We start from the raw sequence: 41,396 nt of genomic DNA, 5'->3' as shown, positions 1-41,396 counted from the left end.
ACGCTTGACGCTTGACGCTTTAAGACGGTTTAAGACGGTTTAAAAAGACGGTAAACATGTGATGATTGATTGAAGATTTTTGCCAATATGCGTGGCTATTTTAGCACAAATTTTAACTTGGCATGTTGTTTTGGGGTGTATGGCATGTCCTGTCTTGATGTTTTACAATGAGTGTTCATTTTTGGTTTTTTGTTTATCAGCTTGTACTTCTGGCTGACGCAAATTTTTGGCAATCTTATCCATGACGGCATTGATGAGCTTATGAGCATCGGTTGCCCCAAAATGGACATTGAGCTTCATTGCTTCATCTAACACCACTTTATAGGGGATATGTAGGCTATGTTTAAGCTCATAAGTGCCAATGAGTAAAATGGCATGTTCGATGATGTCAAGTTTGGATAACTCTCTGTCAAGTTGGCTGACAATCAGGGATTCTAATTCATCAATTTGGGCAGGGATATCACGCATCAGCTGATGATAGTAGCCTAAATGTACGGTGTGCATGGCATTATCAGCACGAGTACGGGCAGCGATGGCGTGTGGTGGGTTGGATTGCCAATTATGTTGACCCATTTGGGCAAAACGACGGTCAGTCATCAGCCATTCATAAAGACCTTGTAGGGCAAAGCGTCTTGCCTTGCGTACGGCGGTGTGAGTGGTTTTGTAGGTGATGGTTTGGCTGTTGTTACCGTTGTTATCGTTGTTATTGCTTGGCTCAATGTTTGTTTGAGCATTGTATTTATCTTTGGGCATGGAATATTGGTGTCTTTAATCTTTAGTGAATTGATGATACTTTTGTAATACTTTAGTGATGCTTAGATAAGGTGATGCTTAGATAAGTTTGGGGCGATTTCTTGTATGGATTGCCCTTATGATTGTTTTGATGGCACAAATATGGCTTAGGTGTTTGTATCATCAGCAGATAAGTCATCTAACTGATTTAATACCGACACCATCTCAAGAGCAGTCATGGCGGCTTCTGAACCTTTGTTGCCTGCTTTTGTGCCAGCTCGCTCAATGGCTTGTTCAATGCTATTGGTGGTTAATACCCCATTCACCACAGGGATATCATAGTCAGTTGCCACTCCACCCAAACCTTTTGCTGATTCGCCTGCCACATAATCAAAGTGGGGTGTGCTGCCACGAATGACCGCACCAAGAGCGATGATGGCATCAAAGTGGTCAGATTCCGCCATGCGTTGGGCAGTAATGGGTAACTCAAATGCCCCTGGCACACGCACCACGGTGATGTTGTTGCCAACCACGCCATGACGCAATAAGGTGTCAATCGCTCCGTCTACCAAGGATTCAACGATATAACCGTTAAAACGACCAACCACAATGCCGATACGGGTGTTGTGATTGTGGTGTAGCTGACCGTCAATGTGGGTGATGTTGGCTTTGTGTTGAGATAGGTTCATGATGTGTCCTAATGTATCAATGTGCGTGGTATCAATATGCTTGGTATCAATGTGCGTGTCAATGCAATGTGCGTGTCAATATGCCAAAAAGCCATTAAGTACGCTTAATGGCTTTTTTGTGTCATGTGTTTTTGGCACTCATCATGCCAAGGCCTGTTTTGCCTGCTCAGTTAAAGCAGTGAATGCTTTGGCATCATGCATTGCAATGTCAGCCAACACACGGCGGTCAATCTCAATATTGGCACGCTTTAAGCCGTTGATAAAGCGATTGTAGCTTAAGCCATTTTGACGAGCACCTGCGTTAATACGAGCAATCCACAAACGACGGAATGAACGCTTTTTATTACGGCGGTCACGATACGCATATTGACCAGCTTTGGTAACTGCCTGTACCGCCACACGATACACACGAGAGCGTGCCCCATAGTAGCCTTTGGCACGATTTAAGATTTTTTTATGACGGCGATTTGCTTGTACACCACGTTTTACACGAGCCATGATGCTCTCCTATATTATGTAATCAAAAAATTGCGAAAAAAAAAGACAGATTTAGATGTATGGACACATGCGGCGGATAGATGCTTCATCTGACTTGTGTACCATTGTTAATCCACGCAATTGACGAATACGCTTAGGAGATTTTTTGGTTAGAATATGACGCTTAAATGCTTGCTTACGCTTAAAGCCAGTGGCGGTTTTTTTAAAACGCTTAGCAGCACCACGTTTGGTTTTTAATTTAACTTTCATAAGAAGACCTCTTAATCACACAATGCTTGATTTTACAATGACATTGCCTTGATAAAATACCTGTTTGTCATACAGCGGGTTAACTTAATGAGTGAACACCCAATGAGTTTGGGTTTAACAGTCAAAAACTTTTAACAGCCTAAAGACTTTTGAACAGCCTAAAGGCTAAGCTGTTTTAACGCTGTCTTTGAGTTGTCTTAAAGCATGACTGAAAACCGCCATATGCCTTGAGGTGGGAGATGAGATTTTAGCAAATTGGTTCTTTTTTGGCAATGATTATATTTGGCAATGATCATCAAAGATTTTTTTATCAAAGGTTTTTATCAAACGTTTTCTTGACTGTTTTTTGTCTTGTCATGGTTGTGTCATCTCATTGTCCAAACGGTCAGTATGGATAAGTAGGATTGTACGCCTGTACACTAAGTGATTTTTGCTGGATTTTTTGTGATTTTCTATACAACTTTTGCCATGATGCTGATATGATACAAAGGTTTACTTTTACAAAAAATGCAATGATGGCGATGATGAAATAATACATTCTATAAAATGTCTTCTATAAAGATACGATATTAAAAACACCTTCTGCTTTACCTTGTTAAAGACATCATCAATGAAAATAAATAAGATTAAGGAGCTTATCTTGGCAACGCAAGAAATCACGCTAAATGAAAGCATGTTTGTGTTTGAGACCGTCATGCGTGTCCGCTATACTGAGATTGATGTTGGACAGTTTTTGACCATGGAAGCCATGTGTGCCTTGCTGACTGAAGCAAAAGCACGCTACTTTTATTCGCAAGGCATCAAGGACGTGAATGCCAATTATCAAGGTCCCATCATGACGGATTTACAAATCAATTTCCCCACACGTATTAAGGCCAGAGAAGAGTTATTATTTGAAGTGGGTATCGATGGCATCAATCAGCATACTGCCAATATGATTTTTAAGGTCAGTCGCATGTATGATGGCTCTTTGGTTGCTAAGGCTCAAGCCAATATTGTTAACTTTGATTATCGCAAAAATCAAATGACCACATTTGATGATGAACTGATGCAAGCTTTGTATCATGAACCCTTTGAAATTTGATAAACTCGATTTGATAAATTAAGGTAACTGCCATGTCTGCTGTCATTTCTTCTGCCGATTGGCTAGATGCCCCACAGTACAATGCTGATGGACTGATACCAGCCATTGCTCAAGACCACGCCAGTGGACGCATTTTGATGATGGCTTGGATGAATAAAGAGGCGTTAAAGCTCACTGCACAAACCAACACAGCGGTGTATTTTTCTCGTTCTCGTGGTCAGTTGTGGCATAAGGGCGAAACGTCAGGGCATACCCAAATTGTTCATGAAATCCGCCTAGATTGTGATGCTGATGTCATCGTATTAATGGTAACGCAGTTAGGGGGCATCGCTTGCCATACAGGACGAGCGTCTTGTTTTTATCAGCGATTAGACACCCAAAGTCCCACCCCAACTTGGCAGACGGTTGATGCTGTTTTAAAACCCCCGCATGATATTTATGGCAACAACAATCATAATGACGATAATCCTAACAACAACAATCACAACAACAATCATAACGACAATCAACACACTTCTTCTGCCACATTTAACAGCCAGCCAGCCACCATATTGATTGAGTTGGATAAACAACTACACGCTCGTAAAACTGCCGATGCTGATGATTCATACGTTGCCAGTTTGTATGCCAAAGGCATCAATAAAATCTTAGAAAAAGTGGGCGAAGAAGCCACCGAAACCCTGATAGCTGCCAAAGATTATGCACATCACTTATCACAAACAAACACAACAAACCGCTTGGATAAACCAACCAATGCGTCACAAGTGATTATAAAAAATGATTTGATTTATGAAATTGCTGACTTATGGTTTCATACAATGGTCATGTTGGCGTGGTTTAATATGGACTCAAGCCATGTATTGACAGAGTTGGCAAGGCGGTTTGGTTTGTCTGGATTGACAGAAAAAGCCAATCGTAACAACAACTAAGCGTCTTTTGGTCAATGTTGGTCAAGACAAGAGATGGCATTTGACCTTTATTGGCATCATTTTTTTGGCTTGTGCCAAAACAAAAATAAGCAAACATATAAGGAACATGACATGGGCGGCGGTTTTTCTATTATCCATTGGATTATTTTATTGGTGGTGGTGGTGGTGGTGTTTGGTACTGCCAAGCTTAAAAATTTTGGTAAAGATGTGGGTGGTGCGGTCAGAGATTTTAAAAATGCGGTCAGAGACGATGAAAAAGAACAGCGTGTCCAACAAAACCGTGTGTTAGACCATGAAGCATTAGACCATAAAAAAAACACACCTGCTGACCAGCGTGTTTATCAAGATGAGCAACAAGGTTGATTGGGTTTTTGACTTTTTGGTTTTTGATGCGATGCGATGATGTTTGATATTGGTTTTTCTGAACTGCTGATTTTCTCAGCGTTGGCTTTGATTATTTTAGGGCCAGAGAAGTTGCCACAGGCGGCACGTACGGCAGGGCAATGGTATGCCAAATTTCGCCGTACTGTTGCCAATTTACAACATGACATTGAAACTGAGCTGGATTTGGCAGAAACTCGCAAACAGCTACAAGCAGAGCTGGCGAAAATTCGCCAAACTGAAGCACAAATACAACAACAAATGCAAGCGTTGCATGGTAACCTACAACAGATGCAACAACAAGCAGCCCAAAATAAAACCACGTATTTACCAGCAGATGTTAGCCAGATGGCTAATGTGCCATTGGCAGGGCGTTGGTTTGTGATTGGTGATGCAGAAAAAATGCGTCGCCTACCGCCTGCACCCAGATTGCCCAATTTACGTGCTGACCCCTTACTTAATCAAGTCCTGTTGACAAATCAGTCATCACTTGTCGACCAAAACCATCTCAATAAAAACCATCTCAATCAAGATAAGCCCAACCAAAATAACATCAACCAAAATGACCCTAAAAAATAAACAATTTAAGCCCAATTCGCATGAACGCAGACCATCAGTCCAAAGACTCACAAAAATCGGACACCCCCAGCCCTGCTACCGATGACAGCACCACCTTGTCCACCCAGCAGTCTCAACAAAGCAATGTGCCAGAGACGTTAAGCGACATGCCCATTACCGAACATCTGATTGAGCTACGTGGTCGTTTGATTAAGATTTTTGGGGGCGTGTTGCTGATTTTTTTATTATTGGTTGGGTTTGCTCGAGAGTTGTATGCGTTGTTTTCAAGTCCTTTGGTGGCGTTATTACCTGCTGGTTCGTCCATGATTGCCACTGATATAACCACGCCTTTTATGACACCCATCAGATTGACGTTATTTTTGGCGGTATTTTTGGCAATGCCGATGATTTTATATCAAATTTGGGCGTTTGTTGCCCCTGGCTTGTATAAGCACGAAAAGAAAATTGCCGTTCCTGTTTTGCTGTCATCGGTGGTGTTGTTTTATGCAGGGGTGGCGTTTGCTTATTATGTGGTGCTGACAGGGGTGCTAAGGTTTTTTATTCTGTTTGCACCTGATAATGTATTACCGATGACCGATATTGACAGTTATTTAAGTTTTGCCATGAAGCTGTTTTTGGTGTTTGGGGCGACGTTTGAAATACCTGTGTTAACGTTGCTGTTGGTGTTGGCAGGGGTGGTATCTACCAAGTCGCTGGCGGATAAGCGTCGTTATATCATTGTTGGTTGTTTTGCGGTTTCGGCTGTGGTAACACCGCCTGATGGTCTGTCGATGTTGTTGCTTGCCATTCCCATGTGGTGGTTGTTTGAGTTAGGATTGGTGTTGGCAAATGTGTTGCTGACCCAAAAAAGCAGCCGTTAGATTGCTTATGCTGATGTTTGTTCCTAACTCACCAAGTCAAAGACCGTCGTTAAAGACCATCAGAGTAAAAGAGATGGGTGGAGCATGACGCACGATAAGTTAAATTGATGCTTAAGTAACGCTAATGTGTTTTAATTGATATCAATTGATATCAACACACCAATATTTGGTTGTAACATACTCTTCAATGCCGTATTTTGAACCCTCACGCCCAAATCCTGATTGCTTGATGCCGCCAAATGGGGCAACTTCAGTAGATAATACGCCTGTGTTTTGGGCAACCATGCCATATTCTAAGCCTTCGGTTACCCGCCATGAGCGTTTTAAATCTTGGGTATAAAAATAAGCTGCCAAGCCATAAATGGTTTTATTGGCGTGGTTCATCACTTGTTCTTCGTCATCAAAAATAAACACAGGCGCAATCGGTCCAAAAATTTCTTCGTGAGCAATGTCCATATCATCACTAATATCGGTAATGATTGTTGGCTCAAAGCTTAAATCAGAAGCATGATGTTTTTGTCCGCCTGTAACAAGCGTTGCCCCTTTATCAGTCGCATCTTTTAGCAGTTTTTGCACTTTGTCTAATGCGTCTTGGTTGATGAGCGGTCCAATCTCCACATCTGAGTTCATGCCATTGCCAACGTTAAGTGCGTCAACTTTTTGCTTAAAAAGGCTTAAAAATTGGTTTTTTATTGATGAATGCACGTAAATTCGGTTGGCACACACACACGTTTGTCCAGCGTTGCGATACTTTGACGCAATCAACCCTGTAACAGCATGGTCAAGATTGGCATCTTCAAATACGATAAAAGGGGCATTACCACCCAGCTCCATTGACAGTTTTTTTACCGTCGATGCACACTGAGACATTAATGTTCGACCCACTTCGGTTGAACCTGTAAAGGAGAGTTTTTGAATACGGTCATCTTGGGTGAATACTTCGCCCACAATCGAAGACTTGCCTGTGATGATTTGTAAAACCCCTGCAGGCAGTCCAGCACGTAGGGCAAGTTCTGCTAATGCTAAAGCTGTCAATGGTGTTTCGGTTGCAGGCTTAACAAGCATGGTACAACCTGCTGCCAAAGCAGGAGCAACCTTACGAGTAATCATTGCCGCAGGAAAATTCCATGGGGTAATCGCTGCACACACACCAATGGGTTGTTTTAAGATGACATAACGCAAATTTTTATCAGTGGCAGGGATAACATCTCCATACACTCGTTTGCCCTCTTCGGCAAACCAACGTATAAAGCTGTTGGCATAGTCTATCTCACCTCGAGATTCACTGATTGGCTTGCCTTGTTCGCTGGTCATGATGGTCGCCAAATCTTCTTTGTGCTGGTCAATCAAATCTGCCCATTTGTTTAATATGTGACTGCGTTCTTTGGCGGTTTTTTTTGCCCACTTGGTTTGAGCTTGATGTGCAAATGTGACTGCTTGAGTGACTTGTTCTTTAGACAGATTAGGAATCGTGCCGATGACTTGACCGTTAAAGGGGTTAATGACATCAGACGTGTCATTGTTACTGGTATTGGTATTGTTACTGGTCTCACTGGCGTTAATCCACTGATTGTTAATAAACGCTTGCTGACGCAGTAAACTTGGGTCTTGTAAAGTAGGCATGGTCATTTCCTTTTATCTTATCGTTGTCATAAACAGACTGTCAAAATCATCTTTCATGGTTGATGACGCAAATTTTTGATGACGCATCATTTATTATAATGGTAAATCCATTAAATCCATTAATCAATATTTAAGCAAATAACTTGCCAAAGAAACTTGGAATGACCCAATTTGCTTTGACCTTGTAGAGGCGTGCAGTACGCCAGCTGTCCAAAAAATTACCCCCAGTTGGTAGGGGTTTAGATGGTAAAAGTGAATCATACATTTTATATGTTTTTTACTGGCTGTTAATTTGCTATAGTCTTATCTCATCTTATCCCATTTAGTCTGCCATTTATTTAAGTTGCTTATGTCTCACATAAACATGCCCATCTATATGAACCAGCCAACCGAAGAACAGCTCACGGCATTGAACATGGCGATGGATGGCAAGTCATTTAAGATTGTGGCGTATGCTGGGGCTGGTAAGACCACAACCTTAAAGTTGATTGGTGAACGGTTGCGTGGTCGGGGGCTGTATTTGGCGTTTAACAAGGCAATTGCCACAGAAGCTCAAACTAAGTTTCCAGCACATGTGGAGTGTCGTACCTTTCATTCATTGGCATATCGTCATGTGCCACGAGACATCACCGCCAAGCTGTCGTTGCCTCGTTCATCGCTTGACCGTTTGGGCAATGATTTGGGGTTAGAGCGTGTGCAGGTAAGACGTAAAATTGAAGGCAAAAATCAACTGGTTACTTTATCGCCTGCTCGGTTGGCACGCTTTGTCAGCGATGCGGTCAGCCAATTTTGTAGCACGCACGCCAGTTACCCAGCGTCTCGCCACATTCCTTTGCCCAACTGGATTGCTCAAGATGAAGCCGAACAGCTCAGAGAACGACTGTACCCTGCTGTGGAACAACGTTGGCTACAATCGATAGACCCCCGTCATTCTGCTGGTATTGGGCATGACATTTATCTGAAACTGTGGGCATTATCTAGGCCTGTTATCCCTGCCGATTTTTTGTTATTTGATGAAGCTCAAGATGCTGACCCTTTAATGATGGGCATTTTGACTCAGCAGCCCAGCCAAGTCATCTATGTGGGTGATGCTCATCAACAAATATATGAATGGCGTGGGGCGGTTAATGCCATGAAACGCTTACCCTTGCCTCAGTCTTTATTAACCCAGTCGTTTCGTTTTGGTGAGCCGATTGCCCAAATTGCCAATGTGTTTTTAAAAGCATTACAAGAAGAGGTGCCACTTAGGGGCAATCCAAATAAGCAGTCAGAGGTGGTTAAAATACCAAAGCAAGGGCAAAAAGATGCCATACTGTGTCGCACCAATGCCGCTGCCATGGTGCAATTATTGTCTGGACTTAAGCAAGGGTATAAAATAGCCCTACAAGCTGACACTGAACGCATGCTTAAGTTTTGTGAAGCAGCAAATAACCTTAAACAAGGTTATCCCGCTTATGGTGTGCCCGAGTTGGCGTATTTTTATAATTGGCGTGATGTACAAGACTATGCTGAGACCAGCGAGGGCAGCGACATCAAGACTTTGGTTAAATTGGTAGATGACCACGGCACAAACGTGCTCATCAAGGCCGTCAATCGGCTAAGCCAACCTGCCCACGCCGATTATGTCATCTCCACCGCCCATAAAGCCAAGGGGCTTGAATGGTCAAAAGTACAGCTTGATGACGATTTTTATTATGATGTCAGCACACACGGCATCAAAGTTGCCCCAGAAGAGTTGCGACTTTTATATGTGGCAACCACACGGGCACAGCAACATTTGGACATTCATGCCATCAGCGATTTGGTGAATGGATTGCAGGCAAATAAAAAGCTGATATTCACCTGATTAGTATTTTGCGTTTATTGATATTTTTGATAATTAAAACTCATAGGGACATTAAAGGTTATCGTTTTTTTTGCTTGTAATAACGTAGCAGGTGGTGGGGGTAATGGTGAAGCACGCTTAGTGGTGGCAATTGCTTCATTGTCTAGTATGTTTTTTGAGCTAGATTTAGCAATCGTGACTGCCTGAACCACACCATTGGCATCAACGGTAATTTTTAAAAAAACCTGTCCACCCCATTGCTTTGCAAGTGCTTGTTTGGGGTATATTAGGTGATGTTCTAATTGTAGACGAACTTGTGCTTGCCAATTTTGTTCTAAAACGGAATAAGACATGTCATTTTGAGTGGTTTTATGACCTTCATCTGCGACATCTGTCATCGTGTTGTGCGTACCAGTGTTGTATGTACCATTAGTGTGCATATCATCATTTGATGTGTTTACAAAATCTGTATTACCGTCTTTGTTGATATTTATCTGATGTATTGCTGACTTTTGATTTGTTTTATTATCAGACAACTGTTCATCGAAGAAATTATTGGTTTGATTATCCAAAGACTTGGGATTAATTATGCTTTCATCTGTTTTCTTTTCTCTTTCAAGTTCATTCTCTTTTCCAAGTTCATTCTTTTTTTCAGGTTCTGTTTGTTTATCAGATGGTTGGTTGTTAACCATCTGATTGATTTGACTGCTGATGGTGGATAATGATTTTAACGGCTTGTTTAATGTGTTATGCACGCTATTTTTAGGTGTGGTTTTTATTGTGTTATTGGTATTATTATTAGAACTGGTATTATTATTTTTGTTAGTATTATTGCTATTATCCGTTATTGTGACTAACGGCTCTGATGCGGATTTGGTTTGATTTAGATTTATCATTTCTATCACCAATGGGGTGATAGAGCTTTTTGGCAGGTCAGGTATTTTGACTGTCCATAACAACATGATCACCATGATATGCAGTATCGATACCAATAGACAGACAATAATCCGTTGTTGCCATGTTTTTAAAGTATGTTTAAGTATTCTATGTGTCATCATATATGTTATTTAAACCATACTTTCTAGAATCGTAAATTTGCTCCAATTTTTACTGTCCGCCCTCTGGCATAGTTATTAAATAAAAAACTTTCACCGTCTTCACCATATTGTTCGTTATTTGAATTTTGGCGGTTTAATGGGTGAATATAGAGCTTATCAAAAACATTTTCTACCCCTAAATATACCGATGTATTTTTGTTAAACTGATATGACATGTTTAAGTCAGTGATAATGGGGGCTGTAGGTAAGGTCTGTAATTTATAAGTGGTTATGCCATCATCTGACTGCAGACCATCAGGTCTTAAACGAACATTTTTACCATAGTATCTCAACGTACTAGCAAGCTGAAGTTTCTCATTAAAGCCTTTTGTGCCAACATTTAGTGTCCAATAGGATTCTGGTAAACGGCTTGTTGCACCACCTGAAAACCCAAAGTCACTATGCCCTGAGTGGCTATCAACAGGTTGGTCAGACTGAATGCGAGTAAAAGATAATGTGCCAAAAATAGGGGATGCGGTATAATTAGCAGTTAATTCGTAACCATGGCTGTAAACAGGTTTAACAGAATTTACCGCCAGTTTGGCATGGAAGCTGGCGTTGGCATCGTTGATATTATTAGACAAGTTGCCATCTTTTTTTAAATAAAATGACTGTACATGAATATAATCATCAATACGGCTATTAAAATGCACCGCTTTGATTCCTAAAGTATCATTATCCTTAAACACGCCTGTTTTTAGTGTGTTAAAGCCAATCTCATTGGTTTTGGCGACTTCTGGACGCAAAAATGGGTTCATCGATCCGCCCCCTTCATTATTAAAAAATACTTCTTGAATATTGGGCATACGACTGGTTTGAGCGTGGCTAATAAATGGGCGAAACCAATCGTTGATATGTGCTGATAACTGAATTTTTGCTTGTGTTTTGTTATCTTTTTTATTAATAGTCGCCTCACCTTGTGGAAAACAACGAACCACAATGCCCGCCACCTCACCACATGCAGGCTTAAAACCATTGAACTTACTTTGAGTATGCCCCACAGACCAATCCAATGTATATTTTCCTTTTTCTAAGGTGTTATTCATATAATAACCTAAAATGGTTTGTTTGCCTGTTGGAGCAAAAGGGGTGTGAATTTCATTGTCATTATTCTGTCCTTGAACTTGTCTTTGGTAGTCATTTTGTTGCAAAGATACCCCAATGGTGGTACTGATGTCAGCGAATTTAGGATAAAAATAACTGGTATTATTAACATCAATCAGGCTTGAGCGATTGATGCTTTTTGCTTTGTCTAACTGAAAGTACTTGGCAGATGGATTTAATGTCTGTTCATTTATTGTCATGTTTGCCAAAAATGATAGGTCAATCCAATTAGATAAATCAGTTTGACTTGGTGCATAACGATAATTCAGTCCATAAGATTGACTGCTTAAAACTCTTCCGCCACTATTTAAATCATAATCTCTGACAGATAATGTGGTTTTATGATTATCATTTTGATAGTTTATTTTTGCTAAATAGGAGCGGGGCTTTTGTACATTTGAAACAGCATAAGCGTTACTGCTTGCTGATTTACCATCACCACGTTGATAGTCTGTGCCTTTATTTGCACCACTTAAGGCCAACACTGCTCCCAATTTTCCCTGACTCATTGGTATTTTAGTTGCCAAGGCAATCATGGCATTGCTGCCCAATTTATTGTTGCCATGACTGTATTTTAGTTGCCCACCAAAATGTTGTTCATTTGTTAACACATCTTCCACATCTAATGTGCGAAAATTGGCATTGCCCATCAACGCATTCATGCCACCAGCACCCACCATTCCTCCTCTATGAATGTCTGCTCCTACTAAAAAATTGGGGTCAATGACCGCACCAAAGGTACTGGACGTACCTGCACCACCCTCATGAAAGCCTTTATCATCTTCGCTACTTGCTGTTATTCCAAATAAAGTCTGTGGGACACCATCAATCAAGGTATTCACTCGCCCAAAACCCGTCATACCACGCACATTTACCTGCAATGTGCCTTGGTTTGTATCCATATAGGTAAATGTACCAGGTAATGCCCGTATCACGCTATCAAGTCCTGTAACACTTTCTTCTATTTGTTTTTCATGAATACTAGATACTGAACCAGCTTTTTCAAATAGTTTATGCTCCTTTTTATTTTCTTGTGCATGGACGCTAACTTCATCTAAGATTATCGTTTTAAATGCGTCATGATGACCATCATTCGCCTTGGTCTGTGCGGTGGTAATGAGTATTAATATAAAAGTGGTGGTTATTTTATTCATGGGTTTACCAAGGATTAGTTTTTAAAAATTTTCAGGTAGTCATGTGTTTGATTATGGCAGCATTTTTATTGCATTATTGCTGTAATATATCTAACATAAACGCATAAGATAGGGCATTGTTCATCATTCTTCCATCGCCTGTTTTATGTCCACCATCATGCACTTTTAATAACACATGATTGTCTGATTCATTCATTGAACGTAACTTCGCCACAAATTTTAATGCCTCCGTAGGCGTACTTCTGACATCTTCTTGTCCTACAATCACCAACATATTAGGATAGACCTTGGGTGTTAATATCTCATATGGGCTATAGCTTTTGATGATATTATAAGCATGCTTATTGGTTGGATTGCCCCATTCTTCATATTCACTTTTGGGTAAAATTACCCCCTTTCTTAACATAGGAGATAAAACATCAAGCAAAGGCATATGTAGCACACAGCCCCGATACAGCTGAGATGCTTGTACACATGCGTTAGCTATCAATAATCCACCTGCACTTTCGCCCATGGCAAAGGTTTTTTGTGGTGTGCTGATGCCTTGTTTCTGTAAAAATTGTGTGGCGGCAATAAAATCAGCAAAACTGTTTGGCTTATTTAAACCTTGCCCTGCATGATGCCATGCTTCTCCTAGCTCACCACCCCCTCGCACATGTACCAAAGCATACACAAATCCTCTATCCAATAGACTTTTGTAACCCATACCATACATCGGATTTAAGCTATGCCCATACGCCCCATAACCATAAACCAGTAAGGGTCTGTCTATTAATTGCGGTAACTGAGTTGACCCAACTTGTGATTTTTTATACACCAAGGTAATGGGAATAGGGGTGTTATCCTTGCTTTTGGCGATAAGCCGTTGGCTTGTTACAGAAGAGTCTAAATTACTTGGTTTATTAAGTAATTGACCTGTATTTAATTGATAAGTAAGAACGGTTTTCGGTGTGGTCATTGATGTATAACCAACTCTCAGTAGGTTTTTGCCAAAATTAAGTTCACCTAAGTTCTCACTGAACCCGCTACTTTGTAGCCATACCGTGGCATGCTCTTTCGGTAATTCTAACTTGTGCCACATTGATTGATTTGATTGGTTAGAATCAGAATTATTTTCAATGGGTCGATAAAGTAATGTCGTTACCCCATTTTCTTTTAACTTAATAATCAGCCAATCACCTGTGATAAAAAAACTTTCGAAACTTTGGTTTTGTTTTGGGGTAAAAACTGTCCGCCATTTATCTAATTCATCATCAGATAAAGAATTCATTTGATAAAAAGTAAAATTAGGCATGGAATTTCCCTGCCTATCACCATTAGTTTTAAGATAAAATCCTCCATTTTTATTATGGTCTAAATAATATTCCACGTTGGGGGTTCTTGCTTTAAATAGGGTGGGTATTAAACGATTGACTTTTTTATCTAAATACCAAACTTCTCCTGATGTTTGACTATTTATGGTGATGAATACATATTCATCTGAGCTTGCTGTACTCAAACTGACATAAAGCCCATAATGACTTTTATGTATACTGGTACTTTGTTTGGTTTTTAGCGAATATGCCAATACTTCATTGCCTGCTTGGTTAACATACAGTAAAGTGTCATCATTTAGCCAAACAAAATCACCATTAGTATCATCAAAAATGATAGGGGTTATTTGTTGATTGGTTTGGTTTAATGAAGTAATGGCTATCTGATAATTTTCGTTACCTTTGGTATCATAGCCAATAGCAACATGAGTACCAGTTGAATTTATTTTTGGGTATTTTATGTCATAAAAATTCATCACTGATTTTTGTTTGTCACCTTGCCATAATGGTCGCCAAGCATTGGGTAAACTTTTATTTTCTATTTTGGGTTGATAATAAAATTTAGGCATACCAACCAGCGATTTTTTAAAGACAAATTTCCCATGTTGCCAATATTCCCACTTGGGTTGCTTAACTTGACGTTGTTTCATCTCTTCAATGAGGGTATCAGCTAAGGTTAAGTCTAAAATTGTATTTGCATGGGCATCTTCTTGTATTAGTCCATGTTTTACTGCTTTGGCATCGTGAACCAACCATTCATAATCATCAAGGCGTAAATCATCATGCCAATTTGTAAAATTTGGCTGTTTATCAATGATGGGAGCAGTATTTATCAAAACTGGCACGTTGTTTTTTGCCCAAACTGGGTATGATGTTATAAATAATAAAGATAGAACTGATAAATATTTTTGCTTGAACATGTTAATTATCCAATCTAAACATGGATTTGGCTATGTGATGAGCATATGAGCCACATGATGAAAAAAAACAAATGTGGTAGATTAATCATTAATTACCCAAATAAAGTCAGCTTCCTTACTGTCAGCTTCTGTCAGCTCATTCACCATTACAATCACAGCACCATTGGGTTTATTGGGCATTTTTTCGGTGATATCTAACACATGTATGGGAACGCCAATATGCTTATCTGCATGAAGATTACCTGTTAATAAAAATGCAGGTTGTTTTGCTGATAGTAGTTTTTCTGCCATGCGTCTATCACGAAACTGTTGAACCTGTACCATGTGGTCTACAATTTGTTGTTGGGTTTGACTTAGTGCTTTACTTGAACCTATCGAATGGTTGGCTAGAATATGTTCTTTAATGGTATTTTGAATATGCGAACTGGTTGATTTATTTCCTTTAATGGGATACGCTCCTTGCATGAGTATTTGAACTTCATCATTGGTCAAATTGGTGGCAATGAGATTATAGTTATGAATAAATGGGTGTTTCACTAAATCACCATATATTGACCAGTCCCATGAATTTTGCCAATTTAGAGCAGTTTTTAATGATTGATGGTTAAGCATTTGGGGGTTTTGTTGTATCTTATCTATTAACGGTTGCTGGTCGATGCGTAACATCTCCAGTAATAGACTGCCTTGTTTTCGTTGACCATGCAGGGCTTGCAATAATGCTAATGCCAATTGATGCTGAGTGGCATTGTTGTGATATTCCCCTAAAATTAAATAATCTTTATCTGCCAAATATGTTACAAATTCATCAAACGTCATGCGTTCATGGCTTCCTGCCACAAAAATTTGTGATTTATTTATCAGGGTTGATAACTCTAGATTTGAATGTGTGCTTTGTGTCTGCTCAAGCTGTTTTATGTGTTGATTAGATTGATGGTTTTCCCAATGGTTTAATGAGTAGTCTGAGGCACACCCCATTAATATGACAGCAAAAATAACAGCCATCATCAATATGGAGATTGGTACATCTAAAGGTTTATCAATATTCATAAGGATTTATTATCCGATGATGTCTGTCAAACTTTGAAAACCATGTGATTGGTATGTGGTTTTTAGGTAACTTCAGGCTGTACATAGCGTCTGCCTTACTCAAAAACCACTGCTCGAACCACACCAGTTGAATTTTTACCCACACTTCTGATTGTTCCTGAATGAGAATTGAGTGCATACACATTATTATCATCAGCCATGTCAGGTGTTGATGACCAGTACCATGTTGCATCATCTTGTTTGTCAAATCCTTTAAATACCGATTCATTGATGGCGGGCCCATGGCAAGCATGCTCAACCAAACTCATCAATTGCTTTACATTGGGTAAATAAGTGTTCTTTCCCATGCTAGCTACTGATTGTAAAGCGGTCTGCCAACTATTAAATACTGTGGCATTACCTACACAGTTTTGAGAAGTGTTATCCCATGTTTGCCCAATGGCACAACGTTGCCAAATAATGTTGGTTTTTGTGTCTTTGATTTTTGAACCATCACCTATAGGCGTAAAGCGACTGCTGGGGGTGGTTTTAGGTAAATCAAAACAGTCAGCCTGTGCCAGTTGTGTGCCACCTAGAAAAATCATCAAAACAACACCTCCCATCTTTAGCTGTTGTTTTAGTGTTGGCGTTAATGAATACATGAATAAATCCTTAATGAATAATGGCAGTTATCACGGATAATTATTTACAAAATAATTATTTACAAAATTGCTGATTAATCAGTAACAGCACGTACGGCATGCTGGGTATTGCGACCATGTTTACCTTGGCTAAGGTATGGTCTCAGTTGTAGTGTTTTTAACCAAGCTGTGTGTTCATGGGTATAATCATCAGCACTGATGGTTGCTGACCAATATCTCACTTCATCAGCATCACTTACTGGCAAATCATTGGCGAAAAAATCATCAATGGGTTCTTGAGTTTTTGGATTTTTACCAAAGTCAACTAAGGCATACAATTCATAGATTTGTGGCAGTCGCCAGTTATCTTGCCCACAATAACGCCGTGCATTTAGTGCTTTAACATAATTTTCAGCTTCAGAAAAAGTGTAACGTTTGTCTTTATTGGTGGTGGTTTTCTTTTCCCAATATTGTTTGGTGTTGACATCTTGTATACATTCATCATGACTATTTGTTATTTTTATGTGCTGATATGACAATGGCTTGCCTGCTTTTATTTGTGCATCTTGCTTTAGATTTTGCCAATCATTGCTAAGTTTGGTGCAGTCTTTATGGTTACTGGTTTCATCAGCACACAAATTAACACCTGTGGCATTGATGTCTAGATGAGATTGGGGTGATAAAGACTGTGAATGATTTATGTTGGGGTTAGTGGTGATGTCTGTTGTTAAAGCTGGTTTTGATGATGTTATTTTATTGCTATCCACATGATTGTCATCACCACCACAGGCGGTTATCAAAGCTAATACCCCAATACCGAATAGTAATTGATGTTTTGGGTAATATTTCATGATGGTCTTTAACATGTCTGTATTAAAATATTGACTACTCATTCGCTCTCTACCATATCACCTGATACGTTTGGACAGTTTTGTTTATACGCTTAAATAATGATTAAGTAAGCACATCATTGATACGCCGTATATTTAGTATTATGCACAATTATCTAAAACAACACAATAATAATGATAATTATTTTCATTAATATTATCATTATTATTACATTTATGATAAATTAAAGACTATCCAATATCTTTTATCGTATCAGGAGTGTTGTATGCCATCTAACCACCGTACCCAAATTATAGGTAAGCTGTCTTTGACCACATTAAGCATTACCATCTTATCAGCATTAAGTACGCAAGCCATTGCCATTGAAAGGTACACCAGAACACAAGAAATCAACACCGCCAAAGAACATGATGACACAATTTTATTATCAAATGAGAGTACCATCACCATCAGTGAAGGCGGTTCACTGACATTAACATTACCCCAAGGAGAAGATGCCAGTACCACTAGAAAAGAAATTTTGATTGGTACGAGAGGCTATGATACCACCACTTTAGAGATACAAGGTGGTGGCGTGGTATCAGGAAGTAACATCAAACTTGGTATTGGGCGTGATGCAGTGGGTAAGGTAAATGTCAAAAACGGACAAACCTTAACCGCCAGTGAAGCATTGATTGTAGGAGGCATCGGCGGTGGTACAGGAGAGATTAACATCATAGGTGATGGGTCAAATGTTGCTGCTAAACATATCAATCTAGGACAAGAATATCATAGTACTGGCAGTGTCGTTGCAGATGACCATGCTATTGTCATGGCAACTGAAAGTTTAAGTGTTGGGGCAAATGGTACAAATGGTATTGGTAAATTAGACATTAAAAATAAATCAGAGTTATATTCAAATGTTTTAAACATAAACCATGGTAGTGTTAATATTGATAACGCCAGTCTTGAAATTAAAGACATTAACAAAACAGGCGATAATATCGCAAAATTTACTCTAACGGATAGTGCCTTAACTTTATCTGAGAAACCAACAAGTACGTTGTTTGATGGATTTAAAGATAGCGATACAGCAACTTTGAAAAATCTTACCATGATTAGCGACCATGATGCCACACTCAATGCAGTTGCTAAATTAACAGGAGAAACCTTTCACAAAAAAGGCACAGGCACGCTGAACATAGATGCTAACAGCAAACAATGGACTGGCAATACCATCTTAGAATCAGGTACTTTAAAAATTAATGGTGATTATACTCTTGGAGCAAACCAAACATTACATCTGTCTTTAAATGATAAAAATGACTATGGCAAGCTCAACGTTACAGGCACAGCAGACATTAGTAACGGTGGGTTAACAATCAAAGCTCAAGATGCCATCAAACAGTTGCTCGATGGCAGCGTAAGGGATAATGACCATATATGGCAAAATATCATCAAAGCCAAAACCTTAAAAGGACAGTTTGCTAAAGAGGCATTTAACGTACTAGACAGCCAAGGCAATCAGATTGCCAACCCATTATTGACCTTAGATTATCAGGACAATGCGGTACATCTGACTACCAAGCTAAAATCTCCTGAAGTCAACCTAAGCAAAATGGCTAAAGACCAAAAACAATATTCTCTACTAAATCTAACGGAGACATTAGATGATTTTTTAGCTGACCCTAAAAACCCACTGGGTAATGCTTTAAATTTATACGCCCAAAACTTACAAAATCAAGGTAACATAAATCAAATTAACCAAACCATAGTTCAAATGCAACCAATAATTGGTGGAAAAGTAAATCATCTCATCGCACAATCACATCAATATGCCCCTTTGGCTTTGCATCACACACAACAAGGCAGTCACTTATGGGCGAACATCATTAATAACACAAGCTCTCAAGATAATCCAACTAATGGACTATTAGGATTTGATAAAACAGATAAAGGTGTCATGGCAGGTATTGATGGTAATTTTGGGCAGATTAAATTAGGTTTGATTCTTGGTAAGATATCCAGCCAAGTTGACAGCAAAAAATCACTTGCTTACCATGACCTAAAAGCCAAAACCACTCAGGCTATTTTCTATACAGGATTTCATAATGGCAATACCCAGTTACATGGCTATGTCGGTGGGGGTAAAAGCGATATTGATGCCACTCGCAAACTCACCTTATCCAATACCACCATTTCTACAAATGGCAAATATCAAGCCCATAGTAAACAAGCGGGTATTGGCGTATCATACCAAATAGGCACAAAAGATAAGCACTTAACGCCCTTCGCTACGCTAGATTATGTTCAAGTCAATTCTCCTGCTTATCAAGAAACAGGCAATAATATCTTAAATTTACATGTTGATGATAACAGCCATAAAAGCTTGTATTCTATGTTTGGCATGCGATTTAAACAGCCTTTAAATCACGTTGTCTTTATAGATGGCATGTTGGCAGGTATGTTAGAAAATGGTAGTCGTCGCACGCAAACAACCACAGCCTTTGGTGTTAATCCAAATAAAAAATTTAGCATATCAGGTGATGACATTGCACAAACAAGCCTATTGGCAGGCATGGGGCTTGGCATGAACCTAACACCCAATATTAATATCACTTTAGATTATCAAGGGCAATGGCAAAAATCGCATAAAAGGCAACACATGGGGGTAAGCTTACACAGTCAGTTTTAACAAACAAGTTACCCTATATTGATGGTTTATAAGAACCTAGATATAGGGTAACAAGCATTTATTTCAAGCACTTATTTATTGTTTGTTCTCTGCACGCACCTTATCAATTAAAAAATCCACCACTTGCGGTACTTTTTCGCTTTCTCCTTGTACCACATATTTGCCATGCACCACCACCGCAGGCACACCTGTGAGGCCATATCGTTGTGAGGCTTCTTGAGTACGAGCAATGCGAGCGTTGACAGCAAATGAGTCATACAATCCAGAGAATTTGCCTTTATCCAGACCTTGAGCGGTATACCAGTTGGTTAAGGACGCTTTGTCAAAAGGACGTTCGTTGCCTTTGTGAATGGCATCAAATAGTTGGATATGGGTTTTGTCTTCATGGCCCATCAGTTGTGCAGCATAAAAGCCACGAGCGTTGGTTTCCCATACTGGGTTCATGGCGGCAGGGGTACGGAAAAATGCCACATCAGCAGGCTTGGATTTTAGCCACTTATCCATGTGTGGTTCAAGTGAATAGCAGTGTGGGCAACCATACCAAAAAAACTCACGCACCACCACGTTGTCGCCTTTGATGTTGTCTGGATTGTCTAATACATGGTAATCCGTGCCTTCTTGAAAGGTGGCGGCGTGGGCGGTGATGCCCACCATGCTGATGCCAACAGCCAAGGCGGTGGCGGCGAGATTAAAGGCAAGTTTCATAAATGCTCCTATGTTGTTTTGTGTCTAAATTTTGCATCAAGGTTTGATTTTGACGTTTTGTATTGACATACTCCCACCACCAAACCTAGCGGTAGGCGTGAGAATCCTTGCGACCCATAACAACCCAAGCTTAGATTGAGTTGTTACCCTTCGTCATGCCACCATCGCTGAATAGTATCGGCATGAGGGAACTCTTTACACAGTAGCAAGTCCTGCCACATCAGCTAACGCCTGCTTAGGTCGCTCCGTGCTTACATCTCCACCCAAATCAAAGATTATAGGTGGAGAATTACGCACGATGAGTTAAATTTTACAATATGATACCAGTTTAGGATAACCCATTTTGTCCATGATTTGCCGTAAAGAATTGTTGATGCTGCTTTTCTTGTTTGTCTCTGACATTCATTGATTTATTTGTGGTAGAAATTTGCTAGAATGATGACCATGTTCATAACCATTCTTGACAACCATATCAACCAAAATCAACCAAAGTCATCTTCTTGACAACCATTATGATGGAACACACCATGCACGTGTCTGATACCAATGTTAGTACCAATATTAATGCCAATGTTAATGCCAATGCTAATGCCAACGTTAATACCAATGTTGACAACAAAACTAATACCAACGTTAACACCAACGCCATGCCCAATGCTCATTCGGTCAATGTTGATGCTGCTGAAGTGGGTAAATTTACTCGTCTGGCAGATGAATGGTGGAGTCGACAAGGGGCATTTGCCACGTTGCATGACATCAATCCACTGCGGTTAAGCTGGATTGAAGACAAGGTGCGACACGTTTTAGGCAGTGGCTTGGCAGGCAAGCGGGTGTTAGATGTTGGTTGTGGGGGTGGCATCTTAGCAGAGTCCATGGCTCGCCGTGGGGCGGTGGTAACAGGGCTGGATTTGGGGGAAGAAAATCTAAAAGCCGCCAGCGTTCATGCTGGCAAAATAGGTTTGACGGACACCCTTGATTATCAACATGTTGCTGTTGAGACACTGGCTCAAAGTCAACCAGAGCAGTTTGACGTGGTGACTTGCATGGAAATGCTTGAGCATGTGCCAGACCCTGCCAGCATTGTGAAAGCATGTTTTGACTTATTAAAACCCAATGGGGTGTGCGTGCTGTCTACCATCAACCGAAATCCAAAAGCCTATCTGTTTGCCATTATTGGGGCAGAATATGTGCTAAGACTGTTGGACAAAGGCACACATGATTATGACAAATTCATTACCCCAGCTGAGCTTGACAGCATGGCAACGCATGCAGGATTTATCCGTCATGATTTGATTGGACTGCATTATAACCCACTGACCAAACGCTATTGGCTGGCACAAAATGTCGATGTCAATTATATGATGGCTGTCAAAAAATTGCCCTGATAAAGATAAAGAAATGACCTTGATAAAAAATCAACAATCTGTTTTGAGTAATCCATGATGAATCAACAATATATCAAAGCTGTGCTATTTGACTTAGACGGCACATTGATTGACACTGCCAATGATTTTATTCGCATCATTCAAGTGATGTGTGCCAAACACAATCACCCATGCCCTACGGATACTGCCATACGAGAGCAGGTGTCTGCAGGAGCAAAGGCAATGGTTAAATTGATGTTTGGCGAAGAATTGGCGAAAGTTGCTGATGATGACCCAAAAATACAGTCCTATCGTCAAGAGTTTTTAGACATTTATGAACAAGACATTTGTGTAGACAGCCAAATATTTGCAGGTCTGGATGATAAGCTCAAAGAATTAGAAAGACAAGGCACACCTTGGGGCATTGTTACCAATAAGCCCAGATATTTGGCAGAAAAACTGCTTGATGCACTGGGCTTGACTCATCGTTGTGCTGTCTTGGTCTGTCCTGATGACGTTGCCCGCAGTAAACCTGACCCAGAACCCATGTATTTGGCAATGGAAAAACTGGCGATGCCACGTGCCATGGCAGGCTCAATCATCTATGTGGGCGACCACCTTCGTGATATCCAAGCAGGCAATGCTGCTGGTATGATAACGGTTTTGGCGGCATATGGTTATCTGCCACCTGAAGATAAAGACAATCTGCCTGCTTGGCAAGCGGATTTTATCGTCAATACGCCAAAAGAGTTGGTAACGTTACTTGGCTCTAATCGCTTTGATTATTTATGATAGAATTTTATTTGATGGGGGCTTTTAAGAAAAATGACAATAACACATGATGACATTCGCAATTATCAGCCACAATCTCATTGTCTAAAAGGCAAAAATATCCTTGTAACAGGGGCAGGTGATGGCATTGGGCGTGTGGCAGCATTGACTTATGCACGTCATGGCGCAACGGTACTGTTGCTGGGTAAAACCACAAGTAAGTTAGAATGCGTTTATGACGAAATTGAAGATTTTGGTGGTGAGCAACCTGCCATTTTGCCCATGAACTTAGAGGGAGCAAGTCATGCAGAAATGCAACAGCTTGCCAAGCTCATCGGCAATGAAGTGGCACAGTTGCACGGCATTTTGCACAATGCAGGGACATTGGGGGCATTGACCCCATTGGAGATGTATGATGTGATTACCTTTGAACAGGTGATGAAAGTCAATTTCACCGCTCCATTCATGCTGACACAAGCGTTATTTGACTTATTAAAGTCTGCCAACCATGCGTCCGTGGTTTTTACCACAAGCTCTGTGGGGTCTGTGCCAAGGGCATTTTGGGGGGCGTATGCGCTGTCTAAGCAAGGCGTGGAGGGTCTTAGTGATATTTGGACACAAGAGACCAAAAGCACCACCAAACTGCGTTTTAATTGCCTAAATCCGGGGGCCACTCGTACCAACATGCGAGCCCATGCTTATCCGGGTGAAAATCCCATGACTTTAAAAACACCTGAAGAGTTGATGCCTGCTTATGTGTGTTTGATGAGTGATGACAGCATCGACGTCAAGGGTGAGGTGATTGACTTGCAGCCCAAAAAAGTTCAATAATCCGTGGCAAATTTTCATACCCATGTGAGCGTGGGTTTTGTGGTCAGTGGCGTGTTGGCGTTGCTCAGCTTTAAGGCAGGCACAATATCGGACAATGAATTTGCCACCGCCACCTTAATTGGTACGGTTGGCAGCTTGCTGCCTGACATTGATTCGGACAAGTCAACCCCAGCCAAAATGGGGTTTAATCTGCTGTCAATTATGGTGGTGTTTGCGGTATTGAGCCATTGGCGAGAGCAGTTATCGTTTATCGCCATGCTCATCACTTGGGCGGTGGGCTATGTGCTGGTGCGTTATGGGTTATTTTGGGTATTTGGTCGGGTAACGGTGCATCGGGGCATGATTCACTCAGTACCATTTATGGCATTGCTGGGGCTGGCATTGGTTTGCTTAAACTTTTATGGCTTTGCCAATTCGGCATTCATCAGTTGGTTTTATGGCAGCATGCTGTTTTTGGGCAGCCTTGTGCATCTGATTTTAGATGAATTGTACAGTGTCAATCTGCTGGGGCTAAAAATAAAACGCTCTTCAGGCACAGCGATGAAGTTTTATCAATCCAAATACCCATGGCGGTATGCGATTTTATATGCTTTGGTCGCCACATTATGGTTTGTTACCCCTTCATTTGGTCAATTTTGGGCAACGCTCAGCGATTCAATCAGTTGGCTGTTGGTAAAAAAAGCGATGATTTAGTCATCGCCTTTGTGAGTCTATCAAATCAATCACGTTCGTCTATCAATGAATGCTGTCAAAATGATGACAGATGGCAAAATAAAATGATGTTAATCCCTTGCCAAGGCAAATAACGCCTGCCCATATTCAATTTTATCACCATCATTCGCCAATATATCGGTGATTTGCCCCGAAATATTGGCGGTAACTGGCAACATCTTAACGGTGGACTGGACATAGGCAAGGGTTTGCCCTTTGCTCACGGTATCGCCCACTTTTACCAAAACGGAGGTGACATCATCGGCACGCAGTCGTAAATAGCCCACATGATTGGCAGCAATGATGCGACCTGTGTCCACATCTCGAGTGTTGGCAATCTGCCCACCCAACCCGCCTGATGGTTCGCTATTTGCTTTGCTTTTGCTGTTTGACCGCTTGTTTTGAGATTTTTGGGGTGTGCTTGCCAAAAATGGGCTGTTATTTGAATTGTTATTTGAATTGTTTGAGCGACTTGGCTGAGCCAATGACGTCATTGGCTGCGGTGTGGTCCATTTGTTAATCTGTAAAGACTGTTGTCCATCACTGATGCTCAAGCTTTGAATGGGCGATTGATTCACCAAATTGACAATGTGTTGTACTTGCTGAATGTCGATGTTCATCACACTTCCTTATCTGTTTTACTTGCCTTATCAGATTAACCTGTCAAGCCCAAATACTTAGCGATGGTCATGGCACTTAAGATGCTCATGGCAATGGCAATCAACCAACCAAAAAAGGCAATCCATTTTGGGTGCTGATAATCGCCCACAATGTTACTTCGATATGCGGCAATCAGCACGATGATTAGGGCGATGGGCAATACCAAGCCATTTAATGTCCCCACCAACACCAACACCGTGGCAGGCTTACCGATGGTTGAGAACACCAAGGTCGATACAGCAATAAAGCCAATGATAAAATAACGACTGTTATCACGGATGATGGGGTGTAAGTTGGTCATGAATGACACAGATGTGTAGGCACAACCAATCACTGAGGTGATGGAAGCAGCCCAAATGACCATGCCAAAGATGATTTGTCCCACATGACCAAGCACATGGCTAAATGGGGTCAGTGCTGGGTTGCTTGGGTCAAGTTTAACTCCTTGGCTGACCACTCCCAATACCGCTAAAAACAAAAACACACGCACGATGGAGGCGATGATGATGCCTGTTACTGAGCTTTTGGTAACTTCGCTTAAGTTTTCTTGCCCACTGATGCCAGCATCTAACAAACGATGAGCCCCTGAAAAAGTGATGTATCCGCCAACCGTGCCACCAACCAACGTAACAATCGCCATCGCATCTAAGGTATCAGGCATAAAGGTTTTGACCGTTGCTTCTGCCACAGGTGGCTGAGACTGGAACATCACATAAATGACCAACATGATTAAGATAAAGCCCATAAGCTGAGCAAATCTATCCATAAGTGAGCCAGCTTCTTTGCTCAAAAAGATGGCAACGGCAATCACACCACTAATCAATGCCCCGACAATCGGCGATAAGCCAAACATGGACTCCATGCCAAGCCCCGCCCCACCGATGTTACCGATATTAAACGCCAAGCCACCCATGATGATGAGCAACGACAGCAGATAGCCCACCCCCGGAAAGACCCTGTTGGCAAGCTCTTGAGCCCTTAAGCGAGACACCGCCACCACTCGCCAAACATTGAGTTGTACGCCAATGTCCATGATGATGGACAGCAAAATCACAAAACCAAAACTAGCAAGCAGTGATTCGGTGAAGGTGGCGGTTTGGGTCAAAAAGCCTGGCCCAACCGCTGAAGTTGCCATCAAAAATGCCGCCCCTAAAATGGCGGATTTATTAGCGGTATTGAGTTTGTGTGGTTGCATAAACAATCCTTTGTCTGTACGTGTGGGATATAAGATATAAAGCTAAATCGCCAACGGCTTGATGGCGATGCCATGCTGTTGCAATGCTTGCTTGATTTTCTTGGCAAAGGCGATGGCGTGTTCGTTATCGCCATGCAAGCAGATGCTGTCAATCTGGGTGCTTAGTGTTTTTCCTGACTCAGTGATGATGTGACCTGCCTGCACCATACCAAGGACTTGTTGTACCGCTTCTTCTTCGTTGGTGATGACGGCGTGTGGCTTGGTTCGAGACACCAACGTGCCTGCATCGGTGTAGCGACGGTCAGCAAAGGCTTCACGAATGACCGCCACGCCCAACGACTCGGCAACGGCAATCATCTGACTGCCAGCCAGCCCCATCAGTGCCAGCTCTGGGTTAAAAGCTTTTAGCTGTTTGACCAAAATTTCTGCCAAATGTTCATCACTGGCGGCTTGATTATACAACGCCCCATGTGGCTTGACATAAGCCAGTTTAAGACCGTGCAAGTCACACATGGCTTGCATTGCCCCAAGCTGATAGCTCATCAAAGCGTGATAAGCGTCGGCGTTTAACTGTTGTGCCACTCGACCAAAATTGGCCCTGTCATCTAGGCTTGGGTGGGCCCCCACTTGCACGCCGTGATGTTTGGCAAATTGCAAGGTTTGATGAATGTCAGCAACCGACCCAGCATGCAGTCCACAGCAGATGTTGGCGGAGCTGATGATGCTCATCAGTCGCTCATCTTGACCACACCCTTCGGCAACGTCAGCATTTAAATCAATGGACAGTGTGGGTGTTTTGGGGTTGGCATGGCTTGTGGTATCAGTTGGCATTGGCATATCTCCGAATTCTATCAATATAAAGCAGTCGCTGATTGCGAGCAATGATGGCATCACCCAGCGACACCACAGCAAACCGACACGTCTGCCCAAAACGGGTCTGAGCAAGCAACCCCAAATCTGCTTCAATCACTGAGGCAATTTTAGGGTAGCCCCCTGTGGTCTGAGCGTCTGCCATCAATACAATTGGCTGACCATTGGGCGGTACTTGTATCATGCCCACATCAACTCCGTGCGAGGGCATTTGTAGTTCTGACTTGAGCGTTAGGGAATGATTGCCCTCTAGGCGATAGCCCATACGGCTGCTTGATGGCAACAGCTTGTAGGCTTGGCTTTCCAACTGCTGATGGGCGTTGGCGGTAAAAGCATCGTATTCACTGTTTTTACTGATGCGGATTGTGTCTTGAGCAGGCAGGCTGGCAATGCCAATGGTGGCAAGCTCAAACTGATCGGTCAGCTCAAAATCATCTCCTGCCTGTAGCAACCGTCCTTGATAACCACCAAATCCTGCTTGAATGTCGGTACTGGCAGACCCCAGAACCGACTGCATGTTTAAACCACCTTGTATGCACAGATAACCATGCAAACCTGTGACCGCCCTTTTAAGCTCCAGCGTTTGCCCTGCGTGGGCTTGCACACGCCAATAATTACGAATTTGCTCACCGTCCAGATAGGCTTCATATTGGGCCCCTGTCAGACAAAAACTCACCTGACAATCAAAACTTAAGGTTACCACCGCCATGGTCAGTTCAATGGCTGGGGTGTTGGTTGGGTTTTTGAGTAAGGCGTTACCTGCCATCAGTGACCAAGCGTCCATTGCCCCATTACGACGGATTCCTTGACTGCGATGACCGATTCGCCCCAAATCTTGTACACTACAGATGCCTGTCAGTTTGTCTATTCTCATGCTATTATCCTTTAATTGGCAGTCGTTTGGTCAAAAACTCCTTTAATTGACACGCCCTTCATCAATAATTTGAATCGCCACAAACTGTAAACGGTCACCTGCTTGTAAGCGAGTGGGAGGGGTGGCATGAATGTCAAATAATTTGTCATCGGTACGACCCAACAGTTGCCAGCCCCCAGGTGAAGCAAAAGGATAGACCCCTGTTTGTTGCCCACCGATACCAACCGACCCTGCTGGCACTTTGGTGCGAGGGTTGGCGTGCCTTGGTAAATGTAAGTGTTCAGGCAGACCGCCCAAATACGGAAAACCAGGTTGAAAGCCCATAAAATACACGGTATAAATTGGCTTTGTGTGGGCTTCGACCAGCTCGGCTGGGGTCATGCCTAAATATTTGGCACTGTCCACCAAATCAGGACCTGCCTCACCACCATAGATGACAGGGATTTTAATGATGTCTTTGGTGTCTTTGCACTCATCACCGCCCAAAAACTCACTGATGTCTAAGGCATTGAGTTTTTTTTGTAGTTGTTGTAGCTCAAGCAAGCTTAACGAGTGGGTATAGACAGTTAGGGCGTTCATGCCTGGCACAACTTCCAACACACCTTGCATCGCTTGGATATGTGGTTGCAATGCCCAGCAAGCTTGTTGGTTAACTAAGTTGGCGGCTTGTCCTGCTTGCTTTTTGTCCAATGGGTCAATAAAAAAGCCAATCAAACAATGGGCATTGCTGATTTTAAAATGAAGCTTGGCTTTCGCTGATGCTTTGCTGACAGGTTTGCTTGGTGGTTTGGTGGGTGATTTGGGTTGTAAGCTGTCTTGCGGTGGCGTTTTTATGGTGTCTTTTTGAATCTGTGCCATGATGAATGTTCCCTATCGTGCGTGTGGCTGTCATTTGGCTGTTGTGTGGTTGTCATGATTTTCTAACCAATGGCTAAGATAGTGGATACTTGTGCCACCTTGCCCAAAATTTTCATCAGCAAACAACGCTTGATGCAACGCCTTGTTGTGTTGAATGCCATCAATGGACAGCTCATTTAGAGCAGCTTGCATTTTTTTGAGGGCGGCATCACGGCTGTGGTCATGAATGCACAGTTTGCCTATTAAGCTGTCATAACTGGTGGGAATGCGATAGCCTGCATACAGATGTGTGTCCATACGCACCCCAAAACCTGCTGGAAAATGGCACGCACTCACCACCCCAGGGCTTGGCAATGACGTGAACGGATGCTCAGCGTTAATGCGACATTCAAAGGCATGTCCTATCAGCTCAATGTCAGACTGTTGATAACTGAGTACTTCGCCTGTCCCTACTCGGATTTGCTCACGCACAATGTCGATGCCTGTAATCAGCTCAGTGATGGGATGCTCAACCTGAATGCGTGTGTTGACTTCGATAAAGAAAAATTCACCATCTTCATATAAAAACTCAAACGTGCCTGCCCCAACATACCCCATCTGCTGGCAGGCAGTAACACACGCTTGCCCAATCTGCTCTCGTTGCTCTTTGGTGATGTCAGGAGCAGGGGCTTCTTCGATGACTTTTTGGTGGCGACGTTGCATGGAGCAGTCTCGCTCACCCAAATGAATGGCGTTGCCAAAACGGTCAGCCAACACTTGAATTTCGATGTGGCGAGGTTTTTTTAGGTAGCGTTCAAGGTACACCACAGGATTGCCAAAGGCAGTGTTGGCCTCGTTTTTGGTCATGGTTACCGCAGACAGCAGTTTGGCTCTGTCTTCAACCACCCTCATGCCCCGACCACCGCCACCACCAGCGGCTTTGATGATGACTGGATACCCCACTTGGTCGGCGATGCGTTCGATTTCGTCATCGTCATCGGGCAACGCCCCTTTTGACCCTGGTACCACAGGCACACCAGCGGCAATCATGGTCTGCTTAGCAGCGACTTTATCACCCATTTTGCGAATGCAGTCTGATGGTGGTCCGATGAATATCAGCCCTGCCCGTTCTACCCGCTCGGCAAAGTCGGCATTTTCGGACAAAAAGCCATAACCAGGATGAATCGCCCCAGCCCCTGTGATTTCAGCAGCAGAAATGATGGCATCATGATTAAGGTAGCTGGCACTCGCCTTGGCAGGTCCGATGCACACGCTTTCATCAGCAAGTTTGACAGGCAAAGAATCACGGTCAGCGTCAGAATGCACCACCACCGATTGGATACCCATTTGTTGGCAAGCTCGGACAATGCGTAAGGCAATCTCACCCCGATTGGCAATCAATATTTTGTTAAACATCGCTATACCCCTGTTGGCTGTAGTTCAAAGAGCGTCTGCCCATATTCGACCATATCGCCGTCATTGACGGTGATGTGTTGGATTTTGCCTGCTTGCTCAGCTTTGACTTCGTGTAATATTTTCATGGCTTCAACAATGCACAAGGTGTCGCCCACTGCCACATCATCGCCTTCGTTAACAAAAGGGGGTGTGTCAGGTTCGGCACTGCGATAAAACGTACCAACCATGGGCGAAGTGACGGTGATGATATTGGTAACATCAGCACTGGAGATGGCAGGGCTTGATGTGCTTGGATTTGACGCATTTGGATTTAAATTGTCTGAGCAAGAGACATCAGAAGCAGACATGTGTGAAGCAGACACAGTAGGGGCGGTCGCATCTAAAGATGATGGGGTGTGGGCTTGATGGTGTTGGGGCGCCACCAAACTCGATGCGGTGTTAAAGGCGGGCAGTAACGTAAATATGGGCGACTGACAGATGATGCTGATGCGTTGGTCGCCATCGCTTATCTCAAGCTGTCCAATGTTGGCATTCTCAGCAATGGCGATGAGTTGCTTAAGTTGGGTTAAGTCAATGTCCATATTGGTGTCCTAATCGTCATGGTAATGTGGTGATGTGGATGATGGTGATTTTTCTGCACTATAGCATGTTGCTCATATAATTGTATAGACAAGTTGGCAAAGATTGCTTGGCAAAGATGGCATCGATTGTACCAATATGACCATGACCCATCACACGCTTGCTCCCACTTGCCTGGCCAAAGTAATGCCATCATCAATGCTTAGGTATGTTTTTTTGCTGGGTAGGTCTTGGTGAACCATGCGTCCTTGTCGGAAGATAAGGCACTCATTAACCGCAAGCTGTTGCCATTGTTCATTGTTGGTTAATGGTATGGTGGTGATGATGGTAACGCAATCGGTGGCTGATGTGACGTCTTTAAAGTTAATGGACAAATCATCATCAGCAAGTCTGGCTTCACCAAAGGGCGCTTTGCGTGTCAAATAAAACAACAAACTGCCTGCATAAGCCAAATGCCAATCACCGTTAGAGATTAGACAGTTAAATAATCCACCAACGGATAGGTAGCGACATTGGGCAATGAGAAAGGCAAATAATCTGGTGTCGTCAGGGCGGTGTTTAAAGGTGGACTTTAGCCGATTGAGTAGGTAGCAAAATACCAGCTCTGAATCGGTATCCCCAACAGGCTGGTAGTATTGGGCGTTACCGTTCGCATTGAGTCGATGCAGGCGGTTGATGAAGTCGGCGCTCATCTGCCCATTATGGGCAAATGCCCATTGCTCTCCCCACACTTCTCGCACAAAAGGATGAATATTGGCAAGTCCATGACCCCCTGTGGTTGCCTTGCGAATATGGGCAATCACATTCATTGCTTCAATGGGATAATGATTCACCAAATCAGCCACAGGCGATAAATGGCTGGGTTTATCATCATGAAACTGACGAAGCCCAATATCACCCAATGCTGTCCGCTCAAAAAACGCAACGCCAAAGCCATCTTCATGATGGTCAGTAAGTCCGCCACGCTTTCTAAACCCTGTAAAGCTAAATCCAATGTCGGTGGGGGTGTTGGCATTCATTCCAAGCAGTTGACACATGATTATTGCACCTTTGCCCAATGATGACTTGCCAAGCGTTTCATCAAGTCGGGATTTTTGACCATGATGTTATCACCTGTGCGTCCTTGTTCACGGTTGTAATAAATGACATTTAGTCGCAAAAGCCAAAAAATGGTGGCAGAGTAGGCAAGCATCACAGGCAAGGCGGTTTTTTCGTTGTCCGTTAAGGGGCGGACACTCTCATAGCCATCTATAAAAGCAGTCATTTTGTCCGTGTTAAAATTCACGCTCTCGCCGTCATTGGCATTGCCCCATGTGGTACAAAAATCGTTGATGGTGATGGCAATGTCCATCAGATAATGCTCAACAGACACCTCGGTAAAATCAAGCAGTCCTGTCAGCTTTGGTGTATCACCCGTAAAATCCCACAGCGTATTATCTGCAAACATGTCCAAATGGCACAAGCCTTTGGGCAAACCACCATGTGCCACATCGCTGTTGGTTACATCGTTTTTAGTTACATCGCTTTTAATCACATTGTCATACGCCTGCCAAATGTCATTCATTAATTTGGCTTCGTCTTTTGGCATAAACTTGGTTTCACGGTCTTTGACCAAATGCCAAGGATACAGCGCCACGCCATAATGCTCAGCAGGGATAAGTGTTTGTAAGCCATCATGCAACGTTGCCAACGCTTGCCCCATTTGCATGCACATATCAGATGTGATGTGGGTGGGGTGATTGCCTGATAACTTTGGGGCAAGGGTAATGGCTTTGTTGTCAAAATAGAGCAAAAACTCACCATTATTGGCTTTAAGAGGGGTGGCAACAGGCAGCTTGTCTTTGAGTTTGTTTAGGATAATTGCCATTTTTTGAATTTCATGCGGTTTACGTTCTTCAAATAAAGTAAACACAAAAGATGGCTCATTTGTTTTATCATGGGTGGTTTGAATGAACCAATTTGAATTTTTGATGCCTTGAGTAATGGGTGTGGCATGGGCAAAATCCACGCCAAATGCTTGACAAAATTCGATGAACTGCTGTTCAGATAACTGGGTATATACCGACATGAGCTGTCCTAAATTGATAAAATATGACAATACAAAATATGATAGTATTTGGCATCATTATACGGATAAAACACAATATGTTTTGAATTTATTTTGCCTTGGATTGAGTTTGCTTAGAGAACACCCTAAGCATGATTAGCATTTGCAAGATAATATCAAGCAATCCAATAATGAACAACTGGACGTGTGGACGTGATTGATAAAGACATTTTGGCATCGATGGCAACACAAGACCCAACCACCAACCACTAAAAAGTATGTCAATAACATGATTCGTCATTTCATGAATTTTAACCTATCCTGCATAATTCTCCACCCATAATCTTTGATTTAGGTGGGGATGAGCACAGGCGACCTAAGCAGGGCGTTCTTGTTTTTCGATATATTGTCTAATGGCATCAATCATAGCACCACCAGTAGTCAGCAAACAATATGCCCCAGTCCAAAGTACAGGCTTCCAGTAAAACTTTGCCATTAGTTGATTATTCATGATTGCCACTTAAATAAAAATAATGCTAAATTATACCCATATTTCAAAAAGTTAGCTGTTGCTTGTATTCATGAAAAAGTACGCAACCAGCGTTTAGACTTACACCATAAAGTCACGCATAAACTGATTTGCGAAAACCAAGCTACCAGTCATGCAATTGAATATTTAGGTGTAAAAAACATGGTAAAGAACCATAAAAAGCAAGCATTAGCTGATGTGGCAGGACTTGCTACTGTGTAAAGAGTTCCCTCATGCCGATACTATTCAGCGATGGTGGCATGACGAAAGGTAGCAACTCAATCTAAGTTGGGGTTGCTATGGGTCGCAAGAATTCCCCTACCATAACCGCTAGGTTTGGTGGTGGGAGTATGTCAAAACAACCTAAAACAGTTTGAGATACCCATGCTAGCCAAACGCATTATTCCCTGCCTAGATGTTGACAACGGTCGTGTGGTCAAAGGCGTACAATTTATTGACATTAAAGACGCAGGTGACCCTGTGGAAGTTGCCAAGCGTTATGATGAACAAGGGGCGGACGAGATTACTTTTTTGGACATCACCGCCACCCACCACGGACGTGATACCACTTACCATACGGTTGAACGAATGGCTCAAACGGTTTTTGTACCGCTGACCGTGGGCGGTGGTGTGCGCCAAATGGTGGACATTCGCACTCTACTCAATGCTGGAGCGGATAAAGTGGCGATTAATTCAGCTGCCGTATTTACCCCTGACTTTGTTGGTGAAGCAGCTGACCGTTTTGGCAGTCAATGTATTGTGGTGGCAATAGATGCCAAACGGGTAAGCGACATAAACCAGCAACCCCGTTGGGAGATTTTTACCCATGGCGGACGCAAAGCCACAGGCATTGATGCGGTTCAATGGGCAAGCAAGATGGCACAGCTTGGGGCAGGTGAGATACTCATCACCAGCATGGACGGTGATGGCACACGCCAAGGCTATGACTTGATGTTGATGCAAGCCATCACCGACAGTGTGACTGTCCCTGTGATTGCTTCAGGCGGTGTGGGTAATTTGCAACATCTGGCAGATGGCATCATACAAGGTGGTGCAGATGCCGTATTAGCGGCCAGTATCTTTCATTTTGGCGAATTCACAGTGGGCGAAGCCAAACGCTTTATGGCAAAACAAGGCATACCAATGCGATTGTAGTTGACCGTCGTTAATTGACCGCTGTTAGTTGACAATCATTCCACGCTTTTTTTAGTCTATTTATGAGTTTGTTTGATACGGTAACATACATGGTTACATATTGTTACATATCTTGTAACGTACATTTACATTCCTAGTTGAACGCTTTAAAATAGCGGATTATCCGTTTTTTATCGCCAGTTTTTTACACGCTATTTTTTTCATACGCCATTTTTATACGTTAAGTTTTATACATTTAAGTTTTATTCACTGAACCGATGCCATTTTATGACCAACACCATGACCAATTCATTAGAAGCATATTCCGATACCTTGACCGATTTAAATCAAGAGCAGTTTGATAAATTTAGCCAAGATGCTCAAGTTTTGATTAACACAACAACCAATCCACAGGATTTGCAAACAGTGCGTGTCATATTGACAGGTAAAAAAAGCCATATCACCACATGGTCAAAACAAATGGGCAAGCTGTCTGCTGATGACAAAAAAAACTATGGACAATGGTTACATCAGCTACGCAGCGACATTCAGCAAGCACTTGATGAACAAAAACAAACACTAGATGCCATTACCTTACAACGTAAATTAACGCAAGAAAGCGTGGACATCACACTGCCAGCTCGTGGGCGTGAACGTGGACAATTACACCCCATCACGCTGACTGCCAGACGCATGCAACAGTTTTTTAAGCAAGCAGGCTTTAGCGTGGCGACAGGCCCTGAAGTGGAGAATGACTATTATAATTTTGAGGCATTGAACATTCCTGAGCATCACCCTGCTCGTGCCATGCACGATACCTTTTATTTTGATGCCCATTATTTGTTACGCACCCATACCAGTAACGTACAGATACGCACAATGCAAAACAGCACACCGCCCATTCGCATCATTTGCCCTGGGCGTGTGTATCGTCATGATTATGACCAAACACATTCACCGATGTTTCATCAGCTTGAGGGCTTAATGGTGAGTGAAAACAGTAACTTTGCTGAGTTAAAAGGGGTTATTCATGAATTTTTGAATGCCTTTTTTGCCAAAGAAGTCAGTGTGCGTTTTCGTCCGTCGTTTTTCCCATTTACCGAACCATCAGCGGAGGTGGATATTTTATCTGCCAGTGGCAAATGGTTAGAGGTGATGGGCTGTGGCATGGTGCATCCGCAAGTGTTAAAAAATTGTGGCATTGATTCAGATATGTATTCAGGCTTTGCCTTTGGTATGGGCATTGAGCGATTTGCCATGCTGTATTATGGCATTGATGACTTACGATTGTTTTATCAAAATGACTTAAGATTTTTAAGGCAGTTTGCTTAGTGTTTAAAAGGATAATCACCTTAAACAATCACCTTAAACAATCACCTTAAATAATTATCTTAAAATGAACAAATTTAGAGAAACTCAACGATGAAAATTAGTGAAAACTGGTTACGCCAGTGGGTGAGTCCCAATATTGATGGTGATGCCTTAGCCGAACAGCTGACCATGGCTGGGTTGGAAGTTGATGATAAATATGCCGTTGCCAAAGATTTTAATGGTGTGGTGGTGGCTGAGGTCATCAGTGTTGAACCACACCCAAATGCTGATAAACTAAAGGTTGCACAAGTCAATACAGGCAGTGAGCAAGTACAAATTGTTTGCGGAGCTCCCAATGTGCAGGTGGGCATGAAAGCCCCTTTGGCAACCATTGGTGCACAATTACCCAATCCAGATGGATCAAATGGCAAACCCTTTCAAATCAAAAAATCCAAACTTCGTGGCGTTGAATCACAAGGCATGCTGTGTGGTGGCAGTGAGATAGATTGCGATGATGGGGTAGATGGTCTGTTGCGCCTGCCAGATGATGCCCCTGTTGGCATGGATATTCGTGAGTATTTGGGCTTAGATAACCAAGTGCTGGACATTTCTATCACGCCCAACCGTGGTGATTGTTTTAGCGTGCGTGGCATTGCTCGAGAGCTTGCAGTGATTAATAATTTACCATTGATTGTTCCCAAAATCACCACCCTAACGCCAATCCTACCTGATGCCCAAGATGTGCAAGTGATGGCAATTGAGCAATGCCCCCTATATTTGGCACAGCCTGTGCTGAATATTGACCGTGATGTTGCCACCCCAAAATGGATGCTAGATGCCTTGTTGCAGTCTGGGTTTCGCACACATAACTTTTTGGTAGATGTTACCAACTATGTGTTGATGGAGCTGGGTCAGCCTCTACATGCTTTTGATAAAGACCAAATTAACGGACAAATCGTGGTACGTCTTGCCAAACCGCAAGAACGTCTGACTTTACTCAATGACGATGACATCACATTGACAGGCGATGAGTTGGTGATAGCTGATGATAAAGGAGCGATTGCCTTGGCTGGTATCATGGGGGGCAAACGTACTGCCGTAACAGACACCACCACCAATGTGGTGCTAGAAAGTGCATTTTTTGCCCCATTGGCAGTTGCAGGGCGGGCTCGTCGCTTTGGTTTGCACACCGATGCGTCACAACGCTTTGAGCGGGGCGTAGACTTTGAGTTGCCACAGATGGCATTATCACGAGCAGTCCAATTACTCAAAGACATTGCTGGCGGTCAACTTGGTGTGGTGAGTGAAGTTAAAGTGCAAGATAAACTGCCCAAGCGACTTGCCATTGATTTAAGATTAGAGCAAGTACAAAAATTGCTTGGCGTTGATATTGAGCGCTCAGAAATTGAGCGAATTTTAAAGCAACTTGGGCTTATTGTGACAGACAACAAAACCCATCTGCAATGCACGCCACCATCTTGGCGTTATGATTTGAGCTTGCCAGAAGATTTGATTGAAGAGATTGCTCGCATTCATGGTTATGACAACATCAGCAATCAGTTGCCTAGGCTGATGGTTAACATGCGATATGATGACCATGATGATCGGTTGTTTGACTTAAAGATGCGTTTGGTTGAAGCAGGATATGCCGAAGCGGTGACGTTTAGTTTTAGTGATGCCAAGCTTGAGCAAACACTCAATGATGATGATTTAGGAGCGATGCTGACACTTGCCAATCCAATTTCAAGTGATTTGGCGGTGATGCGTCGTACTTTGTTGTCTAGCCTACTGCCAAGTGTGCAGTTTAATCTAAATCGCCAACAATCACGAGTGCGTCTTTTTGAAACTGGACTCACTTTTGTCGGTTCGAATGTGGCACAGTTGAAGCAAACGCCAAGCATTGCCTTGGTGGCGGTTGGTACGGCAGAATCAGAACGCAATGCGTCCATGAACACCAGCCGTACGATGGATTTTTTTGATTTAAAACATGACATTGAGCGTCTACTTCCCAACAACTGGGTTAATGTTGGTGCTGGCCACAATGGTGAAACATCATCACGTCTGATGTATCAACGTAGCCAGTGGGCATTTTTGCACCCAGGGCAGAGTGCCGATATCTATGTGAATGGTCAAGCGATTGGGTGGTTAGGACAGCTACACCCAAGCATTGCCAATGCTCTGGATTTACCAACCACATGGGTGGCACAGCTGGCAAGTGATGCATTGATTGAGTTTGGCAAAGACACCATCCACATCACTCCTTTAAGCAAATTTCCCCAAGTACGGCGTGATATTGCCATCTTAGTGAATGCAGACATTGCCTTACAGTCATTAACTGACACCATCAGACAGTCAGCAGGAGAATTGTTGGTGGATTCTTGGTTATTTGATGTTTACGCAGGTGAACATGTGCCAACAGGGCAACGTTCATTGGCGTTTGCCTTAGTGTATCAAGACATCAATAATACGCTAGATGATGTGTCAGTAGCCACCTTAACACAAACCGTTGTGGAAGCGTTGATAAAAGAGCATCAAGCAGTGTTGCGAGACAGCTAACCTTAACCTTGCATTAACTTTTTGCAAGGTTGATATTAACTTTTGATAAGCAACATCATGGCAATTAACATATGGCAACATATCAATGATAAAGCAGAGCAAAAAACAGAGCAAACAGAGCAAACAGAGCAAAAAACAGAGTAATCAAAGTCAAACATGGATATCCTAACATGGGCACCCTAACAAAGATGGACTTGATTGAAAGCTTGATGTCTGAGCAAGGTCTGACCAAGCAAGAAGCCCGTTGTGTGGTGAACACAGTGTTTGAACAGATGGCAGAGATTTTGATTGAAGGCAAAGACATACGTCTGTCTGGTTTTGGTAATTTTGAGCTAAAAGACAAAACGCCCAGACGGGGGCGGAATCCGAAAACGGGCGAAGAAGTCACCATTTCAGCTCGGCGTGTGGTAACTTTTAGAGCTGGGCAAAAATTACGCACATGTATTGACCAGTGTATTGATGAGCAGGTGATTGGTCAATAACCCATTAAACCTTATTAGCCAACCCCATCATTGCATGTGCTTGTAAGTACATGTGCTTGTAAGTAAGTGTCAATCAACGCTTGCTTCATTTGCCAGTCGCTTGGTGCGAGCGATGTCGTGCATTTTTTTTGCCAATCGAATGTCATGACTGGTGATGCCATTGACATCGTGGGTGGTGAGTTGTATTTTTACCAAATTATAATGATGATGCCAATTGGGATAATGCCCCAAACTTTCGGCATAAAATGCCACTTCGGTCATAAAGCTGATGGCTTGCACAAAGTCAGCAAATTGATAGGTAATGCTGATGGCATTACCGTCTTTGACCCAACCCATTAAATCTTGTAATTGTAAGGCAACTTGGTCATCGGTTAAGTGGCTCATAAAGGAACTCCAAGGCATTGCTTTTATTGTGGGTTGGTGGGTTATTTGAGTAATTTTTGATATTTGGGGTGCTTGTTGATATAGTGAGCGACAAACGAACAGTGTGGGATTATTTTTTTGTTTTGTTCATCAGCATAATCAAGGGCATGTTTGACCAGTTGTGAGCCAATACCTTGACCGCTTAATAAGTCAGGCACGATGGTATGGTCATATGTCAAAGTATCGTCTGATGCTTGATAGCTGATATAAGCAGTTTGACCATCTTGGATAAGCTCAAAACGGTTGGCTTGGTGGTTGTGCGTGATGTCGGTCATGTTCATGTCCTTAAATGGTGGCTTTCTTTCGATTCATATTTGATTATACTTCTTTGTAACCCAGTGTTTCAACCATTGAAGACGCTTGATAAAAAGCCACCTAATGTTGTGATTTAGGTGGCTGTTATTGTTTGATATTTATGATTGGTCATTGATTTAACCTGTTATCAATGACCAAAGAATGACCAATGGCTTATAAAAAGCTGGGCAGATGGCGAGCAGGGTCGGTCTCACGGGCATTTTTGGCATCTTCAACCGTAAGGCCTAACGCTTTGGCCACACCCATGGCATAATCAGGGTGGCATTTATCGCAATTACGGATATGGCGGTATTTAATAAAATCAGGGGCATCGCCCATCGCACGAGCCGTATTACCAAACAACGCCTGTTTTTGCTCATCGCTCATCAACTCAAACAAGGCTCTGGGTTGGCTAAAATAATCATCATCATTCTCACGATAATCCCAAAACTTAGCATCGCCATGAATTTTTAATGCTGGTTCTGCCAAGTGTGGCTGGTCTTGCCATTGTCCAAAGCTGTTTGGTTCATAATGTGGTCGTCCGCCATAATTATCACCCACTCGCCCTTGTCCATCTCTTTGGTTTGAGTACACAGGACAGCGTGGGGCATTCACTGGAATTTGGTTACGATTGACACCCAAGCGATAACGCTGGGCATCAGCATAGTTAAATAGGCGTGCTTGAAGCATGCGGTCAGGGGACACACTGATACCCGGGACTAGGTTGCTTGGGGCAAAAGCGGATTGTTCAACATCTAAAAAGAAGTTTTCAGGGTTTTTATTTAACTCAAACTCACCCACTTCAATGAGCGGATAGTCGCCTTTTGGCCACACTTTGGTTAAATCAAATGGGTGATAAGGCACAGTTTGGGCATCGGTTTCTGGCATGATTTGCACATACATTGTCCATTTTGGGAAATCGCCACGCTCAATGGCATCAAACAAATCACGCTGATTGCTCTCACGGTCTTTACCAACCACCATTTCAGCTTCGGCATCGGTTAGATTTTCAATGCCTTGTTGGGTGCGAAAGTGAAATTTGACCCAAAAGCGTTCATTATCAGCATTGATAAAACTATAAGTGTGCGAGCCAAAGCCGTGCATATGACGGTAAGATTTAGGAATGCCACGGTCGCTCATCACAATGGTAACCTGATGAAACGCCTCTGGCAGTAGTGTCCAAAAATCCCAGTTATTGGTGGCAGAACGCATGTTGGTGCGTGGGTCTCGTTTGACCGCTTTATTTAAATCAGGGAATTTTTTTGGGTCTCTTAAAAAGAAAACAGGCGTGTTATTACCCACCATGTCCCAATTACCCTCTTCGGTATAAAATTTTAAGGCAAAACCACGAATATCACGCTCAGCATCAGCCGCCCCCCGCTCACCTGCCACGGTGGTAAAACGAGCGAACATCTCAGTTTTTTTGCCCACTTCGCTAAAAATCTTAGCACGAGTGTATTGGGTGATGTCGTGGGTTACCGTGAATGTGCCAAATGCCCCTGAACCTTTGGCGTGCATGCGACGTTCTGGAATGACCTCACGGGCAAAGTCGGCAAGTTTTTCGTTGAGCCATAAAT

The 41,396-nt window shown here is 42.5% G+C and carries 41 protein-coding genes (1 of these 41 only partly in view); 16 read left to right on the top strand and 25 right to left on the bottom strand.

Annotated elements, in window-relative coordinates:
- Positions 1 to 162: 162 nt before the first annotated feature.
- The 4 genes from nusB to rpmI all read right to left on the bottom strand — a co-directional run bounded on the left by nusB (position 163) and on the right by rpmI (position 2,168).
- A complete protein-coding gene (nusB, locus tag B0682_RS06990) occupies positions 163 to 753 on the bottom strand; it encodes a transcription antitermination factor NusB (protein WP_078307732.1) in 591 nt (196 codons plus the stop codon).
- 146 nt (positions 754 to 899) lie between these two features.
- The gene (gene ribH / locus B0682_RS06985) at positions 900 to 1,421 is read right to left on the bottom strand and encodes a 6,7-dimethyl-8-ribityllumazine synthase (protein WP_078307731.1); all 522 of its coding nucleotides are present in this window, start codon (positions 1,419 to 1,421) and stop codon (positions 900 to 902) included.
- 141 nt (positions 1,422 to 1,562) lie between these two features.
- The gene (rplT, locus tag B0682_RS06980) at positions 1,563 to 1,919 is read right to left on the bottom strand and encodes a 50S ribosomal protein L20 (protein WP_078307729.1); all 357 of its coding nucleotides are present in this window, start codon (positions 1,917 to 1,919) and stop codon (positions 1,563 to 1,565) included.
- 51 nt (positions 1,920 to 1,970) lie between these two features.
- Positions 1,971 to 2,168, bottom strand: a complete 198-nt coding sequence (gene rpmI / locus B0682_RS06975; RefSeq protein ID WP_078307728.1) for a 50S ribosomal protein L35 — start codon at positions 2,166 to 2,168, stop codon at positions 1,971 to 1,973.
- 610 nt (positions 2,169 to 2,778) lie between these two features.
- Here rpmI and B0682_RS06970 point away from each other — a divergent pair.
- The 5 genes from B0682_RS06970 to tatC all read left to right on the top strand — a co-directional run bounded on the left by B0682_RS06970 (position 2,779) and on the right by tatC (position 6,001).
- A complete protein-coding gene (locus tag B0682_RS06970) occupies positions 2,779 to 3,252 on the top strand; it encodes an acyl-CoA thioesterase (protein WP_240494912.1) in 474 nt (157 codons plus the stop codon).
- A gap of 44 nt (positions 3,253 to 3,296) precedes the next feature.
- A complete protein-coding gene (gene hisI / locus B0682_RS06965) occupies positions 3,297 to 4,181 on the top strand; it encodes a phosphoribosyl-AMP cyclohydrolase (RefSeq protein ID WP_205760118.1) in 885 nt (294 codons plus the stop codon).
- A 111-nt stretch (positions 4,182 to 4,292) separates the two neighbouring features.
- Positions 4,293 to 4,544, top strand: a complete 252-nt coding sequence (gene tatA, locus B0682_RS06960) for a Sec-independent protein translocase subunit TatA (RefSeq protein WP_078307792.1) — start codon at positions 4,293 to 4,295, stop codon at positions 4,542 to 4,544.
- Positions 4,545 to 4,580: 36 nt separating this feature from the next.
- Positions 4,581 to 5,141, top strand: a complete 561-nt coding sequence (gene tatB / locus B0682_RS06955; protein WP_338044659.1) for a Sec-independent protein translocase protein TatB — start codon at positions 4,581 to 4,583, stop codon at positions 5,139 to 5,141.
- 146 nt (positions 5,142 to 5,287) lie between these two features.
- Positions 5,288 to 6,001 carry a twin-arginine translocase subunit TatC gene (gene tatC / locus B0682_RS06950; protein WP_240494918.1) on the top strand — a complete coding sequence of 238 codons (714 nt, stop codon included), beginning with the start codon at positions 5,288 to 5,290 and terminating at the stop codon, positions 5,999 to 6,001.
- A 141-nt stretch (positions 6,002 to 6,142) separates the two neighbouring features.
- On the opposite strand, the gene B0682_RS06945 is transcribed toward tatC, so the two are convergent.
- Positions 6,143 to 7,624 (bottom strand): NAD-dependent succinate-semialdehyde dehydrogenase, encoded by a 1,482-nt coding sequence (locus B0682_RS06945; RefSeq protein ID WP_078307723.1) that lies wholly within the window; start codon positions 7,622 to 7,624, stop codon positions 6,143 to 6,145.
- Positions 7,625 to 7,973: 349 nt separating this feature from the next.
- Between B0682_RS06945 and B0682_RS06940 the strand changes: the two genes are divergently transcribed.
- Positions 7,974 to 9,470, top strand: coding sequence for a UvrD-helicase domain-containing protein (locus B0682_RS06940; RefSeq protein WP_078307722.1), 1,497 nt, complete (start codon positions 7,974 to 7,976; stop codon positions 9,468 to 9,470).
- A 14-nt stretch (positions 9,471 to 9,484) separates the two neighbouring features.
- On the opposite strand, the gene B0682_RS06935 is transcribed toward B0682_RS06940, so the two are convergent.
- From B0682_RS06935 to B0682_RS06910, 6 genes are all read right to left on the bottom strand, one after another.
- Complete coding sequence (locus B0682_RS06935) at positions 9,485 to 10,345, bottom strand: energy transducer TonB (protein ID WP_158077880.1); 861 nt, start codon at positions 10,343 to 10,345, stop codon at positions 9,485 to 9,487.
- 185 nt (positions 10,346 to 10,530) lie between these two features.
- On the bottom strand, positions 10,531 to 12,804 hold the full coding sequence (locus B0682_RS06930; protein ID WP_078307718.1) for a TonB-dependent receptor domain-containing protein: 2,274 nt from the start codon (positions 12,802 to 12,804) through the stop codon (positions 10,531 to 10,533).
- 73 nt (positions 12,805 to 12,877) lie between these two features.
- Complete coding sequence (locus tag B0682_RS06925; protein ID WP_158077879.1) at positions 12,878 to 14,962, bottom strand: prolyl oligopeptidase family serine peptidase; 2,085 nt, start codon at positions 14,960 to 14,962, stop codon at positions 12,878 to 12,880.
- A gap of 156 nt (positions 14,963 to 15,118) precedes the next feature.
- Positions 15,119 to 16,084 carry a ChaN family lipoprotein gene (locus tag B0682_RS06920; RefSeq protein WP_078307715.1) on the bottom strand — a complete coding sequence of 322 codons (966 nt, stop codon included), beginning with the start codon at positions 16,082 to 16,084 and terminating at the stop codon, positions 15,119 to 15,121.
- A 95-nt stretch (positions 16,085 to 16,179) separates the two neighbouring features.
- The gene (locus B0682_RS06915; protein ID WP_078307714.1) at positions 16,180 to 16,725 is read right to left on the bottom strand and encodes an Lcl C-terminal domain-containing protein; all 546 of its coding nucleotides are present in this window, start codon (positions 16,723 to 16,725) and stop codon (positions 16,180 to 16,182) included.
- Positions 16,726 to 16,799: 74 nt separating this feature from the next.
- Positions 16,800 to 17,555: an Lcl C-terminal domain-containing protein gene (locus B0682_RS06910; RefSeq protein WP_158077878.1), complete on the bottom strand. Its 756-nt coding sequence runs from the start codon at positions 17,553 to 17,555 to the stop codon at positions 16,800 to 16,802.
- A 266-nt stretch (positions 17,556 to 17,821) separates the two neighbouring features.
- Between B0682_RS06910 and B0682_RS06905 the strand changes: the two genes are divergently transcribed.
- Positions 17,822 to 20,230, top strand: coding sequence for an autotransporter family protein (locus B0682_RS06905; protein ID WP_078307710.1), 2,409 nt, complete (start codon positions 17,822 to 17,824; stop codon positions 20,228 to 20,230).
- A 75-nt stretch (positions 20,231 to 20,305) separates the two neighbouring features.
- Here the strand turns inward: B0682_RS06905 and B0682_RS06900 are convergent, their stop codons facing one another.
- Positions 20,306 to 20,935, bottom strand: a complete 630-nt coding sequence (locus B0682_RS06900) for a thiol:disulfide interchange protein DsbA/DsbL (protein WP_078307709.1) — start codon at positions 20,933 to 20,935, stop codon at positions 20,306 to 20,308.
- 647 nt (positions 20,936 to 21,582) lie between these two features.
- Here B0682_RS06900 and ubiG point away from each other — a divergent pair.
- Genes ubiG through B0682_RS06880 form a run of 4 tightly spaced genes read left to right on the top strand, consistent with a single transcriptional unit; the run spans position 21,583 to position 24,594 of the window.
- Positions 21,583 to 22,320 (top strand): bifunctional 2-polyprenyl-6-hydroxyphenol methylase/3-demethylubiquinol 3-O-methyltransferase UbiG, encoded by a 738-nt coding sequence (ubiG, locus tag B0682_RS06895; RefSeq protein WP_078307789.1) that lies wholly within the window; start codon positions 21,583 to 21,585, stop codon positions 22,318 to 22,320.
- A gap of 57 nt (positions 22,321 to 22,377) precedes the next feature.
- A complete protein-coding gene (locus tag B0682_RS06890; RefSeq protein ID WP_078307787.1) occupies positions 22,378 to 23,091 on the top strand; it encodes an HAD family hydrolase in 714 nt (237 codons plus the stop codon).
- Between the two features lie 33 nt (positions 23,092 to 23,124).
- On the top strand, positions 23,125 to 23,901 hold the full coding sequence (locus B0682_RS06885; protein ID WP_078307707.1) for a YciK family oxidoreductase: 777 nt from the start codon (positions 23,125 to 23,127) through the stop codon (positions 23,899 to 23,901).
- A gap of 3 nt (positions 23,902 to 23,904) precedes the next feature.
- On the top strand, positions 23,905 to 24,594 hold the full coding sequence (locus tag B0682_RS06880) for a metal-dependent hydrolase (RefSeq protein WP_078307706.1): 690 nt from the start codon (positions 23,905 to 23,907) through the stop codon (positions 24,592 to 24,594).
- An 89-nt stretch (positions 24,595 to 24,683) separates the two neighbouring features.
- Here B0682_RS06880 and B0682_RS06875 read toward each other — a convergent pair whose 3' ends face one another.
- From B0682_RS06875 to B0682_RS06825, 10 genes are all read right to left on the bottom strand, one after another.
- Positions 24,684 to 25,232: an acetyl-CoA carboxylase biotin carboxyl carrier protein gene (locus B0682_RS06875; RefSeq protein ID WP_078307704.1), complete on the bottom strand. Its 549-nt coding sequence runs from the start codon at positions 25,230 to 25,232 to the stop codon at positions 24,684 to 24,686.
- Between the two features lie 35 nt (positions 25,233 to 25,267).
- Positions 25,268 to 26,467 (bottom strand): NRAMP family divalent metal transporter, encoded by a 1,200-nt coding sequence (locus tag B0682_RS06870; protein ID WP_078307703.1) that lies wholly within the window; start codon positions 26,465 to 26,467, stop codon positions 25,268 to 25,270.
- Positions 26,468 to 26,509: 42 nt separating this feature from the next.
- Positions 26,510 to 27,298: a 5-oxoprolinase subunit PxpA gene (gene pxpA / locus B0682_RS06865; RefSeq protein WP_078307701.1), complete on the bottom strand. Its 789-nt coding sequence runs from the start codon at positions 27,296 to 27,298 to the stop codon at positions 26,510 to 26,512.
- Positions 27,288 to 28,211 carry a 5-oxoprolinase subunit C family protein gene (locus tag B0682_RS06860; protein ID WP_078307700.1) on the bottom strand — a complete coding sequence of 308 codons (924 nt, stop codon included), beginning with the start codon at positions 28,209 to 28,211 and terminating at the stop codon, positions 27,288 to 27,290. The genes pxpA and B0682_RS06860 overlap by 11 nt, the downstream gene beginning before the upstream one ends.
- Positions 28,212 to 28,253: 42 nt before the next feature.
- Complete coding sequence (gene pxpB, locus B0682_RS06855) at positions 28,254 to 29,069, bottom strand: 5-oxoprolinase subunit PxpB (protein ID WP_078307698.1); 816 nt, start codon at positions 29,067 to 29,069, stop codon at positions 28,254 to 28,256.
- 30 nt (positions 29,070 to 29,099) lie between these two features.
- Positions 29,100 to 30,464, bottom strand: a complete 1,365-nt coding sequence (gene accC / locus B0682_RS06850) for an acetyl-CoA carboxylase biotin carboxylase subunit (protein ID WP_078307697.1) — start codon at positions 30,462 to 30,464, stop codon at positions 29,100 to 29,102.
- A 2-nt stretch (positions 30,465 to 30,466) separates the two neighbouring features.
- Positions 30,467 to 31,045, bottom strand: a complete 579-nt coding sequence (locus tag B0682_RS06845; protein WP_078307695.1) for an acetyl-CoA carboxylase biotin carboxyl carrier protein — start codon at positions 31,043 to 31,045, stop codon at positions 30,467 to 30,469.
- Positions 31,046 to 31,195: 150 nt separating this feature from the next.
- Positions 31,196 to 32,080: a class II glutamine amidotransferase gene (locus B0682_RS06840; RefSeq protein WP_078307694.1), complete on the bottom strand. Its 885-nt coding sequence runs from the start codon at positions 32,078 to 32,080 to the stop codon at positions 31,196 to 31,198.
- 2 nt (positions 32,081 to 32,082) lie between these two features.
- The gene (locus tag B0682_RS06835; protein ID WP_078307693.1) at positions 32,083 to 33,111 is read right to left on the bottom strand and encodes a homoserine kinase; all 1,029 of its coding nucleotides are present in this window, start codon (positions 33,109 to 33,111) and stop codon (positions 32,083 to 32,085) included.
- Positions 33,112 to 33,466: 355 nt separating this feature from the next.
- Complete coding sequence (locus tag B0682_RS06825; RefSeq protein WP_078307690.1) at positions 33,467 to 33,601, bottom strand: transposase; 135 nt, start codon at positions 33,599 to 33,601, stop codon at positions 33,467 to 33,469.
- Between B0682_RS06825 and B0682_RS09755 the strand changes: the two genes are divergently transcribed.
- The 5 genes from B0682_RS09755 (at position 33,590) to B0682_RS06800 (ending at position 39,102) form a co-directional block, all read left to right on the top strand.
- On the top strand, positions 33,590 to 33,841 hold the full coding sequence (locus B0682_RS09755) for a transposase (protein WP_078307688.1): 252 nt from the start codon (positions 33,590 to 33,592) through the stop codon (positions 33,839 to 33,841). The two genes, B0682_RS06825 and B0682_RS09755, sit on opposite strands and share 12 nt — an antisense overlap.
- A gap of 162 nt (positions 33,842 to 34,003) precedes the next feature.
- Positions 34,004 to 34,774 (top strand): imidazole glycerol phosphate synthase subunit HisF, encoded by a 771-nt coding sequence (gene hisF / locus B0682_RS06815; RefSeq protein ID WP_078307687.1) that lies wholly within the window; start codon positions 34,004 to 34,006, stop codon positions 34,772 to 34,774.
- A 279-nt stretch (positions 34,775 to 35,053) separates the two neighbouring features.
- Positions 35,054 to 36,085, top strand: coding sequence for a phenylalanine--tRNA ligase subunit alpha (pheS, locus tag B0682_RS06810; RefSeq protein ID WP_205760116.1), 1,032 nt, complete (start codon positions 35,054 to 35,056; stop codon positions 36,083 to 36,085).
- A 90-nt stretch (positions 36,086 to 36,175) separates the two neighbouring features.
- Positions 36,176 to 38,620, top strand: a complete 2,445-nt coding sequence (gene pheT / locus B0682_RS06805) for a phenylalanine--tRNA ligase subunit beta (RefSeq protein ID WP_078307684.1) — start codon at positions 36,176 to 36,178, stop codon at positions 38,618 to 38,620.
- Between the two features lie 170 nt (positions 38,621 to 38,790).
- The gene (locus tag B0682_RS06800; protein ID WP_078307682.1) at positions 38,791 to 39,102 is read left to right on the top strand and encodes an integration host factor subunit alpha; all 312 of its coding nucleotides are present in this window, start codon (positions 38,791 to 38,793) and stop codon (positions 39,100 to 39,102) included.
- Between the two features lie 69 nt (positions 39,103 to 39,171).
- Here B0682_RS06800 and B0682_RS06795 read toward each other — a convergent pair whose 3' ends face one another.
- The 3 genes from B0682_RS06795 to B0682_RS06785 all read right to left on the bottom strand — a co-directional run.
- On the bottom strand, positions 39,172 to 39,486 hold the full coding sequence (locus B0682_RS06795; RefSeq protein WP_078307681.1) for a 4a-hydroxytetrahydrobiopterin dehydratase: 315 nt from the start codon (positions 39,484 to 39,486) through the stop codon (positions 39,172 to 39,174).
- A 41-nt stretch (positions 39,487 to 39,527) separates the two neighbouring features.
- Complete coding sequence (locus tag B0682_RS06790) at positions 39,528 to 39,800, bottom strand: GNAT family N-acetyltransferase (protein ID WP_078307679.1); 273 nt, start codon at positions 39,798 to 39,800, stop codon at positions 39,528 to 39,530.
- Between the two features lie 193 nt (positions 39,801 to 39,993).
- On the bottom strand, positions 39,994 to 41,396 hold the 3' portion of the coding sequence (locus B0682_RS06785; RefSeq protein ID WP_078307678.1) for a catalase. It continues 118 nt past the right edge of the window; only the last 1,403 of its 1,521 coding nucleotides appear in the window; its start codon lies off the right edge, out of view — the gene reads right to left on this strand; its stop codon occupies positions 39,994 to 39,996.

It is taken from the genome of Lwoffella lincolnii (genome assembly GCF_002014765.1).
In the GTDB taxonomy this organism is placed as follows: Bacteria; Pseudomonadota; Gammaproteobacteria; order Pseudomonadales; family Moraxellaceae; genus Psychrobacter; species Psychrobacter lincolnii.
Note: the sequence above shows the minus strand (reverse complement) of the source record. Positions and strands in the feature narration are given on the sequence as shown.

Excerpts from the sequence above, each read along its gene's own strand:
- nusB (WP_078307732.1), bottom strand. The coding sequence starts at position 753 with ATGCCCAAAGATAAATACAATGCTCAAACAAACATTGAGCCAAGCAAT.
- ribH (WP_078307731.1), bottom strand. The coding sequence starts at position 1,421 with ATGAACCTATCTCAACACAAAGCCAACATCACCCACATTGACGGTCAG.
- rplT (WP_078307729.1), bottom strand. The coding sequence starts at position 1,919 with ATGGCTCGTGTAAAACGTGGTGTACAAGCAAATCGCCGTCATAAAAAA.
- rpmI (WP_078307728.1), bottom strand. The coding sequence starts at position 2,168 with ATGAAAGTTAAATTAAAAACCAAACGTGGTGCTGCTAAGCGTTTTAAA.
- B0682_RS06970 (WP_240494912.1), top strand. The coding sequence starts at position 2,779 with ATGAAAATAAATAAGATTAAGGAGCTTATCTTGGCAACGCAAGAAATC.
- tatA (WP_078307792.1), top strand. The coding sequence starts at position 4,293 with ATGGGCGGCGGTTTTTCTATTATCCATTGGATTATTTTATTGGTGGTG.
- tatB (WP_338044659.1), top strand. The coding sequence starts at position 4,581 with ATGATGTTTGATATTGGTTTTTCTGAACTGCTGATTTTCTCAGCGTTG.
- tatC (WP_240494918.1), top strand. The coding sequence starts at position 5,288 with ATGCCCATTACCGAACATCTGATTGAGCTACGTGGTCGTTTGATTAAG.
- B0682_RS06945 (WP_078307723.1), bottom strand. The coding sequence starts at position 7,624 with ATGCCTACTTTACAAGACCCAAGTTTACTGCGTCAGCAAGCGTTTATT.
- B0682_RS06940 (WP_078307722.1), top strand. The coding sequence starts at position 7,974 with ATGTCTCACATAAACATGCCCATCTATATGAACCAGCCAACCGAAGAA.
- B0682_RS06935 (WP_158077880.1), bottom strand. The coding sequence starts at position 10,345 with ATGATAAATCTAAATCAAACCAAATCCGCATCAGAGCCGTTAGTCACA.
- B0682_RS06930 (WP_078307718.1), bottom strand. The coding sequence starts at position 12,804 with ATGAATAAAATAACCACCACTTTTATATTAATACTCATTACCACCGCA.
- B0682_RS06920 (WP_078307715.1), bottom strand. The coding sequence starts at position 16,084 with ATGAATATTGATAAACCTTTAGATGTACCAATCTCCATATTGATGATG.
- B0682_RS06915 (WP_078307714.1), bottom strand. The coding sequence starts at position 16,725 with ATGTATTCATTAACGCCAACACTAAAACAACAGCTAAAGATGGGAGGT.
- B0682_RS06910 (WP_158077878.1), bottom strand. The coding sequence starts at position 17,555 with ATGAAATATTACCCAAAACATCAATTACTATTCGGTATTGGGGTATTA.
- B0682_RS06905 (WP_078307710.1), top strand. The coding sequence starts at position 17,822 with ATGCCATCTAACCACCGTACCCAAATTATAGGTAAGCTGTCTTTGACC.
- B0682_RS06900 (WP_078307709.1), bottom strand. The coding sequence starts at position 20,935 with ATGAAACTTGCCTTTAATCTCGCCGCCACCGCCTTGGCTGTTGGCATC.
- ubiG (WP_078307789.1), top strand. The coding sequence starts at position 21,583 with ATGCCCAATGCTCATTCGGTCAATGTTGATGCTGCTGAAGTGGGTAAA.
- B0682_RS06890 (WP_078307787.1), top strand. The coding sequence starts at position 22,378 with ATGAATCAACAATATATCAAAGCTGTGCTATTTGACTTAGACGGCACA.
- B0682_RS06885 (WP_078307707.1), top strand. The coding sequence starts at position 23,125 with ATGACAATAACACATGATGACATTCGCAATTATCAGCCACAATCTCAT.
- B0682_RS06875 (WP_078307704.1), bottom strand. The coding sequence starts at position 25,232 with ATGAACATCGACATTCAGCAAGTACAACACATTGTCAATTTGGTGAAT.
- B0682_RS06870 (WP_078307703.1), bottom strand. The coding sequence starts at position 26,467 with ATGCAACCACACAAACTCAATACCGCTAATAAATCCGCCATTTTAGGG.
- pxpA (WP_078307701.1), bottom strand. The coding sequence starts at position 27,298 with ATGCCAACTGATACCACAAGCCATGCCAACCCCAAAACACCCACACTG.
- B0682_RS06860 (WP_078307700.1), bottom strand. The coding sequence starts at position 28,211 with ATGAGAATAGACAAACTGACAGGCATCTGTAGTGTACAAGATTTGGGG.
- pxpB (WP_078307698.1), bottom strand. The coding sequence starts at position 29,069 with ATGGCACAGATTCAAAAAGACACCATAAAAACGCCACCGCAAGACAGC.
- accC (WP_078307697.1), bottom strand. The coding sequence starts at position 30,464 with ATGTTTAACAAAATATTGATTGCCAATCGGGGTGAGATTGCCTTACGC.
- B0682_RS06845 (WP_078307695.1), bottom strand. The coding sequence starts at position 31,045 with ATGGACATTGACTTAACCCAACTTAAGCAACTCATCGCCATTGCTGAG.
- B0682_RS06840 (WP_078307694.1), bottom strand. The coding sequence starts at position 32,080 with ATGTGTCAACTGCTTGGAATGAATGCCAACACCCCCACCGACATTGGA.
- B0682_RS06835 (WP_078307693.1), bottom strand. The coding sequence starts at position 33,111 with ATGTCGGTATATACCCAGTTATCTGAACAGCAGTTCATCGAATTTTGT.
- B0682_RS06825 (WP_078307690.1), bottom strand. The coding sequence starts at position 33,601 with ATGAATAATCAACTAATGGCAAAGTTTTACTGGAAGCCTGTACTTTGG.
- hisF (WP_078307687.1), top strand. The coding sequence starts at position 34,004 with ATGCTAGCCAAACGCATTATTCCCTGCCTAGATGTTGACAACGGTCGT.
- pheS (WP_205760116.1), top strand. The coding sequence starts at position 35,054 with ATGACCAATTCATTAGAAGCATATTCCGATACCTTGACCGATTTAAAT.
- pheT (WP_078307684.1), top strand. The coding sequence starts at position 36,176 with ATGAAAATTAGTGAAAACTGGTTACGCCAGTGGGTGAGTCCCAATATT.
- B0682_RS06800 (WP_078307682.1), top strand. The coding sequence starts at position 38,791 with ATGGGCACCCTAACAAAGATGGACTTGATTGAAAGCTTGATGTCTGAG.
- B0682_RS06795 (WP_078307681.1), bottom strand. The coding sequence starts at position 39,486 with ATGAGCCACTTAACCGATGACCAAGTTGCCTTACAATTACAAGATTTA.
- B0682_RS06790 (WP_078307679.1), bottom strand. The coding sequence starts at position 39,800 with ATGACCGACATCACGCACAACCACCAAGCCAACCGTTTTGAGCTTATC.